Below are 56,683 nucleotides of genomic sequence, written 5' to 3' on the forward strand. Positions count from 1 at the left end.
CTGGGTGACCTGGTAGGTCAGGCCGCTCTTGGAGTTGACGAGCCCGTTGGCCAGTTCCGTCATCCGCAGTTCGCCCTCCGGCGCCCTGGCGAGCCGTACGAGGATCTCGTACTGCGGGTGGGAGAGCCCGGAGTCGTCCTTGAGCTGCTGGTCGAGGCGGCGGTTGACCAGGGCGGAAGCGGCCAGGAATCCCTCCCAGGCCCGCATTTCGCGGTCGTCCAGCCATTTCGTCTCAGCCATGGATCCAGGCTACACGGGGCGTTCCAATTTGAATCAGCGGCGGATGCGGGGCTAGGGTCGAGACAGTGGTTCGAATTTGAACAACCCGACACGGGCAACCCGCCCTCGGGCCGCCCGACCGGAAGGACCCCCGATGAGCAGCCCCATGACCAGCCCCTCCGCGACCACGCCCAAGCCGCGGACCGGCGAGCCGGCCGCGATCCCCGCCACCCCTGCCGGCGCCCCGGCCCCGTCCACCCCCGCCCACGACGTCGGCCTGCTCCTCCTGCGCGTGGTCCTCGGCCTGACCATGGCCGCCCACGGCGCCCAGAAGCTCTTCGGCTGGTTCGGCGGCGGCGGCATCAGCGGCACCGGCCAGTTCTTCACCGCCAGCGGCTACCCGGCGGGCGACGCCATGGCCGTCCTCGCCGGACTCACCGAGACCCTCGGCGGACTCGGCCTCGTCCTCGGGCTGCTCACCCCGCTGGCGGGCGCCGCACTGGTCGGCACCATGATCAACGCCATCGCCGTGCACGGCGCCGGCTCCTTCTTCGCCCCGCAGGGCATCGAGTACGAGCTCCTGCTCACCGCCGGCGCCGCCGCCCTCGCGCTCACCGGCCCCGGCCGGTACGCCGCCGACCGCTTCCTGCCCGTCCTGCGCGGCCACCGCCTCGCCCACGGAGCCCTCGCGGTCGGCCTCGGCGTCGTGACCGCGGGCGCGCTGCTCCTCGTACGGAACTGAGCCGGGCGGCCGGGCCGTCCCGCTGAGCCGTCCCGCTGAGCCGCCCGGCCGGGCCGCCCGGCCGGGCCGCCCCGGGGGCGGCTCCGCGCGGGGACCCGTACGGGCTGATTGAGTGCTGGCATTGGGGGGAAAGTGCCCTAAATGACACAACCCATCGAAGACTACGCACTCATCGGCGACCTGATGACCAGTGGGCTGGTCGGCCGCGACGGGTCCATCGACTGGCTGTGCCTGCCGCGCTTCGACTCGGCCGCCTGTTTCGCCGCCCTCCTCGGCGACGAGGAGAACGGCCACTGGCGCATCGCCCCGGCCGCCGCCCCCGATTCCGCGCGCTGCGCCCGCCGCGCCTACGTGGACGGCACGCTCATCCTGGAATCCTTCTGGGAGACCGAGGACGGCGCCTCGTTCAAGGTCATCGACTTCATGCCGCAGCGCGACACCGCACCCGACCTGATGCGGATCGTCGAAGGCCTCACCGGCGAATCGACCGTGAGCAGCACCCTGCGCCTGCGCTTCGACTACGGGCACGTCGTGCCCTGGGTCCGGCGCGGCGGCAACCGCGAGGGCGACCGGGTCGCCGTCGCCGGACCCGACGCCGCGTGGCTGCGCAGCGAACCTTCCGTGCACACGTGGGGCGAGGGCATGAGCACCCGCTCCGAGTTCACCGTCGCCCCCGGCGAGCGCGTCGCCTTCGTGCTCACCTGGCACCCCTCGCACGAACCGCGCCCCGAGCCCCTGGACCCGTACGCCGCCCTGGAACAGAGCCTCGCCGACTGGCGGGAGTGGACCGGCCGGTGCACCTACGAGGGCCCCTACCGGGAAGCGGTCGTCCGCTCCCTGATCACCCTCAAGGCCCTCACCTACGCCCCGACCGGCGGAATCGCCGCGGCCGCGACCACCTCCCTGCCGGAGGAGCTCGGCGGCGTCCGCAACTGGGACTACCGCTACTGCTGGCTGCGCGACTCCACCCTCACCCTCGGCTCGCTGGTGGCCACCGGGTACCTCGACGAGGCCCGCGCCTGGCGGGAGTGGCTGCTGCGGGCCGTCGCGGGCGACCCGGCCGACCTGCAGATCATGTACGGGATCGGCGGTGAGCGCCGCATCCCGGAGAGCGAGCTGCCCTGGCTGAAGGGGTACGCGGGCTCCGCGCCGGTCCGGGTCGGCAACGCGGCCGTCGACCAGCTGCAGCTCGACGTGTACGGAGAGGTCCTCGACTCCCTCTACGTGGCCCGCTCCGCCGGCCTCCCCGCCGAGTGGCACTCCTGGAAGATCCAGCTCGCGCTCCTGGACTTCCTGGAACAGAACTGGCACCGCCCCGACGAGGGTCTGTGGGAAGTGCGCGGCCCGCGCCGCCACTTCACGCACTCCAAGGTGATGGCGTGGGTGGCCGCCGACCGGGCCGTGCGCACCCTGGAGCTCAACCCCAAGATCCCCGGCGACGTGCACCGCTGGCGCGCCATGAGGGAGGCGGTGCACCGCGACGTCTGCGAGAACGCCTACGACGCGGAGCGGCGCACCTTCACCCAGTACTACGGCTCCCGCGAACTGGACGCCGCCACCCTCCTCATCCCGCGCGTCGGCTTCCTGCCCCCGGACGACCCCCGCGTCATCGGCACGGTCGACGCGGTGCGCGAGGAACTGGGCCGCAGCGGCCTGGTCCGCCGCTACAGCACCGAGGGGCTCTCGGTGGACGGCCTGCCCGGCGACGAAGGAGCGTTCCTCGCCTGTTCGTTCTGGCTGACCGACGCCCTGTACCTGACCGGCCGGGAGGAGGAGGCGCGCGAACTCTTCGAGCGGCTGCTGGCCGTACGCAACGACGTGGGACTACTCGCCGAGGAGTACGACCCCGTCTCGGGGCGCCAACTCGGCAACTTCCCGCAGGCGTTCAGCCACGTCGGCCTGGTGAACACCGCCCTCACCCTGAGCGGCGCGAGCCCGGCGGTCGTGGCGGGGTGAGGGGGTCCGGCTGAGGGGCGCCGGTCAGTCCGGGCGCAGCGCCCGGGCCAGGCGGCCGCGCAGCCGCGCGAACTCGGGGGAGGCGCGCAACCCCGCGACGTCCGTGGCCGGGTCGCGGGGGAGCGGCACCGGGAGGTCCTCCACCACCCGGCCGCCGCCGGGCCCCGCCGCCATCACCAGGACGCGGGATCCCAGGAGCACCGCCTCCTCCACGGAGTGCGTCACGAACAGCACCGTCGTGCCGAGCCGCCCGGCCAGGGAGCGGACCTCCTCCTGGAGGCGCTCCCTGGTCAGCGCGTCCAGAGCGGCGAACGGCTCGTCCATCAGCAGCAGTTCGGGCTCCGCCGCCAGGGCGCGGGCCAGCGCCACCCGCTGCTGCTGGCCGCCGGACAGCTCCCAGGTGCGGCGGCCGCCCATGCCGGGCAGACCCACCCGGTCCAGCAGCTCGGCGATCCGGCCGGGCCGGCGCGACCGCGGCACCCCGTGGCGGGCCAGCGCGAAGCCGAGGTTCCCGCCGACGGTCCGCCACGGGAACAGCCTCGGCTGCTGGAACACCACCCCCGCACCCCGCCCGGGGCGCGGGGCGGAGCCCCGGACCAGGGCGGTGCCCGAAGCCGGGCGGGCGAAGCCGGCGATCACCCGCAGCAGGGTGGTCTTGCCGCAGCCGGAGGGGCCGACGAGGACGACGAACTCGCCCGCGCGGACCCGTAGGTCCACCGCGTCGAGCACCGTCACGGGCTGCTTCGCGGATCCGTAGCGCACCGACACCCCGGAGAGGTCCACGGCGAGATCGTCATCGACGGCATCGGGATCGCCGGCGGTGCCGAGGGCGGTGCCGGCGCCGACGGCGGGGTCAGTTCGCGGCACGGCCGAGCTCCTCCACCGCGAGGGCCCGGCCGAAGGCGGCCTCGTCCGGAACGGCGTCCACCTTCTTCTGCTCCTTCAGGAAGACGGCCGCGTCGTGCAGGGTCGCCGCCAGCTTCCCGGGGGCGCCGGGCGTGCCGAGGTAGTCGGGGCCGGTCTGCTCCTTCGCGCTCAGCAGCACCAGCTCCGAGAGCTGGCGCTTGGCCTCCTCCGCCGGCAGCCCGAGCTCCGCCCCGATGGACTTCGCGGCCTGGTCGGGAGCGGTACGGGCCTGCCCGACGGCCTGGTCCTGTGCCTTGATCCAGGCCGTGACCACCTCGGGGTGCTTGGCCGCGAACGCGGTCGTCACCACACCCAGGTCGGCGGTGGGCTTGCCCTGCTCCGCGAGCTGCCGGCTCGTGATCAGCACCTTCCCGTCCTTGGTCAGCTCGCTCAGCGTCGGCGTCCACACGTACGCCGCGTCGATGTCCCCGCGCTTCCAGGCGGCCAGGGCGTCCTGCGGCTGGAGGTCGATGGTCTGCACGGCCGCCGCGTCCACCCCGGCGGCCTTCAGCGCGGCGAGCAGCGAATAGTGGGCGGTGGAGCCGAAGGGCGTGGCCACCTTCTTCCCGGCCAGGTCCTTGACCGAGCCGATCCCCGACTTGGCGACCAGCGCCTCGTTGTCACCGATCAGGTCGTGGATCCAGACCACCTTGTACGGGATGTTCAGCGGGGCCGACAGGCCCTTGGTGACGGGGCTCGAACCGGCCAGGCCCAGGTCCACCGAACCGGCGATCACGGCGGTGTTGACGTCGCCGCCGGACTCGAACTTCACCCACTTCACGTCGGCTTCGGGCAGGGCCTGCTCCAGCAGCCGCTGGTTCTTCACGATCAGGTCGGCGTTGGGTATCGCCTGGTAGGCGATCCGTACGGTCGTCCGCCCCGGCCCGGCCGCCGACCCGTCCCCGTCCGCCCCGCAGGCCACGGTGAGGGAGGCGGTCAGGGCGACGGCGGCGGCCAGCAGCAGGGTGCGGCGGGATGCGTTTTTGGGCATGACGGAACTCCAGGAGTGAGGGAGAAGGGGTGTTGGGGGAGGAACGGGGGGGGGTGCCCCTATGGGTTTGGTCAAGCTGATGGGGCGGGTTGGGGTTCGTAGAAGGTGCCGTCTCGGAGCATCGCGAAGAGGACGTCGGCTCGTCGTCTGGCGAGGCAGAGGAGGGCTTGGGTGTGGTGTTTGCCCTGGCTGATCTTCTTGTCGTAGTAGGCCCGGGAGACCGGGTCGGCCAAGGCGGCGAACGCGGAGAGGAAGAAGGCCCGTTTGAGCTGCTTGTTTCCTCTCCGGGACGGTTGTTCGCCGCGGATCGAGGACCCTGAACTGCGGGTCGCCGGGGCGAGCCCGGCATAGGCGGCGAGGTGGGCGGCGGACGGGAAGCTGGATCCGTCGCCGACGTCGATGAGGATGCGGGCTCCGGTCCTGACGCCGATCCCCGGCATGGACGTCAGGACCTTGGAAAGAGGGTGGTTCTGCAGCAGTTCCTCGATCCGGGCGGCGATGAGTTTGCGCTGGTCAAGCACCGCTTGGAGCGAGCCGGCGAGGCTCGGGACGATCAGTGCGGCCGCGTCCGTGCCGGGCACGACGACGGTCTGTTCGTTCAGGGCGGTGAAGATGTCCTCGATCAGCCGCTCTGCCATCCGCGGTGCCTTCGGGCGTATCAAGGTCACGAGCCGGCGGCGTCCGGCCTTGCGGATCTGTGCCGGGGAACCGAACTGGTCGAGGAGCCTGAGCACGGCCGGGTGCTGGATGCGCGGGCCCAGGATCCGTTCCAGAGACGGGTGGATCTGCGTGAGCAGGCCCCGCAGCCGGTTGCTGATCCGGGTTGCCTCACCGGCCAGATCGTCGTCGAATCCGACGATCATCTCCAGCTCGGCGATGGTCTCGTCCTCGAGGTCCACCGAACGGAGCGTGTGAGGCATGACGCGGGCCGCGTCCGCGATGACGAACGCGTCGCGGGCATCGGTCTTGGCCTCGCCGGGATAGAGATCGGCGATCCGCCTCATCGTCAGTCCGGGCAGATAGGCGACCGGGCAGCCCATGTCCCTTGCGACCGCGAGCGGCAGGGCTCCGATGGAGGCCGGCTGGTCGACCACGACGAGCACGGTCCCGTGCTTGGCCTGCAGTTTCCCGAAAACCTCGCGGAGCTTGGGTTCGCTGTTGGGCAGCCGTTTGTCGAAGGCCTTCTTCCCGGCCGGCGTGACGGCGGTGGCGTGGTGTTCGCCCTTGCCGACGTCCAGGCCGAGGAAGGCGCCGATGCCGCTGATGTCGATCACACGCGTCCTCCGGTCGTCCTCTTCGCCCGGCCGTCCCACGGCACCGATCGCCACATCCACATTACGAAGAGCCTCCCGACCTGCGAAGAAGTCGGTGGTCATGCCCCTAATCAGCGGTCTGTCGATGCCTCCGGAGCCGGTGACACCACCCCCCAAGACATGAGATCGACAGGGGGAGAAAGTCATGCCAACTCCGGAGGCCGGGCGCCCCGTTGCGGGGCAAGCAAAACGGTAATGGGGGGCAGGGCGGTCAGCTGCGGCCGCGCCAGGGGACGGCGAACCGCTCGATCCCCCGGAGCAGGGCGTCGAGCACGATCCCGGACAGTCCGATGGCGAGGATGCCGGCGATCACCAGGGCCGTCTGGTTGTAGCGCTGGGCGTCGCGGATCATGCCGCCGATGCCGGGCACGCCGTTGATGGTCTCGGCCGCCACGACCGAGGTGTACGCGACCCCGACGGCGATCCGGATGCCGGTGAGGATCTCGGGCAGCGCGGAGGGCAGTCGCACCGACAGCAGCAGGGATGCCGGACCGGAACCCAAGGCCCGGGCCGCTTCGATGAGTTCGGCGGGCACGGTCCGGACCGCCGCCGCCGTGGCCGCGGCGATCGGAGGCAGAGCGGCGATCACCAGCAGCCAGATCTTCGGGGCCTCGTCGATGCCGAACCAGATGACGAGCAGGGAGAGGTACGCGAGCGGCGGCAGGGTGCGCAGGAAGGTCACGGCCGGCTCCAGCACCACCGCGATCGGCCGGACGGTGCCGATCAGCAGGCCCAGGGGCACCCCGACCAGCACGGCGTACGCGGAGCCGGTGCCGATGCGGCCCAGACTCACCCCGAGGTGTTCGACCAGCAGGTGGCCGCCGTAGCCGCGGACGCCGTCGTGCGTGGTGGACGCCAGCAGGAACTGCCTCCACACTTCACCGGGCGAGGGCACCAGCACCCTCGGCCACAGCTCGGCCGCCACCGCCGCCTGCCAGGCGGCGAGCAGCACGGCCAGGGCGAGGAGGCGCAGCGCGGTCCAGCGCAGTGCCTCCCGGACCCGGGCGCGGGACCGCTGCGGTGACGGGTCCGACGGGGCGCCGGGCGGGGCCGGTTGGGGTCGGACCTCGGTGGTGAGCGCGGTCATGCGGCCGCCGCCCCGGTCAGGGCGCGCAGGCGCGGGGCGACCTCTTCGCCCACCCGGTAGGCCTCTTCGAGATGCGGATAGCCCGACAGGATGAACTCGTCGACCCCCAGGGCCCGGTACTCCGCCAGCCGCGCCGCGACCTCGTCGTGCGAGCCGACCAGCGCCGTCCCGGCGCCCTCGCGGACCAGCCCGATGCCCGCCCACAGGTTCGGCGCCACCGTCAGCCGTTCGGCGTCCGCGACCCCGCCGTGCAGGGCCGCCATCCGGGCCTGCCCCGTGGAGTCCATGGCGGCGAACCGCTCCTGGCTCGCCCGGACCGCCGCCGGATCCAGCCCGGCGAGGATCCGGTCGGCCTCCGCCCAGGCCTCGGCCGCGGAGTCCCGGCTGATGACGTGCAGCCGCAGCCCGAAGCGGACCGTGCGGCCCGCCGCACGGGCCCGCTCGCGCAGCCGGCCGATCCGCGCGGCGATCGCCGACGGCGGCTCGCCCCACAGCAGTTGTACGTCGGCCTGCCGGGCGGCGACCTCCTCGGCGGCGGGCGAGGCCCCGCCGAAGTACAGCGGGACCGGGTGGCGCAGCTCCGGGTCGGTGAGCCGGGCCCCCTCGATGTGCAGGTGGGTGCCTTCGTGGTCCACGGACTTCCCGTCCAGGAGGTCCCGCAGCACGGCCATCACCTCGCCGGTGCGGGCGTAGCGCTCGTCGTGCGCCAGCCGGTCCCCGTAGGCGCGCTGCTCGGCGGGATCGCCGCCCGTCACCACGTTCAGCCCGAGCCGCCCACCGGCGAACCGGCGGAAGGCGTCCGCCTGTTGGGCGATCAGCGTCGGGCTCGCGAACCCCGCGCGGAACGCCACGAGGAAGCCGATCCGGCTGGTGTGCTGCGCGAGCGCTGCCGTCAGGATCCACGGATCCACGCAGCCCAGTCCCACCGGGGTCAACAGCGAATGGAATCCGGCCTGTTCGGCGGCGCGCGCGACCTGCGCGAGGTACGGAACGTCTGCGGGCCGGCGGGTGGCCGTACGGCTGCGTCCCTGGACGGCGGTGACCCCGCCGGGGTCGCGGCCGTCCCCGCCGGTGGGCAGGAACCAGTGCAGCAGGAGCGGATTCTCGGGCATGGCGAAACCTCGTCGGAGCAGCGTGACGCGCACCGCCGCGCGAGGATCGGGATGCGGGGCGGCAGTGACACGTGTACGGGGAAGTGCGGGCAGGAACGCGGGAGTCCGCGCGACCGGAGGCGTGGCCGGGACGGCCCTGTGGCCAGGGCTACGGCCGCCGCGAACGGCGCGGTGAAGAGCGCGGTGAAGGGTGCGCCGGGAGGCGCGGACTCATCCGTACGGAGTCAGATACGGCGGACCGGTGAGATCAACAGCCGTGCGTACGGGGGACGGCAGCCCGACAGAGCATGGTCGACACACGCAGCAGATCTACGTGACGACGCGATACGAGTACGGGGGCCATGGGTGCATCCTGTCGGTGTCCGGGCGGTATCGACAAGCGGGGTCCGGATGATGGACGAAATCGTCCCGCATTCCGGGCGGTGGAGGGATCTCGGAGACTACCGGCGGCGGTTGAACGGCAGTGTGCCGAGCACCACGGCCATGCCGCACGTGCCGGTGAGGGCGGAGAAGACCAGCCCGGCCGCGATCCCGGCGCTGAGCAGCTCGAAGGCCGGGTGCACCAGCAGACCGAGCAGCAGACCGAGGAGGACGATCGCGCCCGCGGTGAACCGGACCTGACGCTCCATGGCCCAGACCCGGCGGGGCCCCTGTGCCGGGTAGTCCAGCGGGTGCCCGTGCGCCGACCAGGAGGTGGTGCCGCCGGTCAGGCTGGTGGCCGGGATGCCGTGCCCGGCCAGGGTCCGGGCCGCGTTCTCCGAGCGGGTTCCCGAGGCGCACACCAGCAGCAGCTCGTGCTCCTCGGCGGCCTGCCGAAGCTCGGGCAGGGAGCGGCCGATCCGGTCGAGCGGGATGTTCAGCGCGCCGGGGAGGTGGCCGGAGGCGTACTCGCCCGGGGTGCGCACATCGACGATGCGGAATTCGGTCTGACGGGCGTGGGCCTGGCTGACGTCGAGGAGGGCGGGGCTGCTGCTCATGGCGAACGGGCGCCTTCGAGAGGTGAGGACCGGCGGGCCGGGTGCGGATGCGCGACGTACCGGGGATGCGGCGGGACCGCGGGCGCGCGCCGGGGCGCCGGGGTCATCGGCGCGGCGCGGGGCGGGCGGCTCGGAAGGCAGGCGTCAGCTGGGACAACAGGAGCGCGACAGGAGGCGCTGGGTGACGGCCATGGCGCGGAGCATAGACGAAGGGGCGGACCGGGCGAGTCACCCGTTCCAGCATGCGGGACGGCGGCAAGCCGCTCGGCGCCGGACGGACGACGAAAGGGGTGCGGGCCGCGGGTGAAAAGGGTGCGGGGCCACGGGATACGAACCCGTGGCCCCGCACCTCTACCGTTCGACTGCTACACGGAGCCGGCCGCAGCCGCAGCCGACGCCGGGTCGTCCTCGTCGACCGGGATGGTGACCAGCCAGCGGGTGTCCTGGCGCGGCCGCAGGTACAGCGCCCAGTACAGGGTGGCGACGGCGGTGATCCCGCCGGTCCACAGCAGGTACTGGGTCTCCTGCTGGGTGAGGATGTACGCGAACACCAGGATCAGCACGACCGGGACGGCGGGCCACAGCGGCATCCGCCAGGCGGCGCTTTCGCGGTGCGCCCCGCGGCGGCTGGACAGCGCGGCCACGGCGACCAGCAGGTACATGCCGGTCACCGAGACGCCGGTGACCCCGTAGAGGGTGTCCAGGTTGACGAAGCACATCGCGGCGCCGGGGATGCCGACGAGCAGGGTGGCCACCCACGGGGAGCCGAACCGGCCGAGCCGCGAGAGCGCGGAGTTGACGGGCGCGGGCCAGGCCTTGTCGCGGGCGGAGGCGAACAGCACCCGGGAGTTCTGGATGACCATGACGATGCCGGCGTTGACGATGGCGAGGGCCACGCAGAGGCTGACGAAGGTGCCGACGGCCGAGTTGGACCAGGCGGTCACCATGGTGCCGAGGTCGCCGGAGGTGAGGGCCGCCAGGTCGGGAGCGCCCAGGGTGATGGCGATGACGGGCACCAGGATGACGGCGGCGGAGATGGCGAGGGTGGCGAGCACGGTCCGCGGGACGTTGCGGCGCGGGTTCTCCAGCTCCTCCGAGAGGTAGACGGCCGTGGAGAACCCCTGGGTGACGAAGAGGGCGATGGCGAGCCCGGAGACGACCATCATCGCGGTGACGGTGGAGGTACCGCCGCCCTCCGCCGCCACGGTGCCGTGCACGAGGGCGCCGGCGCCCCGCTCGCTGTGGGCGAAGCCGAGTACGGCGACGAGCCCGGCGGCCACGACCTCCAGGACGAGGAAGATGCCGGTGATCCAGGCGTTGGCCCGCAGGTCGAGGAGGCCGGCGAGGGTGGCGAGCAGCATCACGGCGGCGCCGGCGGCCGGGGCCGGTACGTCGACGACGGGGGCTAGGTAGTCGGCGGTGCCCATGGCGATCACGGGCGGCACGATCATCACGACCAGCAGGGACAGGACGAAGACCAGCCAGCCCGCGAGCCGGCCGGACAGGGTGGACACCATCGCGTATTCGCCGCCGGCGCTGGGGATGAGGGTGCCCAGCTCCGAGTAGCAGAACGCGACCCCGATGCAGAGCAGGGAGCCGATGGCGATGGTGAGCGCGGTCCAGGTGCCGAGGCTGGAGAAGAGGTCCGGGACCACGACGAAGAGGGTCGAGGCCGGCGTCACGCACGAGAGGGTGAGCAGGGTTCCGCCGACGACCCCGATGGAACGCTTGAGCTTCTGGGGCACGGGACCGGTGGCGGGGGAGAGGGCCTGAGGGGCGCTGATCGTGTCAGACATCGGTGCGGTGTTCCGATCGGCAGATGCGGTGAGTGAGCGCGGGAGCGGTATCGCCTCCGAGGCGGTGGTGGGCACGTCTGGTTCGGTGGCTCCCGGGCCGAATGGAATATCCGAGAGATCCGCAGGTCAAGACCTGTTCACCTGCGGATTTCGTCGTCCGGCGGCGGGCCGGCCGCCCTGCGCGTCATGAACGCCGTGTAAACGCTGCGCGATCACCGTGTGCGATAACCGCATGTGACCGCGGGTAAATTTCCCTCCGCTTTGCCCACCCGCCGCCCTCCCGTGTCAGGGGAGGGCGGGGATCCGCTCCAGGACGCCGCCCGCGAAGACGTCGTAGAGCGGGAGCGTCTCCAAGTGGACGTAGCCGATGTGGCACTCGCAGACCGCGAGGGGGCAGGCGCGCGGGCGCAGGGCGGCCCGGTAGGAGCCGTCGTAGAGGTTGCCCAGCTCCGCCTTGACGAAGTGGCAGCGGCGGACCGTGCCGGCGCCGTCCACCGAGATCACCGAGGCGCCCGTGCGGCAGGGCAGGCCCGCCGAGCGGTGCGGGTGGCGGCTGAAGGGGAAGAGCGGGTCCAGGGCGGTCCAGTCGTCCGCTTCCGGATCGGTGTACGTGTGCCCCTCGGCCGCGTTGACCCACAGGTACACCTCGGGCGGCAGCGCGGCGCGCAGCCGGCGGGCCTCCGCGAGGTGTTCGGGCAGGCCGACCACGCCCACGCTGAACCGCACCCCGGCGGCGGTCAGTTCCCGGCACTTGCCCAGGAAGCGGTCGTACGGGGTCTGCCCCGGGTGGTACGTGCACCACAGCGCGAGCGTGTCCCGGTCGGCCTCGGCGGTCCAGCCGGTGCGGCCGCTCAGGTTGGTCTGGATCGCGACCCGGCGCACGTGCGGCAGGTGCGACAGCTCCACCAGGGCGCGCCGGTACCAGGAGCGGACCAATCCCTCGCCCCACGGGGTGAACAGGACGGACAGCCGGTCGCCGGTGTTCCCGGCGGCCCAGCCGGTGAACCGTTCCAGGGCGGCCCGGTCTGCCGTCAGCAGCTCCCGGCTGTCGCGCCGCTTGGCGAACGGGCAGTAGGGGCAGTCGTAGTCGCAGGAGGACAGCGGGCCCCGGTAGAGCACGGTCAGGTCCATCGGGGCCCCGCTCGCCGCCCCTCTCGCCGCCCCGGCGCCGGCCCCGGCCCCGGTCACTTGCGCGCGTACGCGGCCATCGTGGCCCGTACGTCCGCCGAGAACAGTGCCGGGCCCGCCGCGTCCGAGTGCGCCAGACCCTCCGGGGAAAGCCGCAGCAGCTCCGGGTCGTCCACGAGCCAGCCGCGCTCCGCGAAGGCCGACAGCTCCGCCGGGAAGTCCTCCCACGGACCGCTCCCGAACCGCTCCCGGTACTCGCCCACCGGCATCCCGCGCGCCTGGAGGAGGGACTGCAGGAGGTGCCTGCGCCGGGCCTCCTGCCCGTCGATCCACCGGCCGTGCTCGGCCCGCGCGAAGTCCTCCTCCGGGCGGCTCACGTAGTCGTCGATGATGCCGCGGATCTCGCTCATGCCGACCGCGTAGTCGAAGGAGTAGTGCAGCCCGGCCGTGTAGGAGCGGGCCCCGCAGCCGAGACCGATCATGCCGTCGGTCTGACAGGCGTGGTCCTCCGGGCCCACCGCGGGCGCGTCGGCCCGGCGGAACATCCGCATCGACACCTGCTCGTACCCGGCGGCCAGCAGGTGGTCCCGCCCGGCCCGGTACAGCCGCAGCCGCTGCTCGTCCCACCCGGCGGCCGTGGACTCGCCCGGCCTGCGCCCCAGGCCCGTCAGGGGGCGCACGTACAGCGGGTAGAGGTAGAGCTCCTCGGGGCGCCAGGCGAGGGCCGCGTCCAGCGAGAGGCGCCAGCTCTCCTCCGTCTGCCCGTCGATGCCGTAGATCAAGTCGATGTTCAGGACCGGTATCGCCGCGTCCCGGATCCTCGACAGGGCCGCCTCCACCTCCGCCCGCTTCTGCGGACGCACGGCGGAGCGGGCCTCGGCGGGCACGAAGCTCTGTACGCCCAGGCTGAGCCGGGTCGTTCCCCGGTCGGCCAGTACGGCGAGCCGGTCCGCCGTGGCCGTGGCCGGCGAGGCCTCCACCGACAGCGGCACCGCCCGCAGGTCGGCGCCCGCGGTCTTCTCCGCGATGTCGCAGAGCCGCTCCAGCTCGGACGCCGTCAGGAAGGTCGGGGTCCCGCCGCCGAAGGCCGCCGCCGCGAACCGCACGGGCTCCGCGTCGCCCAACGCATTCCGCACCGAACGGGCTTGCCGCTCCAGCGCGTCGAGGTAGGCCGTGGTCAGTCCCTCCGGCGCACCGATCCGGGTGAAGAGGTTGCAGAACCCGCAGCGCACCTCGCAGAAGGGGACGTGGAGGTAGAGCGAGAGGGCGTCCTTGGGCTGCTCGGCCCACAGTGCGCTCAGTTCCGGCCGCTCGGGCAGGGGGCGGTACGCCGTCTTGTGCGGGTAGGCGTAGACGTAATTCTCGTAAGGGGTCGGGCTGTTCACAGGAGTCATCGGAGTCATCGGGGGCATCGGGGATATCGCGGTCATGGGGATCATCGGGGGCCGGGCTCCTCGTGGTTCAGGTGGAACTGTGCGTACGGGATCGTCCAGACCGCCTCGTGGGCGAGCCGGTGCCCCGTGTACCCGTCCTCCCCGTACGTGGTCCCGTGGTCGGAGCAGACGATCGCGAAACAGCGGCGCCGTGATCGCATCGCGGCGAAGAGCCGTCCGATGTGCCGGTCGACGTACTCCAGCGCGGCCGCGTGCGTCTCCCGGGAGTCGCCGTCCGCCGCGGTCGCCCCGGGGGAGTGGAACCAGTTGGGCTGGTGCATCGCCGACACGTTCAGGAAGAGGAACAGCCGCCGGTCGTGAGGCAGTTCGGCCACCACTCGCTCGACGCGGGACACCTGGGCCTCGAAGGAGGTGGGTGACGCCACCCCGAACTCCGGTTCCCAGTGCGACTCCTGGAACATCCCGGGCAGTACGGAGCCCAGCGCGGCCGCCTTGTTGAAGAAGCCGACGCCCCCCACGCACACGGTCCGGTAGCCCGCCCCGGCCAGCCCCGACACCAGGTCCGGGGTGTCGAAGACCCAGGTGCGCCCGGCCGTGGTCTCACTGCCCGGGAAGCGGGCGGCGAACAGCCGCGGATGCGGGCCCGGCCCGTCGGGAGTGGGCAGGAAGCCCGCGAACATGGCCTGGTGGGAGGCGTAGGTGAAACTCCCCGGCGCGTGCCGCCGCTCCCACGCCCCGCCGGGCAGGTGCGCGGCCAGGTTCGGGATCCGCCCCTCGGCGGCAAGACGCGCGGCCACGTCGTGGCGCAGCGTGTCGAGGGTGACGAGCAGCAGGTCGTCGCGGCCGACGACCTCGTTCATGTCAGGGGTGGACGGGGGCGCGTGCATGCGGTTCCTGTCGTACGGCGGCCACTTGGGCCGCATAGGTGTCCAGGCCTTCGGCGGGCGAGCCGGGCAGTCCCGTCAGCCGGGGCAGCAGGTCCCCGAAGGCGTTGACCTCGCCCACGGCGAAGCCCCGCCAGCCGAGGGCGGGCAGCAGATCGACCCCGACGCACAGGGTGCGCGGGAAGGCGGCGGCCGCCCGTTCGCAGACGGCGAGCGCGTCCGTCTCCCAGTGGCCGCCCGCCGCCGTCACGGCGGCCACGGCCGCGTCGAGATCGCCGCGGGCACCGCCGAGGTGCAGGTTCGTGAGCGGACCGGCGGCCGTGCGGACCACGGCGTGGGTGGCCCGGCCGGCGATGACGACCACCCGCAGATCGGCCGAGCGCCCCTGCTGGGAAGCCTTCGGCAGCCACCGCTCGATGTGCAGGCCGTCGGGGGCCAGGGCGTCGACGATGGCGCCGATCACCCGCTCGTCCTCGTACCTCCGCAGGCGCAGCGAGTTGTGGAGTGCTCCCGAAGGGGCCCGTTCCACGGAGGTCGTGGCGCGGATCCGGCCGCCCGCGCCCGTCTCCACCGCGAGCACCCCGGAGGCCGAGGAGCCGTGCGCGAGCTTCACGAACGCCCGCCGGTAGCCGGGGAGTTCGAGCACCCCCCGGACCTCCTCCCAGCCGCGCACCGGGGTGCGGACGGCGTCCGGTCCCGAGGTCGGGGAGGCCGGTACGGGAATCCCGGCGGCCGCCAGCACCCCGTGGCAGAGCCGCTTGTCGAACAGCACTCCGAGGTCGTCGGGGTCGCTCGTCAGCGTGCCGCCGGCCGACCGCACCCCCTGCGCCACCGTGTGCACCACCTCGGTGAACCGGCGGTACCAGAGCCCCGTGCCCTCGACCCGGGTGGTGTCGGCGGTCCCGCGCAGCAGCCCCTCCACCTCGGGGTCCTCGCCGGGGGAGTCGATCCGCACGTTCTCGCCCGCACGGAAGACGGCCCGGCCGGTCAGCACGTCCCGCCACGGAACCACCCGTGGTTCGGGCAGTCCGGCGGCGCGCACGGCCTCCTGGAAGAGGGCGACCCGGCGGTTGCCCGGATTGCCGACGACGGCGAAGGCCGCGGGAGCCGTACGCGTCACTCCGCGACCGCGACGTAGCGGTACTCGGCGTCGTCATCGACGTCCGCGGTCTGGGGGTCGCTCAGGTCCACCTCCACGCCGTGGGGGGCGAGCGCCGCGCTCAGCCGCTCCCGAAGCGGTGAGCCGACGTAGTGGTGGTGCAGGTCGAGCTTGGTGAGATGGGTGAGGGGGCGCCCCGCCAGCAGGGCCCGGGCGCCTGCGTCGGTCAGGACGCCCATGGAGAGGTCGAGCACCTCCAGCCGCTCCACGATCGGAGCGGTGGCGAGCGCCGCCGCGACCGCGTCCTGGATCGCGCTGTTGCGCAGCGCGAGCCGGCGCAGTGCGGGCAGCCGCTCGCCGCTCAGGAACGGCTCCAGGTCGCCGACTTCGGCATCCCCGCCGTAATCGGGGGTGCCCAGCCACAGGTCGAGTTCGGTGAGGGCGGGGAACTCGCTCCGCGCGACCCCGGCCACCGCCTCCTTCGGGAGTCCGCCGGCCTCCAGGCGCAGCACGCGCAGCGCCGCGTGCGCCACGGGCGGGAAGACCAGGCCTTCGCCGCCGCGCACTCCGAACTCCTCCAGCGCGGGATACGCCGGCAGCAGCGGACCCACGTCCGACTGCTGGATCCAGGAGATCTCGCACTCCTCGAAGGTGATGTCACCGACGAACAGCGCCCGCAGAGCGGGGAACTTCGGAGCGGCTTCGACCAGCGCCTCGACGATCCCGGCGCTGGAGGCCTCGTACGCATCGGACCAGCCGCCCACGATCAGGGCCCGTACCTGCCGGGTGTCCACGGACTCGGTGAACCGGCCGAAGGCCTGCGCCCACTCCTCCTCGGCGTCGTACGTCGCCACCGAGATCCGCCAGGCCACGTCCCCCGGCTCGGGCAGCGCACGGGTGTCCTTGGGCCCCGGGAAGTCGAAGGCGGGCAGGCCGCCGAGCTCGCTCAGGTGGGTCCCGATGGTCATGTGCCCAGCTCCTGACGGTATGGCGGGCGGTGGTGCCCGGCCGTGCGGTGTCGTCCGACGACAGTTCTACCAAGCACCACCGACAGCCCTTGCGGCCGACCACCGACCGCCGACTGCCGACTGCCGACTGCCGACTGCCGACTGCCGACTGCCGACCGCCGACCGCCGACCGGCGTCGGCTCAGCGCAGCCCGGCTTTCCTCAACCACTCCATCCGGAACTCCCAGGTCTCCAGGGCGTCGCACTTGCGGGGGCAGCCGCAGGCGCCCTCGGCGAGGAGCTCGGCGCGCAGCGCCGCCGAGGCCCCCGGGTGATGGACGACGAGCCGGCGCACCGAGAAGTCCGGCCGTCTCCAGAACCGACGGGGGGAGGCGGCCCGTTCCGCTTCGGCCAGGGCGCGGAGCACCGGGTCGTCCGCCGCCGGGTTGAGCAGGACGCTCGACCGTACGCAGGCCTCCTCGTCGCGGGCCAGCCGGAGCAGGACGTCGGACGGAGCCGCGAGGCTCTGCGCGGTGTACAGCCGCACGGGCATGATGTCGTCCCCGGCGAACTCGCGCAGCCGCTCGGCCGCGACCCCGGGGTCGCGGGCCTCCTGGACGCAGGCGTAGCCGCGCATCCGTTCGGCCGCGCCGCGGATCTTCCTGGGTGTCATGCGCCCGATGCTGCCACGGCGTGAAATCCGCCGGCCACGAAAGCCGGTGGGCGGCCCTCCCGAGGGAGGACCGCCCACCGGTGTCCGGTGTCCGGTCAGCGCTTGCGGTAGCCGCGCGCATCCTCTGCGGCGGCCAGGACGGCGTCGAGGTCGCCGCCGATCGCCGAGGTCAGCGTGATGGCCACGGCGCCCTCCAGGAACGGCGCGTCCACGATCCGTGCGCCTTCGGGCAGTTGCGAGGGCTCTTCGCCGAGCAGGGCGTTCACCGTCAGCACCGCGCTTCCCATGTCGCAGAGCACCGCCACGCCCCGGCCCTCGTCCACCGAGCGCGCGGCGGCCGTGATCAGCTCCGCGCTGGTGCCGATGCCGCCGTCGGGGGTGCCGCCCGCCACCGCCAGCGGAGCCGGCTCGACCGAGCCGATCAGCGCGCCGGCCAGTGCCGCCACGGACTCCGCGACCGCCTTGCTGTGCGAGACGAGCACGATGCCGACGCGGCCGGTACGGGCCTTCGGTGCCCGCGCCGGTTCCTCCACCGGCGCCTCGGCGGCGGCCGGCTCCGCAGGGGCGAGTTCCGCCTCGGGCGCGTCCACCGCGGAGCGCAGCGCCTCCATCAGCAGGGCCACGGAGTTCGCCCCGGCGTCCTGGTGGCCGATGCTTCGCTCGCCGAGGTAACTGGCCCGGCCCTTGCGGGCTTCGAGCGGCTCGGTGGCGTCGGCCCCCGCGCGGGCCGCCCGTACGGCTTCGTCCAGGGCTTCGCGCAGCGGCCGGTCCGCCTCGGCGGCTTCGGCCAGCGCCGTCACCGCGGGAGCCAGGGCGTCCACCAGGGTGGCGTCGCCGAGCTCGGCGCCGCCCAGCTTCTGCACCGACTTCAGCCCGGCGCCGAGCGCGGCCCCCAGCTCCGCCACCGTCGGCGCCCCGGTGTCGCCGAGCACCTTGCCCGTGCGGCGCAGCGCGGTGCCGAACAGCGGGCCGGAGGCACCGCCCACGGTGTTCGTCAGGGTGGTGCCGGCCAGCGTCAGCAGGGCCCCCGGGGTGGCGGGCCGCTGCTCGGCCACGGCCGCGCCGACGGCGCCGAAGCCCCGTACGAGATTGGCCCCGTGGTCCCCGTCGCCGATGACCGCGTCCAGCTCGGTGAGGCGCGCGCTGTCCCGCCGTACGAGCCGGTTGGTCTCGGCGATCCAGCGGCGGAAGTAGGCGGTGTCCAGCACGGCGGCCTCGGTGGAGTGGGGCGCGGAGGTTGTCGGGGTGGCGGGCGTGGCGGTCATGGAGAAGGGCTCCTGGAGAGTGTCGGGAGGGGGAGGGCGGGCGGGGTCAGCAGCCCCAGCGCAGGGACGGGGTGTCGACCGGCGCGTCCCACAGGCGCAGCAGCTCCTCGTCGGCGCGGCACAGGGTGAGGGTGCAGCCGGCCATGTCCAGGCTGGTGACGTAGTTGCCGACGAGGGAGCGGGCCACGGTGATCCCGCGCTCGCCGAGCACCCGCTCGACCTCCGCGCGCATGATGTACAGCTCCACGGGCGGGGTCCCGCCCAGGCCGTTGACGAGGAGGATGACGGGGGCGCCGGCGGCCTCCGGGAGGTCGTCGAGGATGGCGTCGAGCATCGCCTCGGCGGTCTCGGCGGCCGTCATGAGCCCCCGCCGCTCGCGGCCCGGCTCGCCGTGGATGCCGATGCCCAGCTCGATCTCGTCCTCGCCGAGGGTGAAGTTGGGGCTGCCCTTGGCGGGGGTGGTGCAGGAGGTGAGCGCGACGCCGTAGCTGCGGGCGTTCGCGTTGACCTTGCGGGCCACCGCGGCCACCTCGGCGAGCGGGGCGCCCTCCTCGGCGAGCGCGCCGGCGATCTTCTCCACGAACAGGGTGGCGCCCGTGCCGCGGCGGCCGGGTCCGTGCTCGGTCCGCGCGACGGCCACGTCGTCGTCCACGACGACCTGCTCGACCTCGACGCCCTCGTCCTCGCAGTCCTCCGCCGCCATCGTGAAGTTGAGGATGTCGCCCGTGTAGTTCTTCACGATGTGCAGGACGCCCGCACCCGCGTCGACCGCGCAGGTGGCGGCCGCGATGTTGTCCGGCACCGGGGAGGTGAACACCGGGCCGGCCACGGCCGCCGCCAGCATGCCGCGCCCGACGAACCCGGCGTGCAGCGGCTCGTGCCCGCTGCCGCCGCCCGACAGCAGCGCGACCTTCCCGGCCGGCTCCCCGGCCGCTCCGGCGGCCCGCGTGACGATGCCCTTCTCCGCCTCGACGCGGAGCCCCGGGTGAGCGGCGGCCATTCCGCGCAGTGCGTCGGCGACGACACTCTCGGGGGAATTGATGAGCTTCTTCACGGGGGCCTCTTTCCTTGAAAGGGGAAGGCGGGACGGGGAACTCGGCACGCCGGTCCGGGGCGGAAATAGGAATTGCGGGACGGTATTAAGTCGGCACCGTCGCCGATCCGCCACCGCTTCCGGGGCACTTGGCTGGAACTTTACTCTGGTGAACCTGCGGAACAGCTGGGGTCCTTGGTCCCGGATTCGGCCGCAGAAGGGCCCGTTCGCAAGGGGGACCGTGCATATCTCGGGCCCGGCCGGAATCCGTGATAGGGATGAATAAGCAAGCGGAAATGAATTCGCAATGAGGAGGATTCACGTGAAGACCGTCGGTACGCGCATGATGATCAGCCCGCCCAAGTACGTGCAGGGCGCCGGGGCGATGAACGACCTGGGCGAGCACACGGCCCGCCTCGGGACGAACGCCGTGGTCCTCGCGGACAAGGGCGTCTGGGGCTTCGTGGACACGGCCGTCACCGCTTCCCTTTCCGGAGCGGGGGTCAAGCTGACCAAGGAGGTCTTCGGCGGTCTCTGTACCCAGAAGGAGATCGACCGGGTCGCCGCGGCCGCCCGGGACGCCGGCGCGGACGTCATCATCGGCATCGGCGGCGGCACGGCCATCGACACCGCGAAGGCCGTGGGCCACGCCCTCGGCGACATCGCCGTCGTGTCCGCGCCCACGGTGGCCTCCACCGACGCGCCGACCAGCGCGCTCGCCGTGATCTACACCGAGTCGGGCGCCTTCGAGCGCTACTCCTTCTTCCAGCGCAACCCCAACCTGGTCCTCGTCGACACCGCGCTCGTCGCGGGTGCGCCGAGCCGTTTCATCGTCTCCGGCATGGGCGACGCGCTCGCCACCTGGTACGAGGCCCGGGTCTGCGTGGCCGCCAACCGGGTCGCCATGGCCGGCGGTCTCGCCACCGAGGCCTCCCTCGCGCTCGCGCGGCTCTGCTGGGAGACCCTCATGGAGTACGGCCCCCAGGCCCGGCTGGCCGCCGAGGCGCACGTGGTCACCCCGGCGCTGGAGAAGGTCACCGAGGCCAACACGCTGCTCTCCGGCCTCGGTTTCGAGTCCTGCGGCCTCGCCGCCGCGCACGGCATCCACAACGGGCTGACCGTCTCGCACAAGGTGCACGGCATGATGCACGGCGAGAAGGTCAACATCGGCACCCTCGCCCAGCTGGTCCTGGAAGGCGCCCCGACCGACGAGCTGGACACCTACCTGCGCTTCAGCCGCGCGGTCGGTCTGCCGACCACCCTCGCCGAGATCGGTCTCGGCGACCCGGACCGCGAGGAGCTCCTCGCCATCGGGCGCGCGGCCACCGCGGAGGGCGAGACCACGCACAACATGCCCTTCCCGGTGTCTCCGGAGATGGTCGCCGACGCCCTGATCGCGGGCGACTCCTACGCCCGCGCCTACGCCAAGAGGTAGCCGCGGCAGTCAGGGCGCGGGCGGCCCAAGGGCTGCCCGCGCCCTACGGGGCCGTCCTCCCGGGCCGTCTCCTACGGGGCTTCGCGCGCGGGCCGTCCCCCGCGCGGCGGGCCCCCGTCGGGGGCGGCCCGGTGCGCGTCCGCGTCGGCCCGGTCCGAGTCCGCCCGGTCCGGCGTGGTGGCCTCCGGGGCGGACGTGCGGGACGCCAGGAGCAGGGCGATGTCGTCCGGCCGGTCGGTGGAGTGCCCCGCCTCGGCGACGAGCCGGTCCGCCGTCTCGGTCAGCGGAGCGGGGCCGGCGGCCGCCAGCGCGGCCCGCAGCCGCTCCACTCCCACGTCGATGTCCGTGCCCGGGATCTCCACCAGCCCGTCGGTGTACAGGGCGAGCACCGCCCCCGGCTCGATCCGCAGCCGGGTCACCGGATACGAGGCCCCGGCGTCGACGCCCAGCACCGTCCCGCCCGCCAGGTCCAGCACCTCCGTCCGGCCGCCCGGATGCCGCAGCAGTGGCTGGGGGTGCCCGGCCCGGACGGCGAGGGCGAGGCCGGACGCCGGGTCGAGCAGGACGTAGCAACAGCTGGCGAACTGGCCCGGATCGAGGTCGATGAGCAGCTCGTTCGTGCCGCGCATGACCTGCTCCGGCTCGTTGCCGCTGAGCGCGAAGGCCCGTACGGCGCTGCGCAGTTGACCCATCGTGGCCGCGGCGGCCACCCCGTGGCCCTGGACGTCGCCGATGACCAGCGCGAGCCGGCCGCCGCCGACCTCGATGACGTCGTACCAGTCGCCGCCGACGTCCATCCCGGCGGTGCCGGGCAGGTACCGCCCCACCGTGACCACGTTGTCCCGTACCGGCAGCCGGTGCGGGAGCAGCGCCGCCTGGAGTCCGCGGGCCAGGGCCGCTTCGCTGTCGTAGCGCCGGGCCCGTTCCAGTGCCTGCGCGATCAGCCCGGCCAGCGCCGTGAGGACGGTGCGCTCCTCCGGACTGAACCCGCGCGGGGCGTCGAAGCCGAGGATGCACGAGCCGACCGGCCGGCCGGAGGCGATCAGGGGGAGGAAGGCCCGGGCGCCGACATGGGCGTCCAGCTCGATCCCCGGGTAGGCGGCGGCCAGGTGCTGCATCGACTCGAAGAACAGCGGTCGGCCCGAGGTGAGGGTCTCGACCCCGGGCAGCCGGACGTCCAGCGCGACCCCGTCGAACCGGTCGAGGAAGCCTCGCGGGAAGCCGGTCTCCCAGGCCAGGTGCAAGTGGCCCTCGCCGAGCAGGTAGATGGCCAACTGCCTTCCGCCGAAGGCCGGGAGCAGCTCGTCGGTGACCACCATCGACACCTGGCGCGCCGTCACCGCCTCGGTCAGCGCGATCGCCAGCGCCACCGGGCGGTACAGGGCCGAAGCCCGGTCGGCGGGCGAACCCGGGCCCGGGGACCCGAGCCCCGCACCGGGCCACATGAGCGACTCGGGCGCGTACGAGGGCGGTTCGGCCTCCGCGATGGTGACGGTGACCCCGTCGAAACCGGGATGCAGCCCCACCGACAGCCAGTGCGGGGAGGATTCGGATCCGCGCGGGGCTGCCTGGAAGTGCACCGGCGCGGGGGAGAGGAACACGGCCCGGAAGTGGTCCTCGTAGGCGGGGTGCCCGAGCCAGGGCAGTGCCTCCCACAGCGTCCGCCCGCAGAGGTCCGGCCCGTGGGAACCGAGCAGGGTCGTGGCGGTGGAGCGGGCGCGGGAGTTGGCGAAGCCGATCACGCCCTGCCGGTCCACGGACAGGACGGCCAGGTCCAGCCGGTCCACGGCGGCGCGGGCACCGGCGGCGTGGCCGTCCACGGGGCTTCCCCCGTGCTTGCCCGCCGGGCCGACCGCCGCACCGACTGCCGGGCCCGGATCGGGCAGGCAGACCGGGTCGCCCTCCCAGGTCACGGTGGCTCCGCCCGCGGCGAGCGCGGCCAGCTCCCCGGCCAGCCGGGCGGCCACCGCGCGCAGCCGCTTGCGGTCACCGGGTCCGACGGGGACTCCGGGGGTCGCGGGGCGGAGCACCACGAGGACGCCGTAGCGCTCGCGGCCGCGGGTCACGGGCTCGTAGAGCGAGCCGAAGGGGAAGGGCAGCCCGGCCATCAGCTGGGGGAAGCGCCGCATCGCCGATTCCGCGTCGGGCAGGTGCACGGACTGGCCGGACCGGTAGGCCTCGGCGACGGGGTAGGGGCGGTTCACGTGCATCCGCCACCAGGGGCGGAACAGCGGGCCCGGGATCCCGGTCACGGCCGCCATCAGCAGCAGCCCCTCGGTGCCGGAGCGCAGGTAGACCCCGCCCGCGTACCCGCCGGCGGCCCCCACGGCATCGAGAGCGGCCCGCGCGAGCGCCTGGGCCGTGGCGTCGGTGACGGGGCCGCCGGTGTCCGGTCTCGCCGTCACCCCTCCAGAATGCCCTGGGGCCGGTGCTTCCGCATACCCCTCGGACTCCCCGACGTACCGGTCGCCGTCGTCGACGCATCCGGATACCGGGCGCGCGACGGCGGCATTCGGAATTCCAGGCCCTGAATGGCGGAAGGGATCATGCCGGGTTAGCGTCGGTTGATGATCGCTCTCGTGGCACATGACCAGAGGAAGAAAGACCTATTGAATTGGGTGCGGCGCAATCACCGTGCCGTGACCCGGCACGGACTGGTGGGAACCAGCTCCACCGCACGATTGCTGAGATCGGAACTCGGCTTGCGGATCAGGTCGGTTGAGTCCGGTCCGCACGGAGGGGACCAGCAGATCGGCTCGATGGTGATTTCGGGCGATGTCACGTCGCTCGTATTCTTCTGGGACCCGCTGTGGGCCGCTCCGCACGTTCACGATGTACTCGCCCTCGTGCGAATTGCCGTGCTCCGCAATATCCCCGTGGCCCTGAATCCGGCGAGCGCGGAGGCCATGTCCGAGGACGGATTCTCCTTCGAAGGCCGGTCCGTCCGCCCGCTCGCGGCGGGCGCCCGTTCCCGCTGATCGGCAGCGCCCGGGCAGCGGGGCCCCGACGCCCGGGACCCGCGGTGTCGGCCGGCGTGTGCGGCTCGGGCTCCCTTTGCTCTCGTAGCGTCGGGCGGGCCGGTCTCCCCACAGCGGATTCCGGCCCCGGCGAGACGGCCCGGCGTCGTCCGATCGGCTGACGCCGGGGCGGGACCGGTGGGCTGAAAGTCCCTGTCGATCAGGGACTTTGCCCCGACCCCCGACCCTCCTCGAACTGCTTAGGTTTACCTAAGTGGAGTCGAACGAGGAGGTCCGGTGCCGTCGCTCAACGACAGCCGTCCAGGGACGACCGTACGCATCACGGGGATCGACCCCGGTCAGGCCGGCGGGAGCCGCAGACGGCTCCTGGAGTTCGGCTTCGTGCCCGGCGCGGACGTCACCGTCATCGCCCGGGGCGCCACCGGAGGGCTGCTCGTGGGGCTCGGGGACACCCGGGTCGCGCTGGACACCCGAACCGCCGGCCGGCTGAGGTGCGCCGGATGAGCTGTCACGCCACCGGGGCCGGTGCGACCGCCACGGCGGAGCGGCGGACCGGAACGCCGTTCGTCGCCCTCGTCGGCAATCCCAATGTCGGCAAGTCGACCCTCTTCAACGCCCTCACCGGCGCCCACCAGCGCGTCGGCAACTGGCCGGGCAAGACCGTCTCCGTGGCCCAGGGCGACTGGCGCACCGCGGGCGGCCGCCCCCTGCGCGTCGCCGACCTGCCCGGCTCCTACAGCCTGCTGCCCGACTCCCCGGACGAGGCGCTGGTGCGCGACGTGCTGACCGCGCCGGCGGGGGAGCGGCCCGACGCGGTGGTCTTCGCCCTCGACGCGGCCAACCCCGCCCGCAACCTGTACCTGCTCTCGCAGATCCTCGACACCGACATCCCCGTCGTCATCGCGCTCACCATGACCGACGTCGCTGCCCGGCGCGGGGCGCCTCCCGCCCCGGACGCGCTGGCCCGCGAGCTCGCGCTGCCCGTCGTACGGGTGGAAGGACGCTCGGGGACCGGGCTGGACCTGCTCGCCGAAGCGGTGGGCGAGGCCCTGGACGCCGTACCGCCTCCCCGCGGGCGGACGTCCGCCTGGGCGGCCGGCTCGCCCGTGGCGGCCGAACTGGCCGGGCTGACCGCCCAGGCCTCCGGGCTGACCCCGCACCCCCCGCGCTGGCTGGCCGTCAGCCTGCTCTGCGGGGAGGAGCCGCCCGAGGTCCCGGCGGCGCTGGCCGGGCGGGCCGGGGCGGCGGCGAACCGCCTCGCCGCGGCGGCCGCGGGGGAGGACGGCATCGAGGCAGATACCGAGGCCGACACTGACACCGATACCGACGCCGAACTCCTCGTCGCCGAGGCCCGCTACGCCTGGGCCCACGCCGTCATCCAACGCGCCGCGCCCCGCCCGGCCGGGGCCCGGCCCACCCTCACCGACCGCGTGGACCGGCTGCTGCTCTCCCGCGGTTTCGGCATCCCGTTCTTCCTCGCCGTCATGTGGGGGGTCTTCCAGGCCACCACCGTCCTGGCCAAACCCCTCCAGGACGGCCTCGGCGACTTCGTCTCCGGACCCGTCAGCGGCGGCGCCGACCGGCTCCTGGAAGCCGTCCGCGCGCCCGGCTGGCTGACCGGACTGCTGGTCGACGGCCTGATCAACGGGGTGGGCCAGCTGCTCACCTTCGTCCCGCTGATGATCATCATGTTCCTGCTGCTGGCCCTGCTGGAGGACTCCGGCTACTTCGCCCGCGCCGCGTTCGTCGCCGACCGCCTGATGCGCACGCTGAGGCTGCCCGGCCGCGCCTTCCTGCCGCTCGTCGTCGGCTTCGGCTGCAACGTCCCCGCCCTCGCCGGCACCCGGATCCTGAGCCGCCGCTCGCACCGGCTGCTCGTCGGCCTGCTCATCCCGTACATGAGCTGCACCGCCCGCCTGGCCGTCTACGTGATGATCGCGGGCGTCTTCTTCGGCTCGAACTCCGGCACCGTCGTCTTCTTCCTCTACGTCGCCTCCGTGCTGCTGGTCGTCGGCATGGGCCTGATCCTGCGGCCCCTGCTGTTCCGCGACATGAAGGAGGAACCGCTCGTCCTGGAGCTGCCCCCGTACCGGCTGCCCACCCTGCGGGTCACCGGCGCCCAGGTCTGGCAGAAGCTCGCCGCGTTCCTGCGCACCGCCGGCGGCATCATCGTCGCGACCGCGGCCGCCGTCTGGCTCCTCATGGCGATCCCGGCCGCGGCCGGCCACGGAGGCTTCGGCAAGGTCGACGTCGAGCAGAGCGTGTTCGGTACGGTCACGCGCGCCACGGCCCCCCTCGTGGCCCCCGCCGGCTTCGGCGACTGGCACGCCACGGCCGCGCTCGGCACCGGCCTGATCGCCAAGGAGGGCGTGATCTCCACCCTCGCCCAGACCTACTCGGCCGAGGAGGACGGCGACCCCAAGCTCCCCGCGAGCCTGCACGCCACCTTCGAGGAATCCTCCGGCGGCCACCAGGAGGCGGCCGCGCTCGCCTTCCTGGTCTTCGTCCTCGCCTACACCCCCTGCTTCGCCACCCTGGCCGCGCAGCGGGCCGAGATCGGCACCCGGCTGACCGTCATCGGCTTCGGCATCCAACTGGCGGCGGCCTGGCTGCTCGCCGTCGGCGTCTTCCAGATCGCGAGGCTGGTGTGGTGAGCGGCACCGGCGGACCCACGGGCTCCGGCCCCGGCATGCTGCGCCGCCTGCTGCGCGCCTTCGAGGAGGCGGCTCCCGGTGAGGGGCTCCCGCAGATCGCCGACCGGCTGGGCATCGACCGGGCCGAGGCGGCCGACCTCGCCGCGTACTGGGTCCGCAAGGGCCGGCTGCGCCGCGAGGAGATCGGCGGCCGCGACTGCGGGGGCTGCCTGGCCGCCACCCGCGGCTGCACGGCGTGCCCCGGCGGCGACGCGCCGGCCGCTTCCACCCGGCCGGTACTGGTCGCACTGACCCCCGTGCGCCCCTCGCGGCCTGAGGCCCCGCACACGTAGTGCCCGGCCGGGGCCCCGCGGGCCTGTCACCGTGCCCGGTGCCGCTTCGCGTAGGACCAGGTCACCGCGGTCATCAGGAGCGGTATGGCCAACAGCGGGGCGAAGACGAGGCCCCAGACGGTCCGTGCCGTACCGCTCGCCAGGTACGTATGGCTTTCGACCGTGAAGAGGACCACGAGTTGCCACAGCGTCCCCAGGACCAGGACCCCCGAGGCGGTCCAGGACAGCGCGGCGAGGACCCCGGGGCGCAGCGGCCGCCACCGGTCACCGACCAGCAGGAGCGGTGACAGGGCGGCCAGTTCGGCGAGGACGGACAGTCCGACGACGTAGGCGATGCCCCAGCCCGGGATGCCGTAGACCTCGCGCAGCACCTGGTCGCTGTAGCCCACGTAGACGCCGGATGCCATGGCGATGCGCCACAGGCCGGAGGGGACGGCGCACAGAGCGATGGCGTGGGCGGCCCGGCGGGCCCAGACGGGCGCGGGGGCGGGGAGAGGAGCGGTCGCTGTCGGCATGCGGCCCATGCTGGCCCTGGACGGGACGGCCGCGCTTCCTCCCTGACGGCGGACCGTATCCGCCCCGCGGAGGAGCGCGCACAGGCCGAGGGCAGACCTGAGGCGGGGGCGGATGCCGCACGAGCCGGGCGTCTGCGCATGCCCCACGGCCCAAGGGCGCAGCTCCGTACTTCGTACGACTGATCCGAACGCCTCCCCCGTCCGGGGGAGGTACGGGGCGGGGACCGACGGCCGCGGCCCGGAGGCGGGCAGGCTTGCGGACATGCGACAGCAGTACGACACGTCAACGCCCCCGCCGGCCTTCTCGGTCGCCGATGCCTTCACCCTGAGCACGGCCCTGGACGCCCTCGGCGGCGTCCGGGGCCTCGACACCCTCGACATGGCCTGCGGGCACGGCAGCACCACCCGGCTGCTGGCGAGCGGCGGGGCCCGCAGGACGGTGGGCGTCGACAGCTGCCCCGAGCGGATCCGCCGGGCCCGGGAGACCGGCGCGGACCTCGCGCACCGCGTCGAGTACGTCGTCGCGGACGCGGCGGCCGGAATGCCGGCCCTGGGGCCGTTCGACCTGGCCACCGCCGTGTACCTGTTCAACCAGGCCCACGACCGGGCGGCGCTGCACGCGATGTTCCGCGCCGTCCGAGCCAACCTGCGCCCCGGCGGGCGGCTCCTCGCCATCGTGCCGAACCCGGGGGCCTTCCCCTACGCGGACTGGGAGCCGTACGGGATCAGCGTCGTCGAGCGAGCTCCCGGCGGGGACGCCCCGCTGCTGCGGGCCCGGCTGGAGACCGACCCGCCGGTCCCGTTCGAATGCCGCGAATGGGCCCACGCCGACTTCGCGGAGGCCGCCGCCGACGCCGGCTTCGCCACGGTGGCCTGGCAGCCGACCCGGACCCCGCCCGCGTGCGAGACCCGGGACGAGACCTACTGGGCCCGCTACCGCACGGCGCCCGTCGGCTCCCTGATGAACTGCGTGGCCTGAGGGGCGTACGGGGTCTGAGGTGCCTGCGGAGTCTGAGGTGCCCGAGCGGCCCGGGACGCCGCCGCGACCCGCGGCGCGGCGCCGCCCGGCAGGCGGTGGCGGCTCAGGACTCCGCCGCCGCCGCGCGGACCAGCTCCACGATCCGGTCGCGGGCCGCCCTGCCCTCCGGGAGCGGCATCAGCGGGTAGTCGTGCGGCAGTCCCGGCTCCTCGATGAACTCCACCTCGGCGCCGGCCGCCCGCGCCCTGGTCAGCAGTTCGCGGCTGTCGGTCGTCAGGACGTCCCGCGTGCCCGTGAACACCGTCAGCGGGGCCAGTCCCGTGAACGACCCGTGCAACGGGCTCACCCGGGGATCGTCGGCCGCCAGGTTCCCCGCGTACAGCCGCCCGGCCTCCCGCAGGCCGGGGCGGGCCAGCATCGGATCGCCCGCCTCGATGGCCGCCTGGTCGGGATGGCTCATCGACACGTCCAGCCAGGGCGAGATCAGCACGATCCGGGACGGCTGCGCCCCGTTGCGGTCGCGCAAGCGCTGCGCCGCGGCCAGTGCGAGCCCGGCCCCCGCAGAATCCCCGAGGAGCACCGTGCCGCCCGCGCCCCCGCTCGCGATCAGGCCGCTGAGCAGGTCGGCGGCGACCGGGACGGTCCGGTCGGCGGTCCCGCGCGGGGCCAGTATGTACGCCGGTACGACCACCCGGGCCTGCGCCTGCGTGACCAGGGTCCGGATCAGCGACCAGTGCGCCCGGACCAGTTCGTTGATGTACCCGCCGCCGTGCACGTACAGCACCCTGGCGGCCGGTTCCACGCCGAGCGGCGAGACCTCGTACACCGGCCAGGCCCCGACGAAGGTCCGCGAGACCTCGGCCACGCGGCCGAGCGAACGCGGGGGGAGGTGCGACGCCGGGCGCCGCATCGATTCCGCCACCCGGGTACGGACCGCCTCGGCGCTCCCGAACCGTCTTCGCCGTCCCGCCGCGATCAGCGCGACCGAAAGCGCCCTGCTGCGCAGACTCGGCACGCCCCTCACCTCCCCATTCCCGGCCCGGCCCACTCCCCGGCCCCTGCCCTTCACCCCAGGAGCATAGGCGTGAAGCTGGGCTGTGGACCCGCTTAAGAAATCCTCGATGGACTGATCACCCGCAGGTCGGCAGATTGGTCTCGTCCGCACGCTGCCCGGCCCGCACGCCCCGTAGCGCTTCCTTCCGCATGCCTGGAGCCACCCCCATGAAGGCACTCGTCAAGCACAAGGCCGAGCCCGGGCTGTGGCTGATGGACGTCCCCGAGCCCGAGTACGGCCCCGGCGAGGTCCTGATCAAGGTGCTGCGCACCGGCATCTGCGGGACGGACCTGCACATCCGCTCCTGGGACGGCTGGGCGCAGGGCGCCGTCAAGACCCCCCTCGTGCTCGGCCACGAGTTCGTCGGCGAGGTGGCGGCGCTCGGCGCGGGCGTCACCGGCATCGAGATCGGCGCGCTGGTCAGCGGCGAGGGTCACCTGGTGTGCGGGACGTGCCGCAACTGCCTGGCCGGGCGCCGCCACCTGTGCCGCAGCACGATCGGGCTCGGGGTCGGACGCGACGGCGCCTTCGCCGAGTACGTCGTGCTGCCCGCGCAGAACGTGTGGGTGCACCGGACGAAGGTGGACCTCGACGTCGCTGCGATCTTCGACCCCTTCGGCAACGCCGTGCACACCGCGCTCTCCTTCCCGCTCGTCGGCGAGGACGTGCTGATCACCGGCGCGGGCCCGATCGGGATCATGGCGGCGGCCGTGGCCAAGCACGCGGGAGCCCGCAACGTGGTGATCACGGACGTCAGCCCGGAGCGTCTGGAGATCGCCCGCAAGGCCGGCGCCACCCTCGCGCTCGACGTCTCGAAGGCGACCATCGCCGACGCGCAGGCCCAGCTCGGCCTGCGCGAGGGCTTCGACATCGGCCTGGAGATGTCCGGGCGCGGCGAGGCCATGCGCGACATGATCGACAACATGACGCACGGCGGCCGGATCGCCATGCTGGGCCTGCCGGCGCAGGAGTTCGCGGTCGACTGGGCCAAGGTCGTGACCTCGATGATCACGATCAAGGGCATCTACGGCCGCGAGATGTTCGAGACCTGGTACGCGATGACCGTGCTGCTGGAGGGCGGGCTCGACCTCAGCCCCGTCATCACCGGCCGGTACGCCTACGGGGACTTCGAGGCCGCGTTCGACGAGGCGGCGACCGCCCGCAGCGGCAAGATCATCCTGGACTGGACCCAGGCGTAACGATCCGGGCGCAGTAAGCCCGGGCGCAGTAAGCCGGGGCGCAGTAAGCCGGGGCGCAACCAGCCGGGCGCAGCCGCCCGGGCGTCCAGCCCCCACAGACCATTTCCCTCCGGCCGGGCCCCGCAGCACCCTCCCCCCTCCGCGGGGCCCGGCCCCCCTCCCTCCGCCGCACCAGGAGAAAGAGAGCACCGCACATGTTCGAGACCGTCCGCGCGGACCTCCGTACGACCCTCGACGAGATCCGCGCCGCGGGTCTGCACAAGCCCGAGCGCGTCATCGGTACCCCGCAGAACGCCGCCGTCGCGGTGACCTCGGGCGGCGCCCCGGGTGAGGTCCTCAACTTCTGCGCCAACAACTACCTCGGTCTCGCCGACCACCCCGAGGTGGTCATCGCGGCGAAGGAGGCCCTGGACCGCTGGGGTTACGGCATGGCCTCCGTGCGCTTCATCTGCGGTACGCAGGAGGTGCACAAGGAGCTGGAGGCGCGGCTGTCCGCGTTCCTCGGCCAGGAGGACACGATCCTCTACTCCTCCTGCTTCGACGCCAACGGCGGAGTCTTCGAGACCATCCTCGGCGCCGAGGACGCGGTGATCTCCGACGCCCTCAACCACGCCTCGATCATCGACGGCATCCGCCTCTCCAAGGCCCGCCGCTTCCGCTACGCCAACCGCGACATGGCGGAGCTGGAGACCAGGCTCAAGGAGGCCACCGAGGGCGGTGCCCGCCGCAAGCTGATCGTCACCGACGGCGTGTTCTCCATGGACGGCTACGTGGCCCCGCTCGCCGAGATCTGCGACCTCGCGGAGCGCTACGACGCCATGGTCATGGTCGACGACTCGCACGCCGTCGGCTTCGTCGGCCCCGGCGGCCGCGGCACCCCCGAACTGCACGGGGTCATGGACCGCGTGGACATCATCACCGGCACCCTCGGCAAGGCACTGGGCGGCGCCTCCGGCGGCTACGTCGCGGCGCGCGCCGAGATCGTCGAGCTGCTGCGCCAGCGCTCGCGCCCGTACCTCTTCTCCAACTCCCTCGCCCCGGTCATCGCGGCGGCCTCCCTCAAGGTCCTCGACCTGCTGGAGTCGGCCGACGACCTGCGCGAGCGGCTCGCCGCCAACACCGCGCTCTTCCGTACGAAGATGACCGAGGCCGGCTTCGAGATCCTGCCCGGTGACCACGCCATCGCCCCCGTGATGATCGGCGATGCGGCGGAGGCGGCCAAGATGGCGGAACTCCTGCTGGAGCGAGGGGTCTACGTGATCGGCTTCTCCTACCCGGTGGTGCCGATGGGCGCCGCGCGGATCCGCGTCCAGCTCTCCGCCGCGCACTCGACGGCCGACGTGGAGCGGGCGATCGCGGCGTTCGTCGACGCCCGGGCCGCCCTGGCAGCGGCCTAGCCCCGAGTCCTGGCTGACCCCCGTTCGCAGCGCGCGGCGCCGTTGCCGGGGGCCAGCCCCCCCGGACCCCCGCTCCTCAAACGCCGGAGGGGCTGGATGTGGCCGACGCCGGCGGGCACGTGATCGTCGGCAGCCCGGAAAATCCAGCCCCGCCGGCGTTTGAGGCGTGGGTTCCGGGGCGGAGCCCCGGGGAACGGCGGAAGGGCGGGTAGGGGACAGGCTCCCCGCCCCCGATATCAGCCGGGACCGGCCGGACCTCCGCCCGGCCTGGGCCGGCCCGGATACCCGGGTGGGGGCGGGGCACTCCGACGGAGGTACCGGCCCGGGCCCCGGCCGATCGGTCGGCCCGGCAGGGCTCCGCGGGCTGCGAGAATGGCACTGTGATCGACCCCCGGAGGCTGCGCATCCTGCGGGCCGTCGCGGACCACCGTACGGTGACCGCCGCGGCCGCAGCGCTCTACCTCACCCCCTCCGCCGTCTCCCAGCAGCTCGCGGCGCTGGAGCAGGAGACCGGGCACGCCCTGCTGACCCGCAGCGGCCGGGGCGTCCGGCTCACCGCGGCCGGGCAGATCCTGCTCGGGCACGCCCACGAAGTGCTCGCACAGCTGGAGCGGGCGGAAGCGGAACTCGCCGCCTACGCCGGCGGCTCGGCGGGCGAGGTCACCGTGGCCGCCTTCGCCACCGGCATCGCCGAGGTACTGGCCCCCGCCATCACCCGGCTCGCCGCCGACCACCCCGGGATCCGGCTGCGCGTACGCGACGCGGAGGGCGACCAGAGCCTGCTGCTCCTGCTCGACGGGGAGGCGGACCTGGCGCTCGCCGTCGAGTACCGGGGAGCCCCGGGCGCCGACGACGGCCGGCTGTCCGTGCTCCCGCTCTACGCCGAGCCCTTCGACGCGGTCCTCCCGGCCGGGCACCCGCTCGGGGACCTGCCCGAGGTGTCCCTGGCCGACCTCTCCGCTGCGGACTGGGTGGGCCAGTACCCCGGAAACCCCTGCCACGACGTGATGCTCCTGGCCTGCGAACTGGCCGGCTTCCAGCCCCGGTTGGTGCACTCCTCCGACGACTTCCGGGCCGTGGTGGCCCTGGTCGGCGCCGGCGCCGGAGTGGCCCTCGTGCCGCGTTCCGCGCTGCGCGGCATGGACCTCAAGGAGGTCCAGGTCCGCCCGGTGTCCGGTCCGGCGCCCACCCGCCGCGTCTTCGCCGCCACCCGGCGCGGCGCCGAGGCGCACCCGCTGATCGCCCCGGTCCTGGCGGCCCTGACCCGTGAGGCGGACCGGCTCCCGGAACACTGACCCGGGAGCCCGCCCTAACCGCGGGCCTGCCCGACCGTGAAGACGGCGCCGGGCGCGGCGTGGTCCACGGGCCCCGAGTAACGGGCGGCGGCGCGGGAGACGGCCTCGGCCGGGTCGAGGTCCCGGCCGACGTGCGTGAGGACCAGCCGTCCGGCGCGGGCCGCACGGGCGGTGTCGCCGGCGTCCTCGGGGGTGTGGTGCACCGGCTCCCCGTCCGCCGGGTGCGCCGGACTGTCGGCCTCGCAGAGCAGGAGCGCGCAGTCCTCGGCGAGCCGGGTCAGGGCCGAACAGGGCGCCGTGTCCCCGGAGTACACGAGGGACCGGCCTCCCGACTCGGCGCGCAGCGCGAAGGCGGGCATGCCGTGGGACACCGCCCGGCTGGTGAGGCCGAGCGATCCGGCCCGCGCGCGGTGGCCGTCGTACAGCTCGTGGACCTCGAAGGCGGCCTCGACCGGGCTGCGGTCCGGGCCGTTGGTGAGGAACCCCGCCAGCCGGTCGGCGATGCCGGGCGGCCCGTAGAGGGGGAGCGGCGCGGGGCGCCGTACGTCGGCGTACAGCAGGCCGTAGTACGCGGTCAGCAGATCGGCCGTGTGGTCGGCGTGCAGGTGCGAGATCCATATCGCGTCGAGCTCGCCGAGCCCGACGTGGCGTTGCAGCGGTCCCAGGGTTCCGCTGCCCGCGTCGACCCAGACCCGGGCTCCGCCGCCTTCGAGCAGGTAGCCGGAGCAGGGGTTGTCGGCCCGGGGGTAGGGCGTCGCGCTGCCCAGGACGGTGAGCCGGAGAAGATCGTCTGCCATCCGGGGAGTCTAGGACGCCGTGCGCCGCGGCCCCGGGCCGGGCCGACCGCCCCCCCGGCTGTGCGCTCAGGCGCGGATGACTTCCACGCCCGCCGCCTCGAAAGCCTCGGCCACCGAGGGGGACAAGCCGGTGTCCGTCACCAGCACGTCGACGGCGTCGGTCGCGACGATCCGGGCGAAGGCGCGGACGCCCAGCTTGCTGGAGTCGGCCGCGATCACCACGCGGCGGGCGCGCTCGCAGAGCAGCCGGTTCATGGCGGCCTCGTCCTCGTGCCGGGTGGCGGCCCCGTCGGCCGGGTCGAAGGCGTCCACGCCGACGACGGCGGTGTCCACGGAGAGCTGCCCGAGCACCTGCATGGCGAGGGGGCCCGTGAGCTCGTACGACTGGGGCCGGGCCACGCCACCGGTGAGCACGATCTTGAACTGCGGTCTGATGACCAGCTCACCCGCGATGTTCAGCGCGTTGGTGACCACGGTGAGGGCCGGGGAGCCGGTGGCGAGGTCGGGGCGGGCGGCCAGCGCACGCGCCACCTCGGTGGTCGTGGTGCCACCGGTCAGGCCGATCACCTCGCCCGGGACGATCAGCGCCGCGACGGTTTCGCTGATGCGGCTCTTCTCGGCGGCCCGGCGCGAGGTGCGGTAGCGCAGGGGGAGTTCGTACGAGACCCCGTGCACGACCGCTCCACCGCGCGTGCGGACCAGTAGCTGCTGCTCGGCGAGCTGGTCGAGGTCGCGCCGGATCGTGGCGGCGGACACGCCGAGGGCCTCGGCGGCGGGCTCCACTTCCAGCTCGCCCCGCTCCACCAGCAGGTCCAGCAGTGTCTGCCAGCGTTCCTTGCGGGTCATCGGCCGCCCTCTCGGTCTCGTCCTCGATCGCTTCTTCGATCGTGTCCTCGGCCGTCGCTCCGCCGTTCGCTTCGGCGCTCACTCTTGGCCTACACGTCGAGATTAACGCAGCAGATCATCCCGGAGATGCTTGAAGTTGCGTGAAAGAGCCCACTATCTTGCAGGAACACGCATTCAGGGAGCACGCACCGCGCTAGGGAGCCGCCATGAGCCATGTCGCGTACGAGTTGGGCACGCAGCCCGCATGCTGGGAGCGGGCCGCCGAACTGGCCCCGGAACACCGGGCGGTGCTGCCGCGGCCGGGGGAGCGTACCGCGATCGTCGGATGCGGGACCTCGTACTACATGGCCCAGGCCGCCGCCGTGTTGCGCGAGGAGGCCGGGCAGGGCGAAACCGACGCCTTCCCCGCCTCGGAGTTCCCCCGCCACCGGCGCTACGACCGGGTCGTCGCGCTCACCCGGTCCGGGACCACCACCGAGGTCCTCGACCTGCTGGCCGGACTGCGGGACGCCGGGGTACCCACCACCGCGGTCATCGGGGACCCCGCCACCCCCGTCATCACCCTCGCCGACGCGCTCGTCGTACTCGACTTCGCCGACGAGCAGTCCGTCGTCCAGACCCGCTTCGCCACCACCGCCCTCACCCTGCTGCGCGCCCACGTCGGCCTGCACAGCCCCTCCGTCGTCGCCGACGCGCGCGCGGCCCTCGCCGACCCGCTTCCCGCGGAGCTGGAGACCCGGGGCCAGTTCACCTTCCTCGGCCGCGGCTGGAGCGTCGGACTCGCCAACGAGGCCGCGCTGAAGATGCGCGAAGCCGCCCTGGCCTGGGCCGAGTCCTACCCGGCCATGGAGTACCGGCACGGCCCCATCAGCGTCTCGGCGCCCGGCACCGCCACCTGGTCGCTCGGCGACGCGCCCGAAGGGCTCGCCGAACAGGTCCGCGGGACCGGAGCCCAGTGGGTGGCCGGGCGCCTCGACCCGCTCGCCGAGCTGGTCCGCGTACACCGCCTGGCCATCGCCGTCGCCGCCCACCAGGGGCTGGACCCGGACGCGCCGCGCAACCTGACCCGGTCCGTCATCCTCACCACGGGCGAGGAGGCCGTCCGATGAGCCTGGTTCCCGCCGGCAGGCTCGTCCTGGAGGCCGCCGCCCAGGGCCGCGCCGTCGCAGCCTTCAACATCATCACGCTGGAGCACGCCGAAGCGGTCGTCGCGGGCGCGGAATCGGCCGGACTGCCCGTGGTCCTCCAGCTCAGCGAGAACGCCGTCAAGTTCCGCGGCGGAGCACTGCTGCCGATCAGCCGCGCGGCCGTGGCCGTCGCCGAGGCCGCCGGGGTCCCGGTCGGGCTGCACCTGGACCACGTCAAGAGCTCCGAACTGCTGCGGCAGGCCGTGGACGCCGGATTCAGCTCGGTCATGTACGACGCCGCGCACCTCTCCTACGCCGAGAACCTGGAGGCCACCCGCTCCGCCGCCGACTGGGCCCACGTCAACGGGCTCTGGATCGAAGCCGAACTGGGCGAGGTCGGCGGGAAGAACGGGGCCGCGCCGCTGGACCCGCACGCACCCGGCGCCCGTACCGACCCGGACGAGGCACGGCGGTTCGTCGCCGACTCCGGGGTGGACGCGCTGGCCGTCGCCATCGGCAGCAGCCACGCCATGACCAGCCGGACCGCGGCCCTGGACCACGTGCTGCTCGGCCGCCTCGCCAAGACGGTCGACGTGCCGCTGGTGCTGCACGGCTCCTCCGGTCTGCCGGACGCGGAACTCGCCGCGGCCGTCGCCGGCGGCATCCGGAAGGTCAACATCGGCACCGCGCTCAACGTGGCGATGACCGAGGCCATCCGCACCCATCTGACCCCCGCGGATCCCCGTCCGTACTTGACCGCCGCACGGGAGGCGATGACGGCGACGGCCGCCGCTATGATCAGCGCCCTGAACTGACGGGAACGGGTACCGGGGGGATTTTCGATGAGCGCACAGCAGGGCCTCAGCAGCAGACGGCGGCTCCTTCTCGGACTGGGGGCCCCGCTGCTGCTCGGTGCGGCGGGGCTCGGCTACGCGATGTGGCCCGAGGAGGAGAAGGCGGAGAAGGTCCGCACCGATGTGGCCCCGCTCAACCGGCGCTTCTGGACCGCGCTGGGCGACGTGACCGACGCGCACTGGCTGGGCTACGGCATCGACGAGTCCAACAACGACCGCACGGTCCCGAGGGCGGATTCCCGGATGCGGCTCGTCGGGGTCGCCCACCTCAAGCCGGGTACGGCGAACCGCATCATGCGCGATCCCGCCCACCACTTCGAGGTCGGGCCGCTGGCCGGGCCGCCCGCCGCGCTGAAGCCGTACATCCCCTCCAGTGCGGCCTGGAAGCAGAGCGTGACGTACGACAAGGTCGCTCTGGAGGAGGGCCTGAGCGTGATCCCGTCGGGCACCTTCCGCTTCGACGCCATCCGCGACCTCGTCTACTTCGACTACGTCTTCCTCTACAGCTGAGCGGCGGCTGAGCGGCGACTGAGCGGCGGCCCGCGGAAGTCCTCCCACTCAGTGGGAGGACGGACGCGGCGGCATTGAAGCCGCGGCCCGGTCGGTGTTTCGTCGGATCCCGGAGCAGAGCAGGCGCCGCCGAGGGAAGGCCACCGCACATGCCGCAGCAGCCGCAGCCGTATCTCCCGCACCGATTCGGGGTGTTCCTCGCCCCTTACCACCGGCCCGACGGTGACCCCGCGCTCCAGCTGCGCCGGGACCTCGACCTGGCCGCCGACCTCGACCGGCTCGGCTACGAGGAACTGTGGGCCGGCGAACACCACTCCGCCGGCTACGAGATCATCGCCTCGCCCGAGGTGTTCCTGGCCGCGGCCGCCGAACGCACCGGCCGGATCATGCTCGGCACCGGGGTCAACTCCCTCCCCTACCACCAGCCGTTGATCCTCGCCGACCGGATCTGCCAGCTCGACCAGCAGTCCCGGGGCCGCGCCATGCTCGGCGTCGGACCGGGCCAACTGCCTTCCGACGCCTTCATGATGGGCGTCGACCCGCTCCACTCCCGCGCGATGACGGCCGACTCGCTCGACGCCATCGTGCGGCTGCTGCGCGGGGAAACGGTCACCGCCGCCACCGACTGGTTCGCCCTGGAGGAGGCCCGGCTCCAGCTCGGGCCCTACCGGGGCCGGGAACTGGACGTGGCCGTCGCCTCCGCCGTGTCGCCGACCGGGGCGGTGCTCGCGGGACGCCACGGGGTGGGGATCTCTCGCTCGCCGCCGCCGACCCCACCGGGTACGCGCTGCTCGACGCCAACTGGGCCGCCCACGAGCGGGCCTGCGGCGAAGCCGGCCGCGCCGCCGACCGTTCCACCTGGCGGCTGGTCACCCCGGTGCACCTGGCCGAGACCCGCGAACAGGCCCTGCGCGAAGCCGAGTACGGCACGCCCGGCATCGTGGACTACATCGAGAAGCTCGGCGGGACCCGCCTCGACGGCTGCGCCACCCCGGCCGGCGCGGTCGAGCGGTGGACCACCGAAGGGCTGCCCACCTTCGGTCGGGCCGTCATCGGAGCCCCCGAGGACGCCGTCCGGCGCATCGAGCAACTCGCCGAGAAGACGGGCGGGTTCGGTACCTTCCTGATCCTCCGGCTGGACCTCGCCGAACCCGCGGCCGCCCTGCGCAGCCTGGAGCTCTTCGCCGAGCGGGTCGTCCCCCGGCTCACCGGCCACACCGAGGCCCGCCGCGCCAGCCTGGAGTGGGCCGGGCGCAACAGCGAACGGTTCACCGGCGCCCTGCGCCGGTCCACGATGGAAGCCATCGCCCGCAAGGGGGAGGTCCGTTGAGGGCCGCGGTGCTCGAAGACGGGGTGTTCCGGGTACGGGAGCACCCGGATCCGGTGCCCGGCCCCGGGCAGGCGCTCGTGGAGAGCGCCGCCTGCGGGATCTGCGGCTCCGACCTGAGCGCGGTGGCGCACACCGAGGACTTCCTGCGGGCCTCCCGGGACAGCGGCACCACCAGCTTCCTCTTCGACCCGGACCGGCCCCTGGTGATGGGCCACGAGTTCTCCGGCCGGGTCCTGTCCTACGGGCCCGGCGCGACCGGCCCCGAACCGGGCACCGGGGTCGTCGGCCTGCCCTGGGCGGTCGACCCGGGCGGGGTCGTGCGGACCGTGGGCTACAGCAATGCCTTCCCCGGCGGATTCGGCGAACGGATCGTCGTACAGGCCCGCGCCCTGCTGCCCGTCCCGCCGTCCCTGGACCTGGCGCTCGCCGCCCTCACCGAGCCGCTGGCCGTCGGTTTCGGCAACATCGCCCGCAGCGCGGCGGGAAAGGACACCCCGGCCGTGGTCGTCGGCTGCGGCCCGGTCGGCCTCGGAGCCGTCGCCGCGCTGCTGGAGCGGGGCGCCGGACCCGTGGTGGCCTCCGATCCGTCGGCGCTGCGGCGGGCGGCCGCCCTGCGGCTCGGCGCACACGCGGTGGTGGACCCGGCCGAGCGGGACCCCGTACGCGTCTGCGCGGAACTCGCCGGAGCCCGCCCGCGGCCCACCGTGGTCGTGAACTGCGTCGGCGTACCCGGCATGTTGAACCAGCTCCTGCACGCGGTTCCGCGCGGCACCGAGATCCTGCAGATCGGCGGGGTGATGACCGAGGACGTGATCCGCCCGGTGGTCGGCATGTACAAGGACGTCACGATCCGCATGTGCCTGACCTACCCGCCCGAGGAGTTCGGCGCCACCCTCGCCCGCCTCGCCGACGGCCGCATCGATCCCGCGTCCCTGGTCACGGGAGAAGCGGGCTTCGGCGGGCTCGACGCGGCCTTCGCCTCCCTGCGGCGGCCGGAGGAGCACATCAAGGTCCTGATCCGGCCCGGGCAGGACGGAACCGGGGTGATCGCCCGCTGATCGCGCCCACCGGCAGGCCGCTGACCCTTCCGGATTCTTGGAACAGGTTCTAGTCTGCCCCGCGGCGGCGGCGGACGGCCGCGCGACCTTGCGCCACGAGACCTTGAGCCACGAGAGACCCGGAGGGGCCGTGCACCTCGAATACACGCCTGAGCAGCAGCGGTTGCGCACCGAGCTGCGCGCCTACTTCGCCGAACTGATCCCGGACGACGTCTACGCGCGGTACGAGGACCCTGCCGAGCAGAAGCGCTTCTACCGGGAGACCATCCGCCGGCTCGGCGCCGACGGCTGGCTCGGCGTCGGCTGGCCCAAGGAGTACGGCGGGCGCGGGATGTCGCCCATGGACCAGTTCATCTTCTTCGACGAGGCCGCGCAGGCCGTCGTACCGCTGCCGCTGATGGCCCTCAACACCGTCGGGCCGACCATCATGCAGTTCGGCACCGACGAGCAGAAGGCGTACTTCCTGCCCAAGATCCTCGCGGGCGAGATCGACTTCGCCATCGGCTACAGCGAGCCCGACGCCGGCACCGACCTCGCCGCCCTCAAGTGCAAGGCCGTCCGCGAGGGCGACGAGGAGACCGGCACCTACGTCGTCGACGGGCAGAAGATCTGGACCACCAACGGCGACACCGCCGACTGGGTCTGGCTCGCCGTCCGCACCGACCCGGACGCCCCCGCGCACAAGGGCATCACCATGCTCCTCGTGCCGACCTCCGACCCCGGATACTCCTGCACCCTCATCAACACCCTGGCCTCGCACGACACCACCGCGAGCTACTACGAGAACATCCGGGTGCCCGCGAGCCGCCGCGTCGGCCAGGAGAACAAGGGCTGGCGGCTGATCACCAACCAGCTCAACCACGAGCGCGTCACCCTTGCCGCCCACGGCACCATGGCCATCCGCGCCCTGCACGACGTCCAGCGCTGGGCCGCCGAGACCAAGCTCGCCGACGGCCGCCGCGTCATCGACCTCTCGTGGGTCCGCGGCCGCCTGGCCCGCACCCACGCCCGCCTCGACGCGATGAAGCTGCTGAACTGGCAGATGGTCAACGCCGTCCAGGACGGCAACCTCACCCCGCAGGACGCCTCCGCCGTCAAGGTCTACGGCTCCGAGGCGCGCAGGGACGCGTACGCCTGGCTGATGGAAGTGGTCGGCGCGGCCGGCTCCCTGAAGGACGGCTCCGCGGGCGCGGTCCTGCACGGCGAACTGGAACGCGGCTACCGCAGCGCGGTCATCTTCACCTTCGGCGGCGGCAACAACGAGATCCAGCGCGAGATCATCTCGTGGATCGGCCTCGGCATGCCGAGGGTGCGCCGCTGACCGGTGTCATGGGCGGGTTGCCGCGGTTCCTCCCCCCCCCGATGCCCCATCAGGGCGCCATCACCCGCAGGTTCTGTCACTCCGGGGGGAGTGCGCCAGCGGCTGCCCGATCCATTCGGCCTGACCACGTGGCCGTTCCTCACTGCCGCACCTCCCATGGGCTCCAACGACCTGGCGTCGTCGGGTGACTTGCTGTTTCCTGGAAGGCGTGCGCACAGAGCGTTGTGGCAGCACGACCGGTCCCGCACCGACGGTGACCGTGGCACCTCAGGACAGCCGCCAGGCCGAGCCGATGGGGGAACTCCATGACCGCCGCGCACGAAGTCCCGGACATCCTCTCGCGGGAGTTCGCCGAGAACCCCTACCCGGCCTACCGGGCCATGCGCGAGAGCGCACCCCTGAACTGGCACGAGGGGACGCAGAGTTGGATCATCTCGCGCTACGAGGACGTCGCGCGGGCCTTCAAGGACAAGGAGGGGCTCTTCACCACGGACAACTACGCGTGGCAGGCCGAGCCCGTGCACGGCAAGACCCTGATCCAGATGAGCGGCCGCGAACACGCCACGCGACGCGCCCTGGTCGCCCCGGCCTTCCGCGGCAACGAGCTGCGGGACAAGGTCGTTCCGGTCATCGAGCGCAACGCCCGTGAGCTGATCGACGCGTTCCGCGACACCGGGTCCGTCGACCTCGTGAGCGGATTCGCCTCCCACTTCCCCATCTCGGTCATCGCCGACATGTTCGGACTGGACCGGTCCGGCCAGCGGGCCCTCGGCGGCTGGTACCGGGCCTTCGTGGCGTTCACCGCCAACCTGTCCGGTGACCCGGAGCGGGCGGCGGAGGGCGCGCGGGCCCAGGCCGAGTTCGCCGCGTACATGCTGCCGGTCATCAGGAACCGGCGGGAACACCTCGGAGACGACCTGCTGTCCGCGCTCTGCACCGCCGAGGTCGACGGCGTGAGCATGAGCGACGAGGACATCAAGGCGTTCTGCAGCCTGCTGCTGACGGCCGGCGCCGAGACCACGGACAAGGCCGTCGCGGGCCTCTTCGCGAACCTGCTGGCCAACCCCGACCAGCTCGCCGCCGTACAGCGCGACCGGGGACTCATCGACCGTGCCTTCGCGGAGACCCTGCGCTACACCCCGCCGGTCCACATGATCATGCGGCAGACCGCCGTCGACGTCACCATGAGCGGCGGCACCATCCCGGCCGGGGCCACCGTCACCTGCCTGATCGGCGCCGCCAACCGCGACCCCGAGCGCTACAAGGACCCGGACAGCTTCGACCTGTTCCGCGACGACCTGACGGCGACCAACGCCTTCTCCGCGGCCGCGGACCACCTGGCGTTCGCGCTCGGACGGCATTTCTGCGTCGGTGCGCTGCTGGCCAGGGCCGAGGTGGAGATCGCCACCAACCAGCTCCTCGACGCCATGCCCGGCCTCCGCCCGGCCCAGGGGTACGACCCGGCGGCCGAGGGGGTCTTCACCCGCGGGCCGAAGTCGCTGCTCGTGGAGTTCACTCCGGCCGCCGGCTGAACCGTCGCCCGTCCTACCGGCGGTCGTCCCGCACCGGGCCGTCCTGCCGGTGGTCGGGGTGGACCCAGCTCGGCTTGCGGAACCTCGGGAAGCACACCGGCGCCACGACGCCCAGGAGCAGCAGGACCAGGCCCTTGGCCGGGCCGGACAGCCAGGTGAGCATGCCGCCGTGTGCGGCCGCCACCAGCATCACCCCGACGACCTTCGTCCTCGTCGGGTGTGTCCTCCGCGGTGGCCGCGGACGCATGCTCGGTGCCCGTCCCGGCTCCCGCACATCGACGGCGGAGGCCGGCTCAGACCTGGCCGGCTCCGCCGTCCACGAAGAGTTCGATCCCGGTGATGAAGCTGCTCTCCCGGGAGGCCAGGAACAGGGCCGCCGCGGCCACCTCCTCGGGGCGTCCGGCCCGGCCGAGCGGGACTCCGGCGGTCGCCCGCTCGCGTACGTGCGCCGGGGCGCCGGCCAGGGCCGGGGTGTCGATCGGGCCCGGGCTCAGGGTGTTGACCCGGATGGAGCGCCCCGCGAGCTCCAGTGCCAGGCTGCGCGCGAGGGACCGTACGGCCGCCTTCGTGGCGGCGTACACCCCGTACCGGGTGGACGCCGAGGAGCCGGCGGCCGAGCCCAGCAGAATGACCGAGGCGCCGTCGCGCAGCAGCGGCAGGGCCCGTTGGACGGTGAAGAAGGCGCCCCGGAAGTTGAGGTCCGAGGTGGCGTCGAACTGCTCCTCGGTGACCTCGGCGAAGCCGCCGGCCGGGCCGCCGCCCGCGTTCGCGACCAGCACGTCGATCGCCTCGCAGCCCGCGGCCGCGACCGCCGCGTAGAGCCGGTCCAGGTCCGCGACGAGGGACGCGTCACCGCGGACGGCCACCGCGTCCGGGCCCAGCTCGCGGACCGCGGCGGCGAGTTCCTCCGGCCGCCTGCCGGTGACGAACACCCGGGCGCCCTCCTCCACGAAGCGCCGGGCCGTCGCCAGGCCGATGCCCGACGAACCGCCCGTGACGACCGCGACCTGCCCTTCGAGCCTTCCCGCATGTCCCGTACGCATGACCGTGCCTCCGCGTGGTGAGGGGAGGCGGGTGCGGTCCGCCGGCCGGAAAGCCTAGTGGCGCGCGGGGGCGTGCGCGCGGCCGTTCGGTGGAATGCCGCAGGAGCGCCCGGAGCCGGCAAGGGCCCACGGGAGGCCGCCCGAGTCCACGGGAGCCCGCAGGCTCCGCAAGGCCCGTACGCCCCCGAGCGGTGTACCGGGGCGAGCGACGGGGGAGGAGCCGGACATGGACATCGACGCGGTCCCCGATCCGGGGCTCTACGGCCCGGGCTCCGTGACCTGGCAGTGCCACGGCGACCCGGTCATGTGGATCGCCGGGGTCCGCGCGCTCTACCTCCAGGCCCTCCACCCGCGCGCGGTCCGCGGGGTCATGGAGAACAGCTCCGCCTTCAGCGGGGAGAACGGCGGGGGCGACGCCTGGGGACGCCTGCTGCGCACCGCCGACTTCGTCGGCACCGTCACCTACGGCACCACCGAGGCCGCGGAGCGGGCCGGCGCACGCGTCCGCAAGATCCACACCATGCTGTCGGCGACCGATCCGGCCACCGGCGCACGGTTCCGGGTGGACGAGCCCGAGCTGCTGCTCTGGATCCACTGCGCGCAGATCGACAGCTTCCTGCACGTCCTGCGCCGCTCCGGCGTCCCGCTCACCTCCGCGCAGGCGGACCGGTACGTGGCCGAAAACCGCGTCAACGCCCGGCTCGTCGGCCTCGACCCGTCCGGGGTACCGGGGGACACCGCGGCCCTGGCCTCCTACTTCGAGCGGATCCGCCCCGTACTCGCCGCCGGACCCGACGCCCGCGCCGTCGACGCCTTCCTGTGTGCCCCGCCCATCCACCCCCTCCTCGTCCCTGGCCGAAATCTGGTGTGGCGCCCGCTCGCCGGCCTCGCCTACGGATCGCTCCCCGGCTGGGCGCACCAGCTGTACGGCCGCCCCGCACCGGCCCCGCGCAGCGTCACCCGCCGCCTGCGTCTCACCGGTAGCCTGCTGCGCAGCATTCCCGCAGGTCTGCGCTGGCAGCTGCCTCCAGGTCACATCTTGAAAGCGATGCGCCGCATGGGCCCCGGGAGCCGCCCCGCGCCGTACACACTGCGTACATCAGCGGCCATACTGGACCGGCCGGGGAGGGCGTAGCACGACACACGGGGGCGACTTCAAGACATGGCGGAGCCAAGACTGATCCAGGGCCGGTACCGGTCGCTCGATCTGATCGGCCGCGGCGGCATGGGCGAGGTGTGGCGGGCCCGCGACGAGTCGCTGGGCCGGCAGGTCGCCGTCAAATGCCTCAAGCCCCTCGGGCCCGAGCAGGACACCCACTTCACCCAGGTGCTGCGCGAGCGATTCCGCCGCGAGGCGCGCGTCGCCGCCTCCCTCCAGCACCGCGGCGTCACCGTCGTCCACGACTTCGGCGACGACAGCGCGGCCGGCGGTCCCCTCTACCTCGTCATGGAACTGCTCGAAGGCCGCAACCTCAGCCAGCTCCTGGAGGACAACGACGCGCGCCCGCTCCCCGTGGACGTGGTCGTCGACATCGCCGAGCAGATGGCCGCCGCCCTCGGCTACACCCACGAGCAGGGCGTCGTCCACCGCGACCTGAAGCCCGCCAACATCATGCGGCTCACCGACGGCACGGTGAAGATCTGCGACTTCGGCATCGCCCGGCTGGCCGCCGACATCGGCTTCACCGCGAAACTGACCGGCGGCGGCATGGCCATGGGCACCCCGCACTACATGTCGCCCGAGCAGATCGCCGGCGGCGAGGTGGACCACCGCAGCGACCTCTACTCCCTCGGCTGCGTCCTGTACGAGATCGCCACCGGAGCCCCGCCCTTCGACCTCGGCGACTCCTGGTCCGTGCTGGTCGGCCACCGCGACACCGCGCCCGTGCCGCCGCGCGAGCACCGCCCCGAACTGCCGGTCTTCTTCGAGCGGCTGGTGCTCGACCTGCTCGCCAAATGCCCCGAGGACCGGCCGGGCGACGCCCGCCACCTGCACCGCCGGCTCGTCGAGGCCCGGCTCGGGCCCGGCGCGGCGGCCGGAGCGCACCTGCCGCTGCCCGAGTGGGCCGACGGGATGACCGCCGGGCGCAGGGCCGGCATCGAGGCCCGCCCCGCGAGCGGGGAGTGGGCCGTCCTCACCGGCTCCTGGACCGCCGCGCGCCCGAGCGGGCAGCACCCGACGGCCGCCGGAGCCGCCCCGGCCGCCACGGCCACCCGCCCCGGCACCGGCACCGGCCCCGTCCCCCGGACCGCGCCGACCGTCGTACGCCCGCGTCCGGCCGAGGACCCCCGCCTCACCGCCGCCTACGGGTTCCCGCACGGCCCCGGCTCCGCTCCCTCGGGCCCGGCCGCGCTCGACGCCGGCCACACGCGGGCCTTCGCCCTCAGCCGGGCGGGCCGTACCGAGGAAGCCCTCGCCGGGTACGCGGCCGTCGCCGAAGGACGCGCCCGGGTGCTCGGAGCCGACCACCCGGACACCCTGGCCGCGCGGCAGGAGGCGGCGTACGAGACGGGCCTGCTCGGCCGCCACCAGGAGGCGTACGAGGGCTACCGCGCGGTGCTCACCGCCCGGGAGCGGACCGTGGGCCGGATCCACCCCGACACCCTGCGCTGCCGGCACAACCTGGCCTGCGCGCTGGGCGCTCTCGGCCGCTTCTCCGAGGCCCACGCCGCCGCCGCCGAGGTGGCCGCCGACCGGACCGCCGTACTGGGGGCGGAGCACGCGGACACCCTGCTGACCCGGTACGAGGTGGCGTACGCGCTGGGCCGCCTGGAACGCTGGGAGGAGGCCCTGGAGGCCTTCCGGCACATCGCGGCCGTACGGGAACGGGTGCTCGGCCGCGACCACCCCGACACGCTGGCCGCCCGCTACGAGGCGGGCATCGCGCTGGGCCGGACCGGGCGCTCGGCCGAGGCCCTGGAGCTGTTCCGGGACCTGGTCCGCGACCGCACCCGCGCCTACGGGGCCGCCGATCCGGAGACGCTGCGGGCCCGGCACGTCCTCGGGGTGAACCTCGGGCGCCTGGAACGCTGGGAGGAAGCGGTGGCCGAAGCCCGCGAGGTGGGCGAGGCGCGGGCCCGCACGCTCGGCGCCGAGCACCCCGACACCCTGGTCAGCCGCCGCGAACTCGCCGTGGGACTGGGCCGGCTGGGCCGTTGGGACCAGGCGCTGCCCGTCTACCGGGACCTCTCCGGCATCCGCGAGCGGTCGCTGGGTGACGGCCACCCGGACACGGTCGCGGCCCACGCCGACGAGGCGCACTGTCTGGAGCGGCTGGGGCAGGTGTGTTACCAAGAGCCATGACGACCTCGCGGAGCTTCGGGCACGACGTGTACGACGCGGTGATCGTGGGCGGGGGCCACAACGGCCTCGTCGCCGCCGCCTACCTGGCCCGGGCGGGCCGCTCGGTCCTGGTCCTGGAGCGGCTCGGCCGCACCGGCGGGGCCGCCGTGTCCACCCGGCCGTTCCCGGGCGTCGACGCCCGGCTGTCCCGCTACTCCTACCTGGTCTCGCTGCTCCCCGCGAAGATCGTGCGCGAGCTGGGGCTGGACTTCCAAGTGCGCCGGCGCACGGTCTCCTCGTACACCCCCGTCGAGCGCGCCGGACGCCCCGGCGGACTGCTGGTCGGCGGCGGCGAGGCGCGCACCCGGGAGTCCTTCGCGCGGCTGACCGGCTCGGAGCGGGAGTACGAGAACTGGCGCGCCTTCTACGGGACCACCGGGCGGGCCGCCGAACGCCTCTTCCCGACGCTGACCGAGCCGCTGCCCACGCGCGCGGAGCTGCGGGCCCGGCTGGATGACGAGGCGGCCTGGCGGATGCTGTTCGAGGAGCCGATCGGACGGGCCGTCGAGCGGGAGTTCGCCGACGACCTGGTGCGCGGGGTCGTCCTCACCGACGCGCTGATCGGCACCTTCGCCGACGCCCACGACCCGGGCCTGGCCCAGAACCGCTGCTTCCTCTACCACGTCATCGGCGGCGGCACCGGCGACTGGGACGTACCGGTCGGCGGCATGGGCGCGCTCACCGACGCGCTGGCGGCTTCCGCGCTGGCGGCCGGGGCGGAGATCGCCACCGGGCACGAGGCGCTGCGCATCGACACCGACGGCACGACCGCCCCGGCCGAGGTGACCTTCCGTACGGCGACGGGCGAGGGGCGGGTCGCCGGCCGGGTGGTGCTCGTCAACGCCTCGCCGCGGGCGCTCGCCGAACTCCTCGGGGAGGAACCGGCGCAGCCGGCTCCCGAGGGGGCCCAGCTCAAGGTCAACATGCTGCTGCGCCGCCTGCCCCGGCTGCGGGACTCCTCGGTGGACCCGCGCGAGGCCTTCGGCGGCACCTTCCACATCGCGGAAGGCTACGAACAGCTCGCCCGGGCCCACGCGGAGGCCGCCGCGGGCGAACTGCCCTCCGTACCGCCCTCGGAGATCTACTGCCACTCGCTGACGGACCCGACGATCCTGGGGCCCGAGCTGGCGGAGCAGGGGTACCAGACCCTGACCCTCTTCGGACTGCACACCCCGGCCCGGCTGTTCGAGAAGGACAACCAGGGGGCGCGGGAAGTGCTGCTCGCCGCCACCCTCGCCCAGCTCGACGCCCACCTGGCCGAACCGCTCACCGACTGCCTGGCCTTCGACGCCGACGGCCGCCCGTGCATCGAGGCCAAGACCCCGCTCGACCTGGAGCGCGAACTGCGCCTGCCCGGCGGGCACATCTTCCACCGGGACCTGTCCTGGCCGTACTCCGCATCCGGCTCGGATGGCGACTCCGCCGAGGGCGGCGGCCGTTGGGGCGTGGAGACCGCCCACCGCAACGTACTGCTGTGCGGCGCGGGGGCGGTCCGCGGCGGCGGAGTCAGCGGGGTCCCCGGCCACAACGCGGCGATGGCGGTACTGGGGCACTGACGCGCCCCGGCCCCGCGTCAGCCAACGGGGTCGATCACGACGATCGGAATCTCCCGGCTGGTCTTGGTCTGGTACTCGTCGTACGAGGGCCAGTGCTTCACCATCAGCGGCCAGAACCCGGCGCGCTCCTCGGACGTCGCGGTCCGCGCGATGCCCTGCATCACCTTGGGGCCGACCTGCACCCGGACCTCGGGGTGCTCGGAGAGGTTCCGGTACCAGAGCGGGTCGGCGGGGTCGCCGCCCTTGGAGGCGACGATGAGGTAGCGCCCGCCGTCCTCGCCGTAGATGAGCGGGGTCCGCACCGGCTTCCCGGACTTGCGGCCGATGGTGGTGAGCAGCAGGGTCTGGGTGTTGTTCCAGTACTGCCCCTCGGTCCCGCCCGAACCGACGTACAGCTTGACGTGATCCAGGGTCCAGCCCGGCTTGGGGTCGGTGGGGTTGTCCCAGTCGATGTCGGTCATATGGACTCGCCTGCCTTCGTGTTGAACGGTCAACGAACCACAACAACGAGCGGCAGGGCTACAGGGCACGGTGCATTCCACCCTGGTTCGGAAGCGCGAATCCGTCGAAGAGGTCGTCCAGCGCCCGCCGCGCGGCCCGGGCCGGGGTGGCGCGGACGGCGAGGTCCCGGGCGGCCACCGCGAGGGGGTGCGTGAGGGCGGCGACCCGGCCCGCGCGGCGGGAGCGGATGCGCAGGGCGTCGGTGCGGGCGCAGCGGGCCGCGCTGTAGGCGGCCAGGGCGGCCGGTACGTCGGCCCCGTCCAGCAGGTGCGCGAGGACGGCGGCGTCCTCGACGGCCTGGCACCCGCCCTGGCCCAGGTTGGGGGTCATGGCGTGCGCCGCGTCACCGAGCCATGCCAATCGGCCCTGGTGGAAGCGGGGGAGCGGGGCGGCGAGGTCGTACAGGTCGTGCTGGAGCACGGCCGCCGGGTCGATCCGCTCCAGCAGGGCGGGGATCGGATCGTGCCAGGTGCCGTACCGGCGCAGGAGTTCGGCGCGGACGTCGGCGGGCCGGTGGCCCTCGGGGGCGACCGCGGTGGCGTAGAGGTACACGCGGCCGTCGGCGAGCGGGACGACTCCGAAGCGCTCCGCGCGGCCCCAGGTTTCGGCGGCGGCGCGCACGGGCGGGCCGCCGGCGGGAAGGACGGTCCGCCAGGCGGTCTCCCCGCTGTAGTGCAGGCCGGGATGGGCCGGGAAGTACTGGCGGCGGATCGGGCTGTGGATGCCGTCGGCGGCGATGACCAGGTCGGCGGTGAGGGCGCCGGACGAGGTGTGGGCGCCGGACGAGGTGTGGGCGATCGGATGGCCGTCCGCGCCCTCGACGGAGGTCACTGCCGTGCCGTACCGGAGGGTGCCTTCGGGGAGTGCGGCGGCCAGGGCGGCTGCGAGGGCCGTGCGGTGCACGGCGAGCGGGGGCCGGCCGTACCTGGCCGTCAGCGCGGCGCGGTCGGCACGGCTCAGCAGGCGGCCGTCGGCGCGGCGCAGGTCCATCGCGGCAGGGGTGGCGTCCCCCGTCGCGCGGGCGACGTCGAAGCCGATGGCGTCGAAGGCGCGCAGGGCGTTGGGGGCGAGGACGATTCCCGCGCCGACGGCGGAGGGCCCCGTCGCGCGTTCGCAGACGGTGACGTCCCAGCCGCGACGGTGCAGCGCCACCGCTGCGGCGAGTCCGCCGATCCCCGCGCCCGCCACCACCGCTTCACGTCGAGTCATGGCAGTCTCCTCCCCGTTCCCCGCATCCTCTACAGCTGTAGAGTGTGCATGTGGCCGTCACTCTACACTTGTAGAGTGACGGTATGCACACCCCCGAGCGCGGAAGAGACCGCAGAACACTGATCGCGGACAGCGCGATCGACCTCGTGGCCGCCGCCGGACTGCGGGGGCTGACCCACCGGGCGGTCGACGGCGCGGCCGGGCTTCCGGCGGGCAGCACCTCGTACTACTTCCGTACGAGGACGGCGCTGATCGGCGCCTGTTATGCGCGGCTGGCCGAGCTGGACCTCGGTGACTTCGACGGGGGCGCAACGCCGTCGTCGTCGCCTTCAGCTGCGCCTTCGCCTGCGCCTGCGCCTTCGCCTGCGCCTTCACCGATGGACCGGGACGCCGTCGCCGCGGCGCTCGCCGCGCTGCTGTACGGATGGCTGACCTCGGGGCGCTCCCGCCAGCTGGCGCGCTTCGAGCTGAGCCTGGAGGCCGCCCGGAACCCGGAGCTGGCGACGGAACTGCACCGGGCCGGCCAGGGCTCGCGGGACCGGGCCGCCGGGATCCTCGCGGCGCTCGGCGCCGCCCGGCCGGCCGAGTCCGCCGAGCTCCTGGTCGCGTGGGCCGACGGGCTCCTCTACGACCGCCTCGCGGGCGCGCTCGCCCGCTCCCGCCCGGCACCCGACCTGGCCGAACTCACCTCCGTGACCCGCAGGATGATCGACGCGGCCCTCGCCTAGGCGGCATCTGGGTCTCCGTGGCGCGGGCGGCCGTCAGTCCGCCGAGCGCGACCAGCCCGCCGCCTCGATGCGGGAGGCGTCCGCGGGGCGGTCCTCGGCGAAGAGGAGGTGGGAGGGTTCCGAGACGCGCAGGACGTCCACGTAGGCTCCGCGGCCCACGTAGCGGCCCTGGGCGGTGTGGCGGAAGCGGAGGCGGACCTCGCGGCCGGCCCAGGCGGCGAGCGGGGCTTCGAGCCGGTGCCAGATGCGGCCCGACCAGCCGGAGACGGAGCCCTGCGGCCAGTGTTCGGCGGCTCCGCCGGTGGTGCGGACGGTGGTGAAGGGGAGCGGCTCCCAGGTCTGCCCGTCGGCGGAGGCCTCCACGTGCAGGGCTCCGGCGCCGGGCACGGTGTCCCACCACACCGCGCAGCGCAGCCGGGCGGAGCCGGAGGCGGGGGTGAGGGGCGGGAGGGTCAGGGTGCCGGAGCCGCCGGTCTCCATGCCGGAGTACCAGGCCGGGCCGCCGTGCCTCGTGCGGACGGGGACGGCGCGGGCGAAGCGGTTGCCGACGGCGACGCGCGGGGCGCTGCCGGCGCGCCAGGTGCGCACGGGGTGGACGGAGTTCCCCAGGAGGATCAGGAAGGAGTCCGTGGAGGGGTCCAGGACCAGGGAGGTGCCGGTGAAACCGGTGTGGCCTGCGGAGTGGGGGGTGGCCATGGCGCCCATGTACCAGTGCTGGTAGAGCTCGAAGCCCAGGCCGTGGTCGTCGCCGGGGAACGCGGTGTTGTAGTCGGTGAAGAGGAGCTCGACGGAGGCGGGGCGCAGGATGCGCTTGCCGGCGTAGACCCCGCCGTCGAGGAGGGCGCGGGCGAGGATCGCCAGGTCCCAGGCGGTGCCGAAGACCCCGGCGTGGCCGGCGACGCCGCCCAGCGCGTGCGCGTTCTCGTCGTGCACCTCGCCCCAGACGAGCCCCCGGTCCAGGCCGGACCAGGGCGGGCGCTGCACCTCGGTGGCGGCGGTGACCCGGCGCCAGGAGAGCGGTGGGTTGAAGCGAGTGCGGTGCATCCCGAGTGGAGCGGTGATCTCGTCTTGGAGCAGGAGGTCCAGAGTGTGACCGGTGATCCGTTCCAAGAGCAGTTGGAGGGCGATGAGGTTGAGGTCGGAGTAGCGGTAGACCGTCCCCGGGGTCTCCTGGGGCCTCACCGACCACAGCAGCCTCAACTGACCCGCCCGCGTGGGCTCCTGGTAGAAGGGGGCCCAGGATCGCAGCCCCGAAGTGTGCGTGAGGAGCTGGCGTACGGTGATCGACTCCTTGCCCCCGCCGGTGAACTCGGGCAGGTACCGGTGCACCGGCGCCTCCAGTTCCAGGCGCCCGCGCTCCATCTGCTGCACGGCCAGCAGTGAGGTGAACAGCTTCGACAGGGAGGCCAGGTCGAAGACCGTGTCCTCGGCCATCGCGATCCGCTGGGCGGCCGGGAACTCCCGGACCCGGTCGGTGCGGCCGTCGTAGTCGGCGTACCGGACGGCGTCGCCCATCGCCCGGTGCAGCGCCACGGTGCGGCCCCGCCCGGCGAGGACCACGGCCCCGGCGTAGTAAGGGTGTTCGGGGGAGGGGCCGAGGAAGCGCCGCGCCTCGTCCGCCACCCCTTCGAGGTGCCTCTCCAGCAGCCCCGCCTGGCGGGCGGACCCGTACCGCAGCCGCAGTCCCTGCAGCGCGCGCCGCTCGGCGGGGCCGCCGGCGGCCCCCGCGGACCCGGGCAGTGCGGCCTGGAGCACGAGCACGCCGCCCAGCGCCAGCAGCCGCGCCCCGAGCCGCCGCCGACTGAGACCGCGCACGCGCCCGGCGGCGCCGTCCGCCCCGGGCCCGGCGCGGCCCTCTGTCTGCAGCTCGCCGCCATCCACCTCCAGCTCGCCGCCATCCACCTCCAGTTCGCAGCCGTCCGCCCCCGGCGTGCTGCCGCCGCCGTCGGGCGCCGTCGGGCCGGCCGTGCCGGAGCCCTTCGTGTCACCGTCGTTCCCGGCTGCCCCTGGTGCCTTCATGACCGGTCCTCCCGTCCGCCGCCTTGCCCTCCCGAGTATCTGCCCGCTCACGACTCGGGCTCCGCGGTGACCGGCCGGCAAAGAATCTGACGCTGCATCAGAAAACCTCTTCCCTCGACGGCCGGGCTGCGGCATCCTGCCGCCCATGGAGACGGAGCTGAGCAGGAAACTGGGAATAGAGCACGCCATCTTCGGCTTCACGCCCTTCCCGGCGGTGGCCGCTGCCATCACCCGCGCGGGCGGGTTCGGGGTGCTGGGGGCGGTCCGCTACACCGCCCCCGACGATCTGAAGCGCGACCTCGACTGGATGCAGGAGCACACCGACGGCAAGCCCTACGGGCTCGACGTGGTCATGCCCGCGAAGAAGGCCGTCGACGGCGTCAGCGAGGCCGACATCGAGGCGATGATCCCGGCCGCGCACCGCGAGTACGTCCGCGACACCCTCGCCAAACACCACGTACCCGAACTCGCCGAGGGCGAGGCCTCCGGCTGGCGCATCACCGGCTGGATGGAACAGGTCGCCCGCAACCAGCTCGACGTGGCCTTCGACTACCCCATCAAACTCCTGGCGAACGCCCTGGGTTCCCCGCCCGCCGACGTCATCGCGCGCGCCCACGAGCACGGCGTCCTCGTCGCCGCCCTCGCCGGCAGCGCCAAGCACGCCCGCCGGCACGCCGAGGCCGGCATCGACATCGTCGTCGCCCAGGGCTACGAGGCCGGCGGACACACCGGCGACATCGCCACCATGGTCCTGGTGCCCGAGGTGGTCGAGGCCGTCGCCCCGCTCCCGGTCCTCGCCGCCGGCGGCATCGGCAGCGGCGAGCAGATCGCCGCCGGACTGGCCCTCGGCGCCCAGGGCGCCTGGCTCGGTTCCCTCTGGCTGACCACCACCGAGGCGGACATGCACTCCCGCGCCCTCACCGAGAAGCTGCTCGCGGCCGGCTCCGGCGACACCGTCCGTTCCCGCGCGCTGACCGGCAAGCCCGCCCGCCAGCTGCGCACCGAGTGGACCGACGCGTGGGACGACCCGGAGGGCCCCGGCGCCCTGCCGATGCCCCTGCAGGGACTCCTCGTCGCGGAGGCCGTGTCCCGCATCCAGAAGTACGAGATCCAGCCGCTGCTCGGCACCCCCGTCGGGCAGATCGTCGGCCGGATGAACAGCGAACGCAGCGTCCAGGCCGTCTTCGACGACCTCACCAGCGGCTTCGAGCGCGCCATCGACCGCATCACCCGCATCGCCGGCCGGGCCTGAAGATCCGAGGAGTGGACAAGATGACCGACACGCCCCCCAACGGCTTCTGGGCCCAGGCCACCGCCGACCCCGAGCGCACCGTCCTGGTCACCCCCGAGGGCGAGACCTGGTCCGCCGCGCGGCTGCACGCCGACGTCAACCGCCTCGTGCACGGCCTGCGCGCCGCCGGGCTGGAGCGGGGCGACGTCTTCGCCGTGGTCCTCCCCAACAGCGTCGAGTTCCTCACCGCCTACCTGGCCGCCTCCCAGGCCGGCTTCTACCTCGTCCCGGTCAACCACCACCTCGTCGGCCCCGAGATCGCCTGGATCGTCTCCGACTCCGGAGCCAAGGTCCTGATCGCCCACGAGCGGTTCGCCGACGCGGCCACCGCCGCCGCCGACGAGGCGGGCCTGCCCGCGAGCCACCGGTACGCGGTCGGAGCGGTCTCCGGCTTCCGCTCGTACGGCGAACTGCTCGACGGGCAGCCGGACACCGCCCCCGCCGACCGCACGCTCGGCTGGGTCATGAACTACACCTCCGGCACCACCGGCCGGCCGCGCGGCATCCGCCGCCCGCTGCCCGGCAAGCTCCCGGAGGAGACGTACCTCGGCGGCTTCCTCGGCATCTTCGGCATCCGCGCCTTCGACGGCAACGTCCACCTCGTGTGCTCGCCGCTCTACCACACGGCCGTCCTGCAGTTCGCCGCAGCGGCCCTGCACATCGGGCATCCTCTGGTCCTGATGGACAAGTGGACCGCCGAGGAGATGCTGCGCCTGATCGACGAGCACGCCTGCACGCACACCCACATGGTGCCGACCCAGTTCCACCGGCTCCTCGCGCTCCCGCAGGAGACGAAGGACGCGTACGACGTCTCCTCCATGCGGCACGCCATCCACGGCGCCGCGCCCTGCCCCGACCACGTCAAGCGGGCGATGATCGACTGGTGGGGCCGGTGCGTGGAGGAGTACTACGCGGCGAGCGAGGGCGGCGGCGCCTTCGCGACGGCCGAGGACTGGCTGAAGAAGCCGGGGACCGTCGGCAAGGCCTGGCCGATCAGTGAGCTCGCCATCTTCGACGACGACGGCGAGCGGCTGCCCGCCGGCGAACTCGGCACCGTCTACATCAAGATGAACACCGGCGGCTTCAGCTACCACAAGGACGAGGGCAAGACGAAGAAGAACCGCATCGGCGACTTCTTCACCGTCGGAGACCTCGGCCTGATGGACGAGGAGGGCTACCTCTTCCTCCGCGACCGGAAGATCGACATGATCATCTCGGGCGGGGTGAACATCTACCCGGCCGAGATCGAATCGGCGCTGCTCACCCATCCGGCGGTCGCGGACGCCGCCGCCTTCGGGATCCCGCACCCCTCCTGGGGCGAGGAGGTCAAGGCGGTCATCGAACCGGCCGAGGGCTTCGCGGCGAGCGACGCGCTGGCGGCGGAGATCCTGAACCACTGCGAGCGGCAACTGGCCGGGTACAAGCGGCCCAAGACCGTCGACTTCATCGAGACGATGCCGCGCGACCCCAACGGCAAGCTGTACAAGCGCCGGCTGCGCGAGCCGTACTGGGAGGGCCACGAGCGCGCGATGTGAGGACCCGGGCCGGCCCTGCGGGGCCGGCCCGGCCCATCCGTCCGCCACGCCCGGAGTTTCGTGAGAAGTGCCACGTCAGGGGCGTGGAGGCGGCTGTTGCACCGCACAAGCGCAACAGTTCTGGCAAGTTGGCTGATATGAGTACGGCAACGCACAGATCCCCCCTGACCGACTGGACCGTCGTGGTCCCCGTGGTGGCGCTCGTCGCGCTCGTCTTCAGCTGGGGACGCGACCTGCCCACGCTCGCCGTGGCCCTGGTGGCGCTCTGCCTGGCCGGTGCGGTGCTGGCGGCCGTCCACCACGCCGAGGTCGTCGCGCACCGGGTCGGCGAACCCTTCGGCTCGCTCGTCCTCGCCGTCGCGGTCACCGTCATCGAAGTGGCCCTCATCGTCACCCTGCTGGCCGACGGCGGGGACAAGACCTCCTCCCTCGCCCGTGACACCGTCTTCGCCGCCGTCATGATCACGTGCAACGGCATCGTCGGCCTGTCCCTGCTCGTCGGGGCCCTGCGCAACCGCGTCGCCGTCTTCAACGCCGAGGGCTCGGGCGCGGCCCTGGCCACCGTCGCCACGCTCGCCGTACTCAGCCTCGTGCTCCCCACCTTCACCACCACCAAGCCGGGCCCCGAGTTCTCCACGGCCCAGCTCGCCTTCGCCGCCACCGCCTCGCTCGCCCTCTACGGCCTGTTCGTCGCCGTCCAGACGGTCCGCCACCGCGACTACTT

51 protein-coding genes and 2 pseudogenes (2 of these 53 cut by a window edge) are annotated in these 56,683 nt (G+C 73.5%); 26 read left to right on the top strand and 27 right to left on the bottom strand.

Annotated elements, in window-relative coordinates; all coding sequences use genetic code 11:
* Positions 1-240, bottom strand: partial view of a MarR family winged helix-turn-helix transcriptional regulator gene (locus OG276_RS34015; protein WP_266911338.1) — the 5' portion only. The gene continues 225 nt to the left of window position 1, outside the view; the window shows 240 of its 465 coding nt (coding positions 1-240); the start codon lies at positions 238-240; its stop codon lies beyond the left edge, outside the window.
* Positions 241-373: 133 nt separating this feature from the next.
* On the opposite strand from OG276_RS34015, the gene OG276_RS34020 reads away from it, so the two are divergent.
* Together OG276_RS34020 and OG276_RS34025 are read left to right on the top strand one after the other, a co-directional pair.
* The gene (locus tag OG276_RS34020; protein WP_266911340.1) at positions 374-961 is read left to right on the top strand and encodes a DoxX family protein; all 588 of its coding nucleotides are present in this window, start codon (positions 374-376) and stop codon (positions 959-961) included.
* Between the two features lie 141 nt (positions 962-1,102).
* Complete coding sequence (locus OG276_RS34025; RefSeq protein ID WP_266911342.1) at positions 1,103-2,917, top strand: glycoside hydrolase family 15 protein; 1,815 nt, start codon at positions 1,103-1,105, stop codon at positions 2,915-2,917.
* Positions 2,918-2,941: 24 nt separating this feature from the next.
* Here OG276_RS34025 and OG276_RS34030 read toward each other — a convergent pair whose 3' ends face one another.
* The 16 genes and pseudogenes from OG276_RS34030 to dhaK form a co-directional block, all read right to left on the bottom strand.
* The gene (locus OG276_RS34030) at positions 2,942-3,685 is read right to left on the bottom strand and encodes an ABC transporter ATP-binding protein (RefSeq protein ID WP_266913350.1); all 744 of its coding nucleotides are present in this window, start codon (positions 3,683-3,685) and stop codon (positions 2,942-2,944) included.
* Positions 3,686-3,770: 85 nt separating this feature from the next.
* Positions 3,771-4,814 carry an ABC transporter substrate-binding protein gene (locus tag OG276_RS34035; RefSeq protein ID WP_266911344.1) on the bottom strand — a complete coding sequence of 348 codons (1,044 nt, stop codon included), beginning with the start codon at positions 4,812-4,814 and terminating at the stop codon, positions 3,771-3,773.
* Positions 4,815-4,885: 71 nt separating this feature from the next.
* Positions 4,886-6,088: an IS110 family transposase gene (locus OG276_RS34040; RefSeq protein WP_266912461.1), complete on the bottom strand. Its 1,203-nt coding sequence runs from the start codon at positions 6,086-6,088 to the stop codon at positions 4,886-4,888.
* A 250-nt stretch (positions 6,089-6,338) separates the two neighbouring features.
* Complete coding sequence (locus OG276_RS34045; protein WP_266911346.1) at positions 6,339-7,214, bottom strand: ABC transporter permease; 876 nt, start codon at positions 7,212-7,214, stop codon at positions 6,339-6,341.
* A complete protein-coding gene (locus OG276_RS34050; protein WP_266911348.1) occupies positions 7,211-8,326 on the bottom strand; it encodes an LLM class flavin-dependent oxidoreductase in 1,116 nt (371 codons plus the stop codon). Before OG276_RS34050 ends, OG276_RS34045 begins: the two co-directional genes overlap by 4 nt.
* A gap of 440 nt (positions 8,327-8,766) precedes the next feature.
* Complete coding sequence (locus OG276_RS34055; RefSeq protein ID WP_266911350.1) at positions 8,767-9,303, bottom strand: rhodanese-like domain-containing protein; 537 nt, start codon at positions 9,301-9,303, stop codon at positions 8,767-8,769.
* 365 nt (positions 9,304-9,668) lie between these two features.
* Entirely contained in the window at positions 9,669-11,099 is a 1,431-nt protein-coding gene (locus OG276_RS34060; protein ID WP_266911352.1) for an APC family permease, read from the bottom strand.
* 285 nt (positions 11,100-11,384) lie between these two features.
* Entirely contained in the window at positions 11,385-12,230 is an 846-nt protein-coding gene (locus OG276_RS34065; RefSeq protein WP_266911354.1) for an STM4011 family radical SAM protein, read from the bottom strand.
* Positions 12,231-12,283: 53 nt separating this feature from the next.
* Complete coding sequence (locus tag OG276_RS34070) at positions 12,284-13,621, bottom strand: STM4012 family radical SAM protein (RefSeq protein ID WP_266911356.1); 1,338 nt, start codon at positions 13,619-13,621, stop codon at positions 12,284-12,286.
* A gap of 41 nt (positions 13,622-13,662) precedes the next feature.
* Entirely contained in the window at positions 13,663-14,481 is an 819-nt protein-coding gene (locus OG276_RS34075) for an STM4013/SEN3800 family hydrolase (protein WP_266913352.1), read from the bottom strand.
* A 1-nt stretch (position 14,482) separates the two neighbouring features.
* Positions 14,483-15,625 (bottom strand): STM4014 family protein, encoded by a 1,143-nt coding sequence (locus tag OG276_RS34080; protein WP_266911358.1) that lies wholly within the window; start codon positions 15,623-15,625, stop codon positions 14,483-14,485.
* Positions 15,622-16,572 carry an STM4015 family protein gene (locus tag OG276_RS34085; protein ID WP_266911360.1) on the bottom strand — a complete coding sequence of 317 codons (951 nt, stop codon included), beginning with the start codon at positions 16,570-16,572 and terminating at the stop codon, positions 15,622-15,624. Before OG276_RS34085 ends, OG276_RS34080 begins: the two co-directional genes overlap by 4 nt.
* Positions 16,573-16,752: 180 nt before the next feature.
* Positions 16,753-17,223 carry a hypothetical protein gene (locus tag OG276_RS34090; protein ID WP_266911362.1) on the bottom strand — a complete coding sequence of 157 codons (471 nt, stop codon included), beginning with the start codon at positions 17,221-17,223 and terminating at the stop codon, positions 16,753-16,755.
* 95 nt (positions 17,224-17,318) lie between these two features.
* Positions 17,319-17,834 carry a PTS-dependent dihydroxyacetone kinase phosphotransferase subunit DhaM gene (locus OG276_RS34095; RefSeq protein WP_266913354.1) on the bottom strand — a complete coding sequence of 172 codons (516 nt, stop codon included), beginning with the start codon at positions 17,832-17,834 and terminating at the stop codon, positions 17,319-17,321.
* Positions 17,823-18,431 (bottom strand): annotated as a pseudogene (dhaL, locus tag OG276_RS34100) (dihydroxyacetone kinase subunit DhaL); the annotation flags it as partial. The pseudogene dhaL and the gene OG276_RS34095, both read right to left, overlap by 12 nt.
* A gap of 103 nt (positions 18,432-18,534) precedes the next feature.
* Positions 18,535-19,542, bottom strand: a complete 1,008-nt coding sequence (gene dhaK / locus OG276_RS34105) for a dihydroxyacetone kinase subunit DhaK (protein ID WP_266911364.1) — start codon at positions 19,540-19,542, stop codon at positions 18,535-18,537.
* Positions 19,543-19,843: 301 nt separating this feature from the next.
* Here dhaK and OG276_RS34110 point away from each other — a divergent pair, with 301 nt between their 5' ends.
* Positions 19,844-20,956, top strand: coding sequence for a glycerol dehydrogenase (locus tag OG276_RS34110; protein WP_266911366.1), 1,113 nt, complete (start codon positions 19,844-19,846; stop codon positions 20,954-20,956).
* Between the two features lie 71 nt (positions 20,957-21,027).
* Here the strand turns inward: OG276_RS34110 and OG276_RS34115 are convergent, their stop codons facing one another.
* Positions 21,028-23,361, bottom strand: coding sequence for a SpoIIE family protein phosphatase (locus OG276_RS34115; protein ID WP_266911368.1), 2,334 nt, complete (start codon positions 23,359-23,361; stop codon positions 21,028-21,030).
* Between the two features lie 162 nt (positions 23,362-23,523).
* On the opposite strand from OG276_RS34115, the gene OG276_RS34120 reads away from it, so the two are divergent.
* The 4 genes from OG276_RS34120 (at position 23,524) to OG276_RS34135 (ending at position 26,920) form a co-directional block, all read left to right on the top strand.
* Complete coding sequence (locus OG276_RS34120) at positions 23,524-23,934, top strand: methylglyoxal synthase (protein WP_266911370.1); 411 nt, start codon at positions 23,524-23,526, stop codon at positions 23,932-23,934.
* A gap of 276 nt (positions 23,935-24,210) precedes the next feature.
* Positions 24,211-24,438, top strand: a complete 228-nt coding sequence (locus OG276_RS34125; protein WP_250739058.1) for a FeoA family protein — start codon at positions 24,211-24,213, stop codon at positions 24,436-24,438.
* Positions 24,435-26,588 carry a ferrous iron transport protein B gene (gene feoB, locus OG276_RS34130; protein ID WP_266911373.1) on the top strand — a complete coding sequence of 718 codons (2,154 nt, stop codon included), beginning with the start codon at positions 24,435-24,437 and terminating at the stop codon, positions 26,586-26,588. The genes OG276_RS34125 and feoB overlap by 4 nt, the downstream gene beginning before the upstream one ends.
* Positions 26,585-26,920, top strand: coding sequence for a FeoC-like transcriptional regulator (locus OG276_RS34135; RefSeq protein ID WP_266911375.1), 336 nt, complete (start codon positions 26,585-26,587; stop codon positions 26,918-26,920). The genes feoB and OG276_RS34135 overlap by 4 nt, the downstream gene beginning before the upstream one ends.
* 26 nt (positions 26,921-26,946) lie before the next feature.
* Here the strand turns inward: OG276_RS34135 and OG276_RS34140 are convergent, their stop codons facing one another.
* A complete protein-coding gene (locus OG276_RS34140; protein WP_323182388.1) occupies positions 26,947-27,444 on the bottom strand; it encodes a hypothetical protein in 498 nt (165 codons plus the stop codon).
* 253 nt (positions 27,445-27,697) lie between these two features.
* Between OG276_RS34140 and OG276_RS34145 the strand changes: the two genes are divergently transcribed.
* Positions 27,698-28,414 (top strand): class I SAM-dependent methyltransferase, encoded by a 717-nt coding sequence (locus OG276_RS34145; protein ID WP_266911379.1) that lies wholly within the window; start codon positions 27,698-27,700, stop codon positions 28,412-28,414.
* Positions 28,415-28,517: 103 nt separating this feature from the next.
* Here the strand turns inward: OG276_RS34145 and OG276_RS34150 are convergent, their stop codons facing one another.
* Positions 28,518-29,429, bottom strand: coding sequence for an alpha/beta hydrolase fold domain-containing protein (locus OG276_RS34150; RefSeq protein WP_266911381.1), 912 nt, complete (start codon positions 29,427-29,429; stop codon positions 28,518-28,520).
* Positions 29,430-29,635: 206 nt separating this feature from the next.
* Here OG276_RS34150 and tdh point away from each other — a divergent pair, with 206 nt between their 5' ends.
* The 3 genes from tdh to OG276_RS34165 all read left to right on the top strand — a co-directional run bounded on the left by tdh (position 29,636) and on the right by OG276_RS34165 (position 33,359).
* Positions 29,636-30,667 carry an L-threonine 3-dehydrogenase gene (gene tdh, locus OG276_RS34155; RefSeq protein ID WP_266911383.1) on the top strand — a complete coding sequence of 344 codons (1,032 nt, stop codon included), beginning with the start codon at positions 29,636-29,638 and terminating at the stop codon, positions 30,665-30,667.
* Positions 30,668-30,861: 194 nt separating this feature from the next.
* Positions 30,862-32,064 carry a glycine C-acetyltransferase gene (locus tag OG276_RS34160; protein WP_266911385.1) on the top strand — a complete coding sequence of 401 codons (1,203 nt, stop codon included), beginning with the start codon at positions 30,862-30,864 and terminating at the stop codon, positions 32,062-32,064.
* A 380-nt stretch (positions 32,065-32,444) separates the two neighbouring features.
* A complete protein-coding gene (locus tag OG276_RS34165; protein ID WP_266911387.1) occupies positions 32,445-33,359 on the top strand; it encodes a LysR family transcriptional regulator in 915 nt (304 codons plus the stop codon).
* A 14-nt stretch (positions 33,360-33,373) separates the two neighbouring features.
* On the opposite strand, the gene OG276_RS34170 is transcribed toward OG276_RS34165, so the two are convergent.
* Positions 33,374-34,156, bottom strand: coding sequence for an MBL fold metallo-hydrolase (locus OG276_RS34170; protein ID WP_266911389.1), 783 nt, complete (start codon positions 34,154-34,156; stop codon positions 33,374-33,376).
* Between the two features lie 66 nt (positions 34,157-34,222).
* The gene (locus OG276_RS34175) at positions 34,223-35,002 is read right to left on the bottom strand and encodes a DeoR/GlpR family DNA-binding transcription regulator (protein WP_266911391.1); all 780 of its coding nucleotides are present in this window, start codon (positions 35,000-35,002) and stop codon (positions 34,223-34,225) included.
* Between the two features lie 206 nt (positions 35,003-35,208).
* Here OG276_RS34175 and OG276_RS34180 point away from each other — a divergent pair, with 206 nt between their 5' ends.
* The 8 genes and pseudogenes from OG276_RS34180 to OG276_RS34215 all read left to right on the top strand — a co-directional run bounded on the left by OG276_RS34180 (position 35,209) and on the right by OG276_RS34215 (position 42,734).
* Positions 35,209-36,111, top strand: a complete 903-nt coding sequence (locus tag OG276_RS34180) for an SIS domain-containing protein (RefSeq protein WP_266911393.1) — start codon at positions 35,209-35,211, stop codon at positions 36,109-36,111.
* Positions 36,108-36,944, top strand: a complete 837-nt coding sequence (locus OG276_RS34185; RefSeq protein ID WP_266911395.1) for a class II fructose-bisphosphate aldolase — start codon at positions 36,108-36,110, stop codon at positions 36,942-36,944. Before OG276_RS34180 ends, OG276_RS34185 begins: the two co-directional genes overlap by 4 nt.
* Positions 36,945-36,971: 27 nt before the next feature.
* Positions 36,972-37,493 (top strand): hypothetical protein, encoded by a 522-nt coding sequence (locus OG276_RS34190; RefSeq protein WP_266911397.1) that lies wholly within the window; start codon positions 36,972-36,974, stop codon positions 37,491-37,493.
* A 149-nt stretch (positions 37,494-37,642) separates the two neighbouring features.
* Positions 37,643-38,185: pseudogene (locus OG276_RS40985) on the top strand (LLM class flavin-dependent oxidoreductase); the annotation flags it as partial.
* A gap of 185 nt (positions 38,186-38,370) precedes the next feature.
* The gene (locus OG276_RS34200) at positions 38,371-38,823 is read left to right on the top strand and encodes a hypothetical protein (RefSeq protein WP_266911401.1); all 453 of its coding nucleotides are present in this window, start codon (positions 38,371-38,373) and stop codon (positions 38,821-38,823) included.
* A complete protein-coding gene (locus OG276_RS34205; RefSeq protein WP_266911403.1) occupies positions 38,820-39,881 on the top strand; it encodes a zinc-binding dehydrogenase in 1,062 nt (353 codons plus the stop codon). Before OG276_RS34200 ends, OG276_RS34205 begins: the two co-directional genes overlap by 4 nt.
* 130 nt (positions 39,882-40,011) lie before the next feature.
* Complete coding sequence (locus OG276_RS34210; RefSeq protein WP_266911405.1) at positions 40,012-41,202, top strand: acyl-CoA dehydrogenase family protein; 1,191 nt, start codon at positions 40,012-40,014, stop codon at positions 41,200-41,202.
* A 305-nt stretch (positions 41,203-41,507) separates the two neighbouring features.
* On the top strand, positions 41,508-42,734 hold the full coding sequence (locus tag OG276_RS34215) for a cytochrome P450 (protein ID WP_266911406.1): 1,227 nt from the start codon (positions 41,508-41,510) through the stop codon (positions 42,732-42,734).
* Positions 42,735-42,747: 13 nt separating this feature from the next.
* Here the strand turns inward: OG276_RS34215 and OG276_RS34220 are convergent, their stop codons facing one another.
* Positions 42,748-42,927: a hypothetical protein gene (locus OG276_RS34220; protein WP_266911408.1), complete on the bottom strand. Its 180-nt coding sequence runs from the start codon at positions 42,925-42,927 to the stop codon at positions 42,748-42,750.
* A 100-nt stretch (positions 42,928-43,027) separates the two neighbouring features.
* Positions 43,028-43,777, bottom strand: coding sequence for an SDR family oxidoreductase (locus OG276_RS34225; protein WP_266911410.1), 750 nt, complete (start codon positions 43,775-43,777; stop codon positions 43,028-43,030).
* A gap of 226 nt (positions 43,778-44,003) precedes the next feature.
* Here OG276_RS34225 and OG276_RS34230 point away from each other — a divergent pair, with 226 nt between their 5' ends.
* From OG276_RS34230 to OG276_RS34240, 3 genes are read left to right on the top strand one after another with little or no spacing between them, the layout of a single operon-like run.
* Positions 44,004-44,912, top strand: coding sequence for an oxygenase MpaB family protein (locus OG276_RS34230; protein ID WP_266911412.1), 909 nt, complete (start codon positions 44,004-44,006; stop codon positions 44,910-44,912).
* Positions 44,913-44,939: 27 nt separating this feature from the next.
* Entirely contained in the window at positions 44,940-47,081 is a 2,142-nt protein-coding gene (locus OG276_RS34235; protein WP_266911414.1) for a serine/threonine-protein kinase, read from the top strand.
* Positions 47,078-48,676, top strand: coding sequence for an NAD(P)/FAD-dependent oxidoreductase (locus tag OG276_RS34240; protein WP_266911416.1), 1,599 nt, complete (start codon positions 47,078-47,080; stop codon positions 48,674-48,676). Before OG276_RS34235 ends, OG276_RS34240 begins: the two co-directional genes overlap by 4 nt.
* Before the next feature lie 17 nt (positions 48,677-48,693).
* On the opposite strand, the gene OG276_RS34245 is transcribed toward OG276_RS34240, so the two are convergent.
* Together OG276_RS34245 and OG276_RS34250 are read right to left on the bottom strand one after the other, a co-directional pair.
* Entirely contained in the window at positions 48,694-49,137 is a 444-nt protein-coding gene (locus OG276_RS34245) for a nitroreductase family deazaflavin-dependent oxidoreductase (protein ID WP_266911418.1), read from the bottom strand.
* Positions 49,138-49,195: 58 nt separating this feature from the next.
* Positions 49,196-50,386, bottom strand: coding sequence for an FAD-dependent monooxygenase (locus OG276_RS34250; protein WP_266911420.1), 1,191 nt, complete (start codon positions 50,384-50,386; stop codon positions 49,196-49,198).
* 83 nt (positions 50,387-50,469) lie between these two features.
* Here OG276_RS34250 and OG276_RS34255 point away from each other — a divergent pair, with 83 nt between their 5' ends.
* Complete coding sequence (locus OG276_RS34255) at positions 50,470-51,114, top strand: TetR/AcrR family transcriptional regulator (protein ID WP_266911422.1); 645 nt, start codon at positions 50,470-50,472, stop codon at positions 51,112-51,114.
* Positions 51,115-51,147: 33 nt separating this feature from the next.
* On the opposite strand, the gene OG276_RS34260 is transcribed toward OG276_RS34255, so the two are convergent.
* On the bottom strand, positions 51,148-53,133 hold the full coding sequence (locus OG276_RS34260) for a serine hydrolase (protein WP_266911424.1): 1,986 nt from the start codon (positions 53,131-53,133) through the stop codon (positions 51,148-51,150).
* Between the two features lie 145 nt (positions 53,134-53,278).
* Between OG276_RS34260 and OG276_RS34265 the strand changes: the two genes are divergently transcribed.
* The 3 genes from OG276_RS34265 to OG276_RS34275 all read left to right on the top strand — a co-directional run.
* Positions 53,279-54,385 (top strand): nitronate monooxygenase, encoded by a 1,107-nt coding sequence (locus OG276_RS34265; RefSeq protein ID WP_266911426.1) that lies wholly within the window; start codon positions 53,279-53,281, stop codon positions 54,383-54,385.
* A gap of 20 nt (positions 54,386-54,405) precedes the next feature.
* Positions 54,406-55,959: an acyl-CoA synthetase gene (locus OG276_RS34270; protein WP_266911428.1), complete on the top strand. Its 1,554-nt coding sequence runs from the start codon at positions 54,406-54,408 to the stop codon at positions 55,957-55,959.
* A gap of 137 nt (positions 55,960-56,096) precedes the next feature.
* Positions 56,097-56,683 carry the 5' portion of a calcium:proton antiporter gene (locus OG276_RS34275; RefSeq protein ID WP_266911430.1) on the top strand. The gene runs 553 nt beyond the window's last position, so the window shows 587 of its 1,140 coding nt (coding positions 1-587); its start codon is at positions 56,097-56,099; the stop codon falls past the right edge of the window.

Source organism: Streptomyces sp. NBC_00086 (assembly GCF_026343255.1).
In the GTDB taxonomy this organism is placed as follows: Bacteria; Actinomycetota; Actinomycetes; order Streptomycetales; family Streptomycetaceae; genus Streptomyces.

Bases quoted from the DNA above. Each gene is read 5' to 3' on its own strand.
- OG276_RS34145 (WP_266911379.1), top strand. From the start codon at position 27,698: ATGCGACAGCAGTACGACACGTCAACGCCCCCGCCGGCCTTCTCGGTC.
- feoB (WP_266911373.1), top strand. From the start codon at position 24,435: ATGAGCTGTCACGCCACCGGGGCCGGTGCGACCGCCACGGCGGAGCGG.
- OG276_RS34085 (WP_266911360.1), bottom strand. From the start codon at position 16,572: ATGACCATCGGGACCCACCTGAGCGAGCTCGGCGGCCTGCCCGCCTTC.
- OG276_RS34190 (WP_266911397.1), top strand. From the start codon at position 36,972: ATGAGCGCACAGCAGGGCCTCAGCAGCAGACGGCGGCTCCTTCTCGGA.
- OG276_RS34270 (WP_266911428.1), top strand. From the start codon at position 54,406: ATGACCGACACGCCCCCCAACGGCTTCTGGGCCCAGGCCACCGCCGAC.
- OG276_RS34035 (WP_266911344.1), bottom strand. From the start codon at position 4,814: ATGCCCAAAAACGCATCCCGCCGCACCCTGCTGCTGGCCGCCGCCGTC.
- OG276_RS34055 (WP_266911350.1), bottom strand. From the start codon at position 9,303: ATGAGCAGCAGCCCCGCCCTCCTCGACGTCAGCCAGGCCCACGCCCGT.
- OG276_RS34215 (WP_266911406.1), top strand. From the start codon at position 41,508: ATGACCGCCGCGCACGAAGTCCCGGACATCCTCTCGCGGGAGTTCGCC.
- OG276_RS34045 (WP_266911346.1), bottom strand. From the start codon at position 7,214: ATGACCGCGCTCACCACCGAGGTCCGACCCCAACCGGCCCCGCCCGGC.
- OG276_RS34260 (WP_266911424.1), bottom strand. From the start codon at position 53,133: ATGAAGGCACCAGGGGCAGCCGGGAACGACGGTGACACGAAGGGCTCC.
- OG276_RS34235 (WP_266911414.1), top strand. From the start codon at position 44,940: ATGGCGGAGCCAAGACTGATCCAGGGCCGGTACCGGTCGCTCGATCTG.
- OG276_RS34225 (WP_266911410.1), bottom strand. From the start codon at position 43,777: ATGCGTACGGGACATGCGGGAAGGCTCGAAGGGCAGGTCGCGGTCGTC.
- OG276_RS34020 (WP_266911340.1), top strand. From the start codon at position 374: ATGAGCAGCCCCATGACCAGCCCCTCCGCGACCACGCCCAAGCCGCGG.
- OG276_RS34070 (WP_266911356.1), bottom strand. From the start codon at position 13,621: ATGACTCCTGTGAACAGCCCGACCCCTTACGAGAATTACGTCTACGCC.
- OG276_RS34245 (WP_266911418.1), bottom strand. From the start codon at position 49,137: ATGACCGACATCGACTGGGACAACCCCACCGACCCCAAGCCGGGCTGG.
- OG276_RS34250 (WP_266911420.1), bottom strand. From the start codon at position 50,386: ATGACTCGACGTGAAGCGGTGGTGGCGGGCGCGGGGATCGGCGGACTC.
- OG276_RS34255 (WP_266911422.1), top strand. From the start codon at position 50,470: ATGCACACCCCCGAGCGCGGAAGAGACCGCAGAACACTGATCGCGGAC.
- OG276_RS34265 (WP_266911426.1), top strand. From the start codon at position 53,279: ATGGAGACGGAGCTGAGCAGGAAACTGGGAATAGAGCACGCCATCTTC.
- OG276_RS34090 (WP_266911362.1), bottom strand. From the start codon at position 17,223: ATGACACCCAGGAAGATCCGCGGCGCGGCCGAACGGATGCGCGGCTAC.
- OG276_RS34170 (WP_266911389.1), bottom strand. From the start codon at position 34,156: ATGGCAGACGATCTTCTCCGGCTCACCGTCCTGGGCAGCGCGACGCCC.
- OG276_RS34050 (WP_266911348.1), bottom strand. From the start codon at position 8,326: ATGCCCGAGAATCCGCTCCTGCTGCACTGGTTCCTGCCCACCGGCGGG.
- OG276_RS34180 (WP_266911393.1), top strand. From the start codon at position 35,209: ATGAGCCATGTCGCGTACGAGTTGGGCACGCAGCCCGCATGCTGGGAG.
- OG276_RS34120 (WP_266911370.1), top strand. From the start codon at position 23,524: ATGATCGCTCTCGTGGCACATGACCAGAGGAAGAAAGACCTATTGAAT.
- OG276_RS34240 (WP_266911416.1), top strand. From the start codon at position 47,078: ATGACGACCTCGCGGAGCTTCGGGCACGACGTGTACGACGCGGTGATC.
- OG276_RS34160 (WP_266911385.1), top strand. From the start codon at position 30,862: ATGTTCGAGACCGTCCGCGCGGACCTCCGTACGACCCTCGACGAGATC.
- OG276_RS34140 (WP_323182388.1), bottom strand. From the start codon at position 27,444: ATGGGCCGCATGCCGACAGCGACCGCTCCTCTCCCCGCCCCCGCGCCC.
- OG276_RS34060 (WP_266911352.1), bottom strand. From the start codon at position 11,099: ATGTCTGACACGATCAGCGCCCCTCAGGCCCTCTCCCCCGCCACCGGT.
- OG276_RS34025 (WP_266911342.1), top strand. From the start codon at position 1,103: ATGACACAACCCATCGAAGACTACGCACTCATCGGCGACCTGATGACC.
- OG276_RS34095 (WP_266913354.1), bottom strand. From the start codon at position 17,834: ATGGAGGCGCTGCGCTCCGCGGTGGACGCGCCCGAGGCGGAACTCGCC.
- OG276_RS34175 (WP_266911391.1), bottom strand. From the start codon at position 35,002: ATGACCCGCAAGGAACGCTGGCAGACACTGCTGGACCTGCTGGTGGAG.
- OG276_RS34065 (WP_266911354.1), bottom strand. From the start codon at position 12,230: ATGGACCTGACCGTGCTCTACCGGGGCCCGCTGTCCTCCTGCGACTAC.
- OG276_RS34075 (WP_266913352.1), bottom strand. From the start codon at position 14,481: ATGAACGAGGTCGTCGGCCGCGACGACCTGCTGCTCGTCACCCTCGAC.
- tdh (WP_266911383.1), top strand. From the start codon at position 29,636: ATGAAGGCACTCGTCAAGCACAAGGCCGAGCCCGGGCTGTGGCTGATG.
- OG276_RS34185 (WP_266911395.1), top strand. From the start codon at position 36,108: ATGAGCCTGGTTCCCGCCGGCAGGCTCGTCCTGGAGGCCGCCGCCCAG.
- OG276_RS34230 (WP_266911412.1), top strand. From the start codon at position 44,004: ATGGACATCGACGCGGTCCCCGATCCGGGGCTCTACGGCCCGGGCTCC.